A 57671-nucleotide genomic window follows, 5' to 3' on the forward strand; every position below is an offset into this window, starting at 1 on the left:
TTAGCTCGGCGGTTGCGGTTATTAACAGATTGATAAGAAACATAATCGGTATAAGTCGTGACATAATAGTTGCCTATGCCAATGAGTAAGATACCGAGTGTGAGTAAAGTCAAAGAAACGATAGTCACTATTTTTTTGCTTTTAGTACTGTAGAATAAGGTTAAAATAAAACCAAACACAATAAATAACAGAACTAAAACTAATAAAGGGAACCACGTGTGAATCATGGTTTCAGAAAGGGTCCAGTAGTCACTGGAAAGGGATGGATTCATCTATAGCGCTCCTTGTTGTATCGATTTTATTTATCGTACGTAAGCTTAGACTAAAAGTCAATAAGAAAACGATAGTTATAGATTGGTTGATTGTCGTATATTTTAAGTTAAAGTGTTTTTTTAATAATTATTTAGTGATACAAAGGTATGAATGTGATATAATCTTTCTTAGATGTAAATTTTCTAAATAAACAGATTAATTGCGCGAATAACAGGTTTTCACTATATTCCAATAGGACGTGTTGAAAACTGTTTTTTTCTGGTGAAATGAAAGGGTAGTGGTCACAACATTATTTTTTATATGGAGGAAATTTCATGAATACTAAACTTTGGTTATGGATGTTATTAATCGTAATCATCATAGCAGCTGGATTATATCTGGTGGCGTTTTATATGAGACGAAAAAATCAAGGTCAACTGGAGGAATTAGAAGAACGTAAACTTGCGTTATTCGATCAACCAGTATTAGAAGAAGTTGATGACGTTAAAAAGATGCACTTAGTGGGCCAAAGTCAAAACACATTTAGAGAATGGAACCAAAAGTGGATTGACATTTCTACTATCTCTTTCGCTGAATTAGAAAGCCTAATATTTGAAATTGAAAATTTAAACGAAACGTTTCGTTTAATGAAAGTGAAAGAAGCAATTGAAAACGCAGACGATACATTAAAAGGAATGGAATCAGAAGTTAAAGACATTCGACAAGGCTTAAAAGACCTTAGAGACAGTGAAAAACGTAACTCTGAAGCCGTACAAAAAGCCTTAGACGCGTACGAAGCTATCAGTCAGACGGTAACATCAGATGCTGACAAATATGGCGTTGCTTATAAAGAACTTGAAAAACAAATTCAAAATATTGAACGAGATTTTACACAATTTGTTGCTCTAAACACAGCTGGCGACCCAATGGAAGCTAGAACAGTGTTAGAGAAAGCAGAAAAGAGAACTTATGACATTCAAAAGGTCATTGACACAGTACCACCATTATTTGAGACCTTAGATAAGGTATTCCCAAGACAACTAAAAGAAATCAAAGATGGTTATGAAGCGTTGATTAAAGACAACTATGTCTTTGAGAACGATGTCGTGAACACAAACGTTGAAAAACTAGAAAATAAAGTTCATTCAACTCTTTTAAACTTAGAAAAACTAGAAGTTGAAAATGTTGAAAAATTAAACGTGGAAATTGCTAAAGAAATCGATCAACTGTACGATGTGATGGAAAAGGAAATTAGCGCACGTGCTTATGTGACAGAACATAAAGCTAAAGTCGTGAGTTTCTTAGCACACGTGGAAGAAAACAATAACCGTTTAATGATTGAACTAGACCATGTGTCACAAAGTTATATTCTGAACAACAACGAATTAGGTATGGTTCGTGGCTTCCAAGCTCAGATGGAAGAAATGCAAAAAGCATTCGATGCAACAGATGACAAACTATCAAATAAAGAAGCAGTCTTTTCACAAGTCGCTGCCTTCTATCGCGAAAGTCTAGCACAATTAGAGGACATTGAAGAAGAACAAATGGAAGCAAACCGTTCAATCAAAAAATTAGCACCAAGAGAACGCGAAGCTATTACCAAAATTGATGACTATGAACTAGAGTTGCGTATGTTAAAAAGACATATTGAAAAGCAACGCTTACCTGGAATACCAAGTAGTTACTTAGAATTCTTCTTTGTAACTGGTGAAAGAATTGAGGAGTTAAGTAGAGAACTTAACAAGATTAGAATAGATATGAATCAAATCGATCGTTTAGTGACACTGTGTGAGGAAGATGTGTTAACATTAACTAACAAAACAGAAGGACTAATTGATAGTGCCGCTTTAACAGAGCAAATGATTCAGTACGCTAACCGCTTCCGTTTCTCTCATCCAGAAATCAAAAATGCGATTGATCGAAGTTTAAGTTTATTCTCTCGAGAGTATCAATACGATGAGTCTTTAGATGTTATTTCTGAAGCCATTGAAAGAATTGAGCCTGGAGCGACTGAACGCATTAGAAAATATTATTTTAATAATAAAGAGAACATGATCTAAACAGTAGCTCGTCTACTGTTTTTTTCATTCTTTTTTTGTGTTAAATTGGAATCAGTTGAAGTTAAAGAAAGCAAACGTGTTATAATGAAACATGAATTTTTGAAGAAAGAGTGAATCACATGATTTATTTTGATAATAGTGCAACGACTAGTATGCATCCTATGGTACTAGATACGTATGTAAAAACAAGCCAACGATTTATTGGTAACCCTTCTAGTTTGCATCGGTTGGGTGAGCAGTCTCATGTCTTACTAGAAAAAGCGCGGGAACAGATTGCTAATCAATTAGGTGTATCGCCTAAAGAAATTTATTTTACAAGTGGTGGAACAGAAGGAAACAACTGGGTATTAAAGGGCAGTGCCATGGTCAAACAAACCTTTGGTAAACATATCATTATTTCAGCTGTAGAGCACCCATCGGTATCAGAGACAGCTAAGCAATTGGAAAGTTTAGGATTTGAGGTGTCTATTGCGCCTGTTTCCTCAGAAGGTGTGGTACTAGTTGATGCCCTAGAATCCCTTATCACCTCCGAAACGATTGTCATTTCAACAGTTGTGGTGAACAGTGAAGTGGGGAGTTTACAACCTATTAAAGCAATCAGTGAGATGTTAGAAGGTTATCCGAACATTCATTACCATGTGGATGCGGTTCAAGCGGTAGGGAAAATACCCACAGAAAAATGGTTAACCCCCCGTGTTGATTTTGCTACTTTCTCATCCCACAAGTTTCATGGACCAAGAGGAACAGGGTTTATTTATTGGAAAGAAGGCCGTAAGTTAGCCCCTTTATTAGCAGGTGGAGGACAAGAAGGTAATTACCGCAGTGGGACAGAGAATTTACCAGCCATTGTAAGTAGTGCTAGAGCGTGTCGCTTGCTGTTTGAGGACATGGAGTTGAAAGTCACACAAATGGAACGTTTGAAGACCTACTTAATTGATTCGTTGAATGGTTATGAAAAAGTAACCGTGTTTTCAACGGAAGGCGATCATTCAGCTCCTCATATCATTTGTTTTGGCATCAGAGACATTCGAGGAGAAGTGTTGGTCCATGCCTTTGAGAATAAAGAAATCTTTATCTCAACAACCAGTGCCTGTTCAAGTCGTAAAAAAAGCTCAAGTAGTACGCTAAGTCGTATGGGTGTACCTGGTAAAAAAGCAGAAACAGCCGTAAGAGTTAGCTTAGATGAAAAAAACACCATGATGGAGATGGAGCAATTCCTCATTATTTTCAAACAATTATACGATAAATTTTCTAAAATAACAGAGTAAAGGATGATACCATGCAACACACAGAAATCATGATTCGCTACGGTGAATTATCGACAAAAGGTAAGAACAGACGTTTATTTATTAATCAATTAGCTTATAACGTGAAGCAAGTGCTACATGAATACCCAGACGTAAAAATTCGCGGAGACCGTGACCGCATGCATCTAATTCTGAATGGCTCAGACAGCCGTGGGGTGATGGGGCAATTAACAGAAGTCTTTGGTATCCAAAGTTTCTCACCAGTTATTCGCATTGAAAAAGACACAGACTTAATTTGCCAAACAGCCATTGAAATGGTTAAAGAATTATACGTCCCTGGCAAAACCTTTAAAGTTCAAAGTCGCCGATCGGATAAATTGTTTACATGGGACAGCAATGAGATGAACCGTGAAGTTGGGGGAGCTATTTTTAATAGCATTGAGGGCATTCAAGTTAAAATGATTCAACCAGACATTCGCATGGAAGTAGAAGTGAGACAAGAAGCTGCTTATTTATCTTGTGAGACGATTTATGGACCAGGCGGTTTACCAGTGGGCTCTAGTGGCAAGGGCATGCTGATGCTATCAGGAGGGATTGATTCACCTGTTGCAGGTTACCTTAGCATGAAGCGTGGTGTGGAAATCGAGGCAGTCCATTTCTATAGTCCTCCTTACACATCAGAACAATCACTGCAAAAAGCCAAGGACTTAACAGTGAAGTTAACACCTTACGTTGGTAGCATTCAATTTATCACTGTTCCTTTCACAGAAATTCAAGAATCCATCAAGAAAAACGTTCCTTCTAGTTACTGGATGACAGTGACCCGTCGTTTTATGTTACGTTTGACAGATCTTATCAGAGAGCAACGTGACGGCTTGGCGATCATTAATGGGGAATCATTGGGTCAAGTAGCATCACAAACCATGCACAGCATGTTAGCGATCAATGAGGTCACAACAACGCCTATTATTCGCCCGGTGATCACAATGGACAAAAATGAAATTATTAAAATTGCTGAGGACATTGATACCTTTGAATTAGCAATTCAACCTTTTGAAGATTGTTGTACTGTCTTTGCGCCACCAGAACCAAAAACAAAACCTAAATTAGAAAAAGTTGTTAAATACGAAGCGTTCTTAGACGTTGAAGGATTAGTTCAACGTGCTTTTGAAGGAATTACAGTAGAAGAAATTAAAGTGAATGATTCCTATCTTCATCAAGGAACCAAAGACATTGATGATTTATTATAAAAAGGGAAACTGTCAAAGAAATTTGACAGTTTTTTTATGTTCATTATGTATCATAGTTGTATAAAGTCTGGAATAAAGACAAGAACGAATAGAATGATAAAAGCCTAACAAAATAATAAAAGAACATACATTTTTTCACAAACCAATTGATATTGGCTAAAATCCGTGATACACTAAAATGTGAAAACTGTCACAAGAGGAGGAGTATAACATGGAATCAAAACCTAAAGGAAAAGCCATTCCAAAAGCAACAGCAAAACGAATCCCGCTATACTTTAGATATTTAAAAACATTGAATCACAATGGTGTAAAACGCATTAAATCTCAAGAATTTAGTAAAATGATTCAAATCCCATCGGCGACTATTCGTCGAGATTTTTCACATTTTGGTGAGCTAGGACGAAGTGGTTATGGGTATGATGTCCCTTACTTAATCGAAGTATTTAGCGAGATTCTAAACACAGACATTGAAAAGAGAATTGCTTTAATTGGTGTTGGTAATCTAGGACGTGCCTTAGTCAAAAATAATTTTAGAAGAAATGATAACTTGAATATTGTGGTTGGATTTGATACAAACGAAGATCTAATAGGAACAGAAATCAATCGAGTGAAGATTGAGCATGTTTCAGAAATGGGACGTATGGTAGAAGAAGAAAAAATAACCACAGCGATTATGACTGTGCCGAGTGAACGTGCCCAACAAATTGCTGATGAGTTGGTGGAAGCAGGCGTTACCGCTATTTTGAACTTTGCGCCTAAGAGAATTAAAGTGCCTCATCATGTGCAAGTACAGTACATTGATTTGACCACAGAACTACAAACCCTTATTTACTATGATGAAAATTACAATAGTCCTAATTTAGAGATATTATAAGTCATCTTTTTTGTTATTTTACCCAGCATTCATTATACTGTTAGGTAGAAAGACAAGAAGGAGTGTTGGATATGAAAGTATTATTACAAGGTAATCCAGTAGAATTAGAAGGCGTACAACCAGAAGTAGGACAAGTAGCCCCAAACTTTGCTTTATTAGATTTAGAGGATAACAAAGTAGAGCTAAACACATTAGTGGCTGACAAACCAGTCATCGTGAGTGTCGTTCCAGATATTGATACAGCTATTTGTGCCTTACAAACAAAACGTTTCAACCAAGAAGCGAGTAAAATTGATGGGGTTCATTTTGTGACAATCTCTAATAATACTAAAGAAGAACAATCTAGCTGGTGTGGTGCTGAAGGCGTAACGATGACAATGTTACGTGATTCAGATTTAGATTTTGCTAAAAGCTACGGCCTATTAATTCCAGCAATTAACCGCTTAGCACGCTCGATTTTTGTTATCGATACCAAAGGTAATGTGGTCCATGCTGATATTTCTAATGAAGTAGCAGAAGAACCAAATTACGAAGCGGCATTAGAAAAAGCAAAATCATTGATTTAGGTTTGACCTGGTCCGTGAAACATTGTAAAATAAATGCACATAACAAATGCTTAGATTAAGAGGAGTAACATCTCGATTGGTTCTAGAAAGAAAACCCTTGGCTGTAAGGTTTTCCCATTGACAGATGCGAAGGTTGCTTAGGAGCAGAGACATCCGATTAGTGATCGTTATCTCACTTCAAAGTGACAATGCGTGTGAGGCGCATTGTAATCTAGGTGGTACCGCGAAACATTCGTCCTAAAAATAGAAATATTTTTAGGGCTTTTTTTATTATCTCAGAAAGGAAATGGTGTAATTTATGACAGAAGAATTAAACAACTTGGCGCCAAAATTCGATCCAAAAGAAGTAGAGAAGGGGCGCTATGAGAAGTGGTTAGAAACAGATGTGTTCAAGCCAAGTGGCGATAAAAGCGCACCTGCGTACTCGATTGTTATCCCACCACCAAATGTGACAGGAAGACTTCATTTAGGTCATGCTTGGGATACAACGTTACAAGACATGATTATCAGACAAAAAAGAATGCAAGGCTTTGACACTCTATGGTTACCAGGAATGGACCATGCAGGGATTGCCACACAAGCCAAAGTAGAAGAGAAACTACGCGGTGAAGGAGTGACTAGATACGATTTAGGTCGTGAAAAATTCCTAGAAACAACGAATGAATGGAAAGAAGAATACGCAGGACATATCCGTGAACAATGGGGAAAAATGGGTCTATCTGTGGATTACTCTCGTGAACGTTTCACTTTAGATGATGGTTTATCTGAGGCCGTTAAAAAAGTCTTTGTTAAGTTATATCAAAAAGAGCTTATCTACCGTGGTGAGTACATCATTAACTGGGACCCTCAAGCAAAAACAGCCTTATCAGACATTGAGGTTATCCACAAAGACATCGAGGGTGCTTTTTATCATATGTATTACCCATTAGCAGATGGTAGTGGGAAGTTAGAAATCGCAACGACACGCCCTGAAACCATGCTAGGGGATACAGCCGTAGCCGTTCACCCTGAAGATGACAGATACAAAGACTTAATTGGTAAAAAAGTGATTCTACCATTAGTTAACAAAGAAATTCCAATCATCGCAGATGAGTACGTTGAAATGGACTTTGGAACTGGGGTTGTTAAAATCACACCAGCCCATGACCCTAATGACTTTGAGGTAGGTAATCGTCATAATCTACCACGCGTTAACGTAATGGATGCTAGTGCTGTCATGAATGAAACAGCTGGTAAATACGCTGGAATGGACCGCTTCGAAGCACGTAAAGCAGTCATCAAAGATTTAGACGAGTTAGGTCTATTAAAAGAAATTGAAAAACATGTTCATAGTGTGGGACATTCTGAACGAACAGGGGTTGTAGTTGAACCACGTCTATCGACACAATGGTTTGTTAAAATGAAGCCTCTAGCTGAAATGGCTATCAAAAACCAAGAAACAGAAGATAAAGTGACCTTCTATCCACCAAGATTTGATCAAACCTTCTTAACTTGGATGGAAAACGTTCATGATTGGGTTATCTCACGTCAATTATGGTGGGGACACCAAATCCCAGCTTGGTATCACAACGAAACAGGCGAAATGTATGTAGGGGAAGAAGCACCTTCAGACATTGAGAACTGGACACAAGATGAAGACGTTTTAGATACATGGTTCTCAAGTGCCCTATGGCCATTTTCAACAATGGGTTGGCCAGATGAGGAGAACGAAGATTTCAAACGTTACTTCCCAACAAGCACATTAGTAACAGGGTATGATATTATTTTCTTCTGGGTAAGTCGTATGATTTTCCAAAGTTTAGAATTTACAGGACAACGCCCATTTGAGAACGTGTTAATGCATGGGTTAATTCGTGCAGAAGACGGACGTAAAATGAGTAAGTCTTTAGGTAATGGGATTGACCCAATGGATGTGATTGAGAAGTACGGAGCAGATGCGCTACGCTGGTTCTTATCAAACGGCTCAACGCCAGGTCAAGACATGCGTTTTAGTTATGAAAAAATGGATGCTTCTTGGAACTTCATTAATAAAATTTGGAATGCCTCACGTTTTGTTATGATGAACTTAGAAGGTTTTGGTTACGAAGACATTCAATTAGAAGGTCATAAAACAGTAGCTGATCGTTGGATCTTAACTCGCTTAAACGAAACGATTGAACGTGTGACTCACTTCTTTGACCGTTTTGAGTTTGGTGAAGCAGGCCGTCACTTATACAACTTTATCTGGGATGATTTCTGTGACTGGTACATTGAAATGAGTAAAGAAGTTCTTTACGGAGAAGACGAAGAACAAAAGAATATGACACGTAGTATCTTAACGTATACTTTAGATAAAATCTTGAAATTATTACACCCAATTATGCCATTTGTCACAGAAGAGATTTGGGAAAAATTACCTCATGAAGGAGAGTCTTTAGTTGTTGCTCCTTACCCAGTAGTGGTTGAATCATTAAGTGATGCAGAGGCTGCTAAGGGAATGGAAGTACTAAAAGAGATGATTCGTTCTGTACGTAATATTCGTGCTGAGGTGAACACACCACTATCTAAACCAATCACGTTATTGATTAAAGCAACAGATAGCACAGTGAAAGGCTTCTTAGAAGAGAACACGAATTACATCGAACGTTTCTGTAATCCTGAAGAGTTAGTGATATCAGATACGATTGACGCACCAGAAACAGCCATGAGTGCCGTGATTACTGGGGCAGAAATTTACCTACCTCTAGAAGGATTAATCAATATTGAAGAAGAAATTACTCGTTTAGAAAAAGAATTAGATAAATGGGACAAAGAAGTAGAACGAGTACAGAAAAAATTAGCTAACGAACGCTTTGTAGCTAGTGCACCAGAAGCAGTTGTTGCTGGTGAAAGAGCCAAAGAAACAGATTATTTAGAAAAACGTTCAGCCGTGATGGATAGAATTAATACATTAAAACATAGCTAGCAGGAGGATTGGGCAGTATGACTTATGAAGAAACATTAGCTTGGATTCATAGTCGAACAAAGTTTGGTATTCGACCTGGTTTAACACGAATTAATCACCTATTAGAGTTACTTGATAACCCACAACACAAAGTTAGAACGGTTCATATTGGGGGAACGAATGGTAAAGGCTCTACGACAACCCTATTACGTTGTCTTTTAGAACAACAAGGGTTAAGAGTGGGGACATTTACCTCACCTTATATTGAACGCTTCAATGAGCGTATAGCCATCAATGGCAAACAAATTTCAGACGATGAATTAATGGCTCTTGTTGCTAAAGTGAAACCCTTCGTTGACGAGATGGATCAAGAAGAAGCGTTAAAAAACACCGTAGAATTTGAAATTTTAACTGCCATGATGTTCCAATACTTTGTAGAGACAGAAGTAGATATTGTGTTAGTAGAAGTCGGTCTTGGCGGTAGATACGACTGTACCAATGTGATTACACCCATCGTATCAGGAATTACTACGATTGGCTTAGATCATGTGGACATCTTGGGCGATACCATTGAGGCCATTGCCCATCAAAAAGCGGGGATTATTAAAGAAAATAGACCCGTTGTTTTAGGTAGGGTAGAGGACGCTGCGTTAGAGGTATTTACAAAAGAAGCCAGTCTACTCAATAGTCCCGTCTATCAATACGGCGTGGACTTTAGCAGCACGTACTTAAAACCTGATGCGTCATGGGGCGAGGTCTTTAACTATCAGTCTTCTGACTTAAAAATAGAAGAAGGCCTCATCACATTACTTGGCAAACACCAAGTAGATAATGCCAGTGTGGCGATTCAATTATATGAGATTATCTGTAAAGAATTAGGATTACCAGTCACAAGTAAAGAGGTCAAAAAGGGATTGAAACAAGCTTTTTGGCCTGGTAGAATGGAAAAAATCTCAGAGGAACCATTGATTGTCTTGGATGGGGCTCATAACGAGCATGCCATGGAAGTTCTTGTGGACAACTTGAAGCAAGAGTTTAAGGGCATGAGCATTCACGTTATTTTTGGTGCCTTATCCACAAAAGATGTAGCAGGGATGATTACGGACTTAAAAACAGTGCCGAACTCAAGCTTAAAAGTCACCTCTTTTGATTACCCTAAAGCTTTTACAAAGGATGAATATGAAAGCATGGGACTCTCTGCCTATGACACGTGGCAACAAGCTCTAGCAGAAGTCTTGAAGGAATTAACAGGGGATGATTTAATTTTAATTACCGGCTCCCTTTATTTTATTTCTCAAGTGAGAGAAACCTTATTAGGAGGAAACTAACGTGAAAAATGTGACAGGTGTCATTTTAGATATGGATGGCCTAATCTTTGATACAGAAGCCATTTATAGTGTGACGAATGTAGCAACAGCCCAAGAATTGGGAATGGTTGATTACGATATGGCTTATTACTATACTGAAATTGGTGTGGGTGAAGAAGAAGCCTATGCTAATTATTTTAAAGATTTTCCAGAGGTGCCTAAAGAGACCATTGCCACTTTTTTCAAAGAAAGTCGCCTTCGGTCAATGACTAGGTTTCAAGAGGAAGGTGCCCCTTTAAAAAAAGGTGCATTGGAGTTATTGATGTACCTAAAAGAAGCCGGTATTCCTAGAGTGATTGCATCAAGTAATACGAAAGAAGCCATTTCTACTTTGATTGATAAAGCAGGTATTGCTCATTTATTTGATGATATTGTCTCAGGAGATGACGTGACGCGTGCCAAACCTGATCCTGAAATTGTGTTAAAAGGGTTAGAAAAATTAGGGACCAAAGCAGAAGAAACCTTGATGCTAGAAGACTCAATCAATGGTATCAGAGCCTCTCATTCTGCCAATGTACCAGTTATTATGGTACCTGATTTAATCCAACCAACAGAAGAAGCCTTAGAAAAATCTTATGCCGTTAAACAAGATTTACTTGAGGTTATCACATTTATTAAAGAAAAATAACAAGAAGCCTCTCTTTTGCGTATCTTACTTACGTGAAGGGGAGGCTTATTTAATGGTATCAATAAAAAATAGTTGCATGGATTGTCAACCGAGAGAACGATTAAGAGAAATCGGGGCAGAGTCGTTATCCACTTCGGAGTTATTAGCGATTATGTTAAGAACAGGAACGAAAGACAAGAACGTTTTAACGCTCGCAACAGAGATACTAAGTAGCTTTTCGAGTTTGTCAGAGTTTAAACATGCTACCTTAGAAGAATTAATGGCTCTAGAGGGAATTGGTCCTGTGAAGGCAATAGAACTACATGCTAGCCTAGAACTTGGAAAGCGGTGCTATCAGACTGAACCTATTAAGCATGGTCAGATATTATCAAGTCAAGACATTGGTGAGAGATTAACAGAAGAATTAAAAGAGTTATCGCAAGAAAGATTTTTAGTGCTGTGCTTAAATTCAAAAAATGAAATTATTAAAAAGAAAGTCATCTTTATTGGTTCTCTCAATCGATCATTGGCTCACCCAAGAGAAATCTTTAAGGTGGCTGTGGCTTGCTCTGCGGCGAGTATCATAGTCGCTCATAATCATCCTTCTGGTAATCCAACACCTTCCAAGGCGGATCATGAGATAACGGAGCGTTTTGCTGAATGTGGTGATCTCATGGGCATTCAGTTAGTTGATCATATTGTGGTTGGCTCAAAGGGGTATGTCTCCTTTAAAGAAATGGGTAAATTATGATACAGTGTCTCTTAAGAGAAGTAACTGGATACTTGCAATAAAATTTTAGGTGATGTATGATTATAGTGTAATTTGTTCTTGGTACTTAGATGTTGTTCTAATGGTTTACAGTAGCACCTCTATCGACCGAAACAAGGTTACAAAATTATTAGGTGCTTTGATATGGCACGAGGAGGAAATGAAGATGGCTCAAGGAACAGTAAAATGGTTTAACGCTGAAAAAGGATTTGGATTCATTCAAGAAGAAGAAGGTAACGACGTATTCGTACACTTCTCAGCAATTGAAGGTGAAGGATTCAAAACACTAGAAGAAGGTCAAGCAGTTTCTTTTGAAATTGAAGACACTGATCGTGGACCTCAAGCAGCTAACGTTGTTAAAGCGTAATTTAAATATAACAAAACAAAAAGTGTAAGTAGTTTAACTACTTACACTTTTTTTATTATACTTCTAAGACCATTGGAAGGATCATTGGTTGACGTTCTGTTTTTTCGTATAAGAAAGGTTGAACCGTATTAATAATCACTTCGTTAACCATTGCTTCTGTACAGTTAGGATCTTTTAATGCGCGACGAATCGCGTTAAATAAAAGACGTTGTGTTTCTTGAATCAGTTCACCTGATTCACGCATGTAGATAAAGCCACGTGATAAGATATCTGGACCGGCTACAATAGTGCCTGTTTTGTAATTCACTGTAGCAACAGCTAATACAAGTCCTTCTTCAGAAAGAATGCGACGGTCTTTAAGGACGATATTACCAATATCTCCAATACCATTACCATCCACATACACATCGTCAGCGTGGAAATGTCCCGCATGACGAGCTGAATCTTCTGTTAAGGCTAACACATCACCATTCTCTATAATAAAGCAATTTTCTTTAGGAACACCTGTTGCTTGTGCTGATTTAGAATGGACATTTAACATACGATACTCCCCATGAACAGGAATAAAGTATTTTGGTTTAAGTAATCGTAGTAATAATTTTTGTTCTTGTTGACCACCGTGACCTGATGTATGGATGTTGTTTACTTTTCCATGAATGACACGAGCTCCTGCTTCTGATAATAAGTTAATTAAGCGGTTAACACTGTTAGTATTACCTGGAATTGGAGAACTTGAGAAAATAACCGTATCATCTGGTTGGATAGAAATCTGGCGGTGAGTCCCGTTAGCGATACGACTTAAGGCAGCCATAGGTTCACCTTGAGAACCCGTACATAGAATCATGATTTCTCCAGCTGGATAGCTGTTAATGTCACGACTATCAATAAACGTATCGTCTGGTGCTTTGATGTAGCCAAGTGCACGACCATTAATCATGGCGTTTTCCATACTACGGCCAAAGACAGCTACTTTACGGCCTGTTTTAATTGCTGCTTCTACTGTTTGCTGTAATCTAAAGATATTAGAAGCAAAAGTAGCAAAGATGACACGACCTGGTACTTTTTCGATAATACGTAAAATAGATTCACCAATATCTTTTTCAGATTTAGTGAAATCTGGAATTTCTGCGTTGGTACTATCAGATAGTAAACACAACACGCCTTCTTCACCTAAGCGAGCCATTTTATGTAAATCGGCTGGTTCACCTACTGGCGTAAAGTCAAACTTGAAGTCACCAGAATAGACAATGTTACCGGATGGTGTTTTAACAATGACACCATTCGCTTCTGGAATACTATGAGTCGTACGATAAAAACTAATAGATGTTTTACGGAACTTGATGACAGAGTCTTCATTGACTTCATGAAGCTCAGCATCGCGGAGTAACCCGTGTTCGTCTAACTTGTTTCTGATTAAAGCCATAGCTAACGGTCCAGCATAGACTGGAATGTTGGCTTGTTTTAATAAGAACGGAACGCCACCGATGTGGTCCTCATGACCATGTGTAATAACTAAGGCTTTGACTTTGTTTAGATTTTTTAAGATGTATTGATAGTCAGGAATAACGTAGTCAATACCTAAAAGGTCGTCTTCTGGAAACTTAATCCCAGCATCGATAATGATGATTTCATCTTGGAATTGGACCCCGTACATGTTTTTACCAATTTCACCAAGACCACCAATACCGAAAACACCTGTCTCGTTATTTTTTATTTGGACTTTCATTCTTACTCAAACTCCACTAAAGAGAAGTCAGCATTTTCTTTCTCATATTCTAAATGATTGCCTTCTAGTAGTTGAATCAATTCAATGTTGTAAGGGGTATTCGTTTCAAGGGTTTTACGTGCAATAATTGGTGAGTCCGCTTCAATGTAAAGAGATAATGTTTTTTCTCTTTGTGGGCTACGTGATTTGTCCTCTTGGTAATATACTTTATAGATCATATTTATTTCTCCTTTAATCATTCATTCATTTTTTTATTTTTAAACACAACAAATTTAGGTGCCAGTTTCACCTTGGGTCGCCTATGAGCATTAAAAAACGAGTTTTTAATGCGATGAAACCTCGTGTTTGTTTCACCATTTAATTTGTTCATTCACCGTCATATTAGGGAGTTGTGTTCTCCAACAATTAGGTTCATTCTATCATAATTGGTTAAAATTGTATAGAAACATTCACCCGCCATAAAGAAGTTCTGATTTCAGTTATTTTATGTTTTTTGAAAGGGAATGCTTTCATTTTGAGAACATATTTGTTAGACTTTGATAGATAAACATCTCATTTAATTGATTTTTTTATAAATATGAAAGAAAAGTGGAAGGTGATTGATTGAAAACAATGTGGCATTACGCGATGAAGCAAAAAGGATTACTATTTTTAAACTTTTTATGCGTCTTCGGTTTCATTGGGATTGAGTTAGGTTTGCCAACCTTGTTAGCAAAAATGCTAGATGTAGGGATTGTGAACCAAGATTATGATTACATTAAAAAAATGGGAGTATGGATGATTCTGTTAACCGCTGTTGGCGTGGTGCTGAATTTATGCTTGTCTGTAGTAGGGGCAAGGCTTAATACCCGGTTAATTAAAGAGATGAGAAATGACATGATGACGAACATTCAGACATACTCTCATCAAGAATACGAAACCATCGGGATTTCTTCATTAATTACAAGAACGACGAACGATGCGTTTCAAGTGATGACCTTTATGGGAATGATTCTAAGAATGGGGTTTATTACCCCTCTGATGTTTATTGCTAGTATTTATATGATTGTTAGAACCAGTCCATCATTATCAGTGTTTATATACGGGGCGTTGCCGGTTCTGTTGGTAGGTATTTTTATCATTGCCAAAAAATCCAAACCCTTATCTGAAAAACAACAAAGCAGTCTAGATAAGATCAACATGATTTTAAGGGAGAATTTAACAGGACTTAGAGTGATTCGTGCTTTCGTCAATGAGCGATTCGAAGAAGGACGTTTCAAGAAGGAAAATGAGGGGTATGCAGATAATTCTAAACGATTGTTTAAATTAATGGCTTCTGCTCAACCGGGTTTTTTCTTCTTGTTTAATATTATTACTGTGTTAGTTATTTGGTTTGGTAGCGTTCAAATTGACGCTGGGAATTTAGAAGTGGGAAATTTAATTGCGTTTATTGAATACATTTTCCATGCCCTCTTTTCATTTATGCTCTTTTCAGTGGTCTTTATGATGTACCCAAGAGCTGCAGTATCTGCAGGGCGTGTACAAGAGGTTCTAGATCTTAAAGCAGAGATAGAGTCTCCTAAAAATGGGGTCACAGAAACAAGGACACAAGGGGTCATTCGTTTTGAGGATGTTTCCTTTGCTTATCCTGGTCAAACAGAGAGTCCGGTGATTCGTAATGTGTCTTTTGAAGCCCATCCTGGTCAAACGATAGCTTTTATTGGAAGTACAGGTAGTGGGAAATCCACGTTGATTCAATTGATACCTAGATTCTACGATGTGACAAAAGGGTCTGTGTTAATTGACGGAGTAGATGTTCGTGAGTACGATCTCAAAACATTGCGTCAAAAAATTGGTTATATTCCACAAAAAGCCTTATTATTCTCAGGAACGATTCGAGATAATTTGCGCTACGGTAAACCAGATGCCACAGAAGAAGAGATGTTAGAAGCCATTGATATAGCCCAAGGCTCAGAATTCATTAGTCAAAAAGAATTAGGCTTGGATGAACCTGTGTCAGAAGGGGGTTCTAACTTTTCAGGTGGTCAAAAGCAGCGGTTAGCCATAGCCAGAGCCATCATTAGAAAACCAAACATCTATATTTTTGATGACAGTTTTTCGGCCTTGGATTACAAAACAGATGCGGCACTGCGCCATCGATTGAAACAAGAAACAACGGAATCGACTGTCTTAATTGTTGCCCAACGTGTGAGTAGCATTATGACGGCGGATCAAATTGTGGTCTTAAACGAAGGAAACGTGGTCGGTATAGGGACCCATCAAGAATTATTAAAAAATTGTCAGGTGTATTATGACATTGCATCGAGTCAATTAACAGAGGAGGAATTAGAATGAAAGAGGGATTAAGCTCATTAAAACGCCTGTATTCATATATTTCTCCTTATAAAGTAGCCTTTTTCGGGGCTTTGTTTATGGCCGTCACATCGATTGCGATGAACGGATTACTGCCCTTTGTCACAGGCCTGCCAACCACCCGCATTATTAAGAATTTAGCGAAGGGTGAAGGGGTAGATTTTAACTACATTAGTAAAGTGCTGATCGTTGTGCTAATCATTGGTTCTATTTATAGTTTAGCCAGTTATGCGTCTCAGTATCTGATGACAAACGTGGTGCAACATGCTATGAGAGATTTGAGAAAAGACATCACAGAAAAGATTAACCGATTGCCTGTGTCTTATTTTGATACGAATCAATTTGGGGATGTGTTATCTCGAGTAACCAACGATGTGGATGCCGTGGGGAACGCGATGCAGCAAAGCTTCATCGCTATCGTTAATGCGGTATTAGGGATTATCATTGCGGTTGTTGCCATGCTATTAATCAATGTGAAGTTAGCATTGATTGTTATGACGATTATTCCTTTGTCATTGCTTGTCTCTAAATTAGTAGTGACATTGTCCCAAAAATATTTTAAAGAACAACAAAAGTCATTAGGAAATCTGAACGGTTTCGTTCAAGAAAACTTAACAGGCTTTCAAATTTTAAAATTATTCGGGCGTGAAGAGCAAACCATTGAGGACTTTAAGTCGGTTAATAGCCAGTTAGCAGAAAATGGCTTTAAAGCAGCCGCTATCTCAGGCATGTTGATGCCATTGGTCAATTTGACGGCATACAGTGCTTATATTGGCGTGGCTGTTACGGGGTCGTTTATGGTCATTGGGGGAACGTTACTTGTTGGTAACCTTCAAGCGTTCATTCAATATGTTTGGCAAGTGAACCAACCTATGGGTCAAATCAGTCAGCTGTCTTCCGTTTTACAAAGTGCGTCAGCTGCAACGAAACGTGTCTTTGAGATACTGGATGAAGCAGAAGATGACGTCAACGAAACAGACGTACCTCTCCCTACAGAGATTAGAGGCGATGTCACCTTTGAACAGGTGTCTTTCAGCTATGACCCAAACAAACCTCTGATAAAAGATCTAAACGTCACAGTAAAAAGTGGACAAACCGTAGCGATTGTTGGTCCGACTGGTGCTGGTAAAACAACCTTAATTAACTTATTGATGCGTTTTTACGATGTGACAGAAGGAGCCATCAAGATTGATGGCATTGACACAAAAGAGATGAACCGAAGCGATGTTCGTTCGTTATTCGGCATGGTCTTACAAGATGCTTGGCTTTATAACGGCACCATTGCTGATAACATTCGCTTTGGTAAGTTAGATGCTGAGGAATACGAAGTAGTGGATGCAGCCAAAACAGCGAACGTGGATCATTTCATTCGCACCATGCCTGGTGGATATGAAATGGTGATTAATGAAGAAGGGGACAACATTTCTTTAGGTCAAAAACAATTGTTGACGATCGCCAGAGCTGTTATCTCAGATCCTAAAATTCTTATTCTAGATGAAGCCACCAGTTCAGTGGATACCAGGTTAGAAAAATTAATTCAAACAGCCATGGAGAAAGTCATGGAAGGGCGCACCAGTTTTGTGATTGCTCATAGACTATCCACCATTAAAAATGCGGACTTAATTCTTGTGATGGACCAAGGCCAAATTATCGAGCAAGGAACTCATGACGAATTAATCGCAGCACAGGGCTTTTACGAAACCTTGTACAACAGTCAATTCTCAGAAGAAGCAGAATAATAGTCAAAAGAGGCTGAACCGCATATAGGGGTCAGCCTCTTTTGTGTTATTTCGTTGCTTCAAAGGTAATCAATTGATTACTGTTGACAGGCGGCATTTCGTAATCATAATCCGCACTGATAATGATGTTGTTGAAGCCTACTTTTTCAAGCATTAATTTGAATTCATTTAAGCCATACCAACGGAGTAAAAAGCGTTGTAACTCGGTTTCTACTAATTGCCCCTCTTGCCATTTCTCGTACTTCAAATAGCTAATAATGTGTTGGTCTAACCAGTCAATATCAATCACTTTACGCTCTAAGGTAATACCTTCAGTCTTAGATATTGGGTGGGTTGAGGTAATAATTTCGTCCACTTCTGGATAAAAGGGAATGTCCAAGTCGATAATCACTCGTCCGCCAACGTTTAAATGACGGTAGAAATTAGCCAATGTTTCCCATGCTTTTTCTTCTGTCTCGATGAGACAAAAGGTAGCCGTTGGCATAATAATCGCATCGTAAAGAGTGCCCTTAATGTCAAAAGAGGCTAAATCACCAGTGTATAAGGGTGTCTCTAGACCACTAGCTCTAAGATGTGTTTGACATTGCGCTAGCATGTCTTTTGATTGATCCAATCCCTCCACATCAAAGCCCGAGGTAAGAAGAGGTAATAAGACACGACCTGTCCCAACACCTGCTTCTAGTATTTTTCCTTTGACCCCGCAAAGGCGTTCTGTGTAGTAAGCGATATCCCCGTTTAAATCAGAACCCACAGGTTTGGTTAATTCATAAACTTCTGTTGCTAAAGGACCATAATTTTTAAACATATTAAACCTCCTTCATTGTTGTTTCTATTATTGATGAGATATCATAAAAAGGCAAGGAGCTTTCATTTTTTTTAGGCACAATGAATGTTATAATTTAAGTAGAAATAGGGGGAGAGAGGCGTGGCGATATACGAAGCAGTCGAAATTATGACATTTAAAGAAAGACACAATAGATTTGTTGCGACATGTACGACGCCTTCTGGAGAAGATGTCACCGTTCATGTCAAGAACACTGGAAGATGTAAAGAATTATTGATTCCAGGCGTGTGTGTGGCTGTTAATTATCAAGATAAGCCCACGCGTAAAACAAAGTACGATTTGGTTGCCGTAAAAAAAGAGGCAGCGTGGTTTAATATAGACAGTCAAATACCAAATGAGTTGGTAGAAGAAGGAATTGAGCAAAAAAGGATAAAATTTGATATACTAAAGGGCAATATCCTCCATGTCAGACGTGAGTATACGTATCAAGACTCTCGTTTTGATTTTTTTATTGAAACAGACCAAAAGGAAAAGCTGTTAGTGGAAGTCAAAGGAATGACATTGGAACATCAAAAGATCGGCTCATTCCCTGATGCACCCTCTCTTAGAGGGCTTAAACACGTGGAGACCCTCATAGAAGCGCAAAAGGACGGCTTTTTAGTCGGTGTGATTTTTGTGGCTCAGTTTGAGGATATTCTATATGGAACGATTAACGGAGAGATGCAACAGGCGTTAGAAGATGCTTTTAGAAAAGGGATAGAAACAGGCTTGTCCGTCCAGGTCTATAACTGTGATGTGACACCATCTGTCATCAGTATTAAGAATAAGAAACCATTTAAATTAAGATAAGCACAATCAGAGAAAGGAATGGCATGTGATATGTTAAAGTTAGGAATCATTGGAACAAACTGGATTACGCATCAATTTGTGGAGGCAGCAATTGAAAGCGGTGAGTATACGCTGGCTTCAGTCTACTCAAGACGAGCAGACAACGCAGAGCAATTTGCAGAAAAATACGATAACGCAAAAGAGGTTAGTATTGAAACGGACTTTAAAGCGTTTGTCTCATCACCGAATGTTGATGTGATTTACATAGCGTCACCGAATAGTCTGCATTTTAGTCAAGCCAAAGCAGCAATACTGGCAGGGAAACATGTGATTGTGGAAAAACCATTAGTGTCAACTTATGCGGAATTATCAGAATTGATTGAGCTATCAGAAGAAAAAGAAGTCTTTTTATTTGAAGCGGCTCGTCACATTCATGAAGAAAACTTTAAATATGTATCGAATTACATTAAAGGAAAAGACAAGGTACTAGGTGCTAACTTAAGCTTTATGAAGTACTCTTCTCGCTACAATGCCTTATTAAAAGGGGAAGAACCCAACATCTTTTCTGCCAAATATTCAGGTGGGGCCTTAATGGATTTAGGGGTTTACTTATTATATGCAGCAGTGGATTGGTTCGGCAAACCAAAAGACGTGTATTATTTTGCGCAGAAATTACCCACAGGTGTGGATGGATTAGGTACAATGATTTTACGTTACGACGGCCATGATGTGACGTTATCCACAGGTAAAAATGCGAATAGTTTCTTACCATCAGAAATTTATTTTGAGGACGAAACATTAATATTAGATGCAATCAACTGGATTGAATCTATTACGGTTCAACCATTAAAAGAAGCAACAGAGCCCTTAGAAAATAGAGCAAAAAAAGCCTCAGAGAATCCAATGATTGATGAAGCTTTAGCCTTTGCAGATGTCATTCATCACCCAAACAGTATTCAACAACAAAAAGATTACCAAGACTGGATTCAACTAGCCAGAGACGTACATAGTACGATGGAAAAATTAAGAAAACATGCTGAGATTGTATTCGAAGCAGACAAATAAGAAAGTAGATGTGACAAACATGACAACCGAGAATCAATTACCAGAAGTATGGCAACAGAGATGGGAAAAGGAAGGCTTTACTCAACCAACGTTAATCCAAACAAGAATGGCTGAATTAATCAAAGAAGACAAGAGTGTCTTAGGGATTTCTCCTACAGGATCAGGGAAAACCTTGGCTTATTTATTACCAGCTTTACAACGAGTGACACAAGGAGAAGGGAACCAGTTACTTATTTTGTTACCCTCTCAAGAACTAGCGAGTCAAGTGGCTCAAGTGGCAAGAGATTGGGGCAAAGACCTATCTTTAAATGTTCAAACCTTACTCGGCGGTGCTAATATCAAACGCCAATTAGAACGCTTGAAAAAACGCCCAGAAGTATTAGTTGGGACACCAGGACGTGTGCTTGAATTAATCAAAGCTAAAAAAATCAAAGCTCATTTGATTAATACCCTTGTCTTAGATGAGATTGACGATTTAGTGAAAGACCGTGAATACAATGCCACAAAATCAATCATTAAATCAGTCATGGGAGAAACCCAAATTATTGGCGTTTCTGCAACAGGAGAAGCGGTCATCCCACAATTAGCTTCTATTTTTAAAGTAGAACCTGAGATTGTGGACGTTACGAAAGAAGACGATACAAAGGGTGTGATTCATCACCAATACATTGTGACCCCTGTGCGTAAACGTTCTGAAGTGTTGCGTCGTTTGGCTCATATTGAAGGATTTAGAGGCCTTGTTTTCTTTAATCAATTAAGTGAACTTGGTGCGGCTTCCGAACGGTTAGATTTTTTAGGCATTAGACATCAAACCTTAGCGTCTGATCAACATCAATCAGAACGTAAAAAAGCCATTCAAGACTTTTCTGACGGACGTGTTTCCTTATTACTAACCACAGATATTGGTGCTAGAGGATTAGATTTTTCAGACCTTTATTATGTGGTTCAATACGACATGGTTCAAGACAGTGATACTTATATTCACCGTTCTGGCCGTATCGGACGTATGGGCAAAGATGGTGCGGTAATTAGTTTAGTCAATGACCGTGAATTACGAGAATTCAAAAAAATGTTAACAAGTATTGGTCGTAGCGGGGAAGAAGTATTTGCCAGTCACGGACAATTATACATCGAGCGACCAGAGTCAGAAGAAGTAGAAGAAACAGTGGTCAAAGAAAAGAAAGTTAAAAAAGACTATGTACCAAAAGAGAACAAAGAGAGCAAAGAAAGCACACGACCTGCTCCACAACCTAAGAAGAAAAAGAAAAAGAACCGTGTGAACAAAAACAAAGGGGCTAGCTGGAAAAAAGATTAATTAGGAAAGGAGGATGAGGAATGAACCGCAAAGAAGAGATTTATCATGTGTTAAGTCAATCAAGCAAACCCTTGAGTGCGAGTAACGTGGCTGATTATCTTTCTTTAGACCGGAGTAACGTGAGTCGGTATCTCTTTGAACTACACGAAGACGGAGACATTCACCGGATTGAAGGACGTCCTGTTTTGTACCAAGTTCAGGGCAAACTACCGAAGAATCGCCTCGTCTCCTTTGATTATTTAGTCGGGTTAGAGGACTCGTTAAAGGTTCCCATACAACAAGGGAAAGCGGCCATGTTGTATCCTCCAAATGGCTTACACACCATTATTTTTGGTGAGAGCGGGACAGGTAAGTCCTTGTTCGCAGAATGTATGTATGAATTTGGCCTTGCTTCCAATATGTTGGAAGACAAGGCTCCTTTCATCTCTTTTAACTGTGCTGATTATGCGAGTAATCCACAACTGCTATTTAGTCATATCTTCGGTGTGAAAAAAGGAGCATTTACAGGAGCTGAAGAGGATAAGTCAGGATTAATTAGCCAAGCCGATGGTGGTATTTTATTTTTAGATGAAATTCACCGTTTACCACCAGAAGGTCAAGAGATGTTATTTACGTTTATTGATAAAGGGGAATACCGTCCTCTTGGTGAAAGTTCAGACGTTCATCAGGCGAGAGTACAAATCATTGGTGCCACAACGGAATCTTCAGACATATTTCTAACGACATTTAAGCGCCGAATTCCTATGAGTATTATATTACCTCCCTTATCGGAACGACGATTAGAAGAGAGAGTCAATATCATTACTTTATTTTTAAAACAAGAAGCCACACGATTGAACCAGACCATTGTCATGGATCGTAATGCCTTATTAGGGTTTATTTTATACAATGCAGAAGGGAACATTGGCCAAATTAAACGGGACTTGAAGTTAGTTTGTGCCAAGGCATTCTTGAATTATCGCACCAAGGAAGAGGAACAATTAGTCATTCAAGTGACAGATCTTCCCTTGTTCGTTCAAAAGGGATTGTTAAAACGAAAAGAAAAGGCCGAAGCGCTGAACCGGTTATTAGAGGGCTATCACAGTGATGTTTATTTTGAGCCTGGCACAACAGATAAAGTTTGGTCTCAAGATGTCACACAAAACATGGATGTGTACTCAAATATTGATGAAGATGTCTTATCACTTGGAGAATTTGAACCGGGAAATGTGGATTTAGAAGCTTTGATGGATAAGAACATTCACCAGTATTTTGAAGTCTATGTGGATGAGTTGTCACGGAACGATATCCACAAAGAATTGATTGAAGAAGATATTTGGACTCTGATGGATACCTTGTATGATGTAGCAGAAGAGCGACTAGATAGATGTTTTAATCAGAAGACACGTTTTACCTTTGCCCTACATTTACAGAGTAGTGTGGAGCGGATTAAGCAGAACCGAGGGATTGTTCACCCCAATCTCAATGAGGTACGAAAAAAATACCTAACAGAATTTCAAGTCGCGATTGAATTGTCAGGTATGATTGAAACGGCGTTAGATATCGAGATTCCTTTCGATGAGATTGGCTTTATAACCATGTTTTTGACCCTGGACTTAAGCGATGAACAACAAAGTGATGACAAACAAGTGGCAGTGTTCTTATTGATGCATGGTCAATCAACGGCAACGAGTATGCTAGAAGCAGTGCAAGAATTATTGGGGACAACAGCTGGTGTCGCCTTTAATATGCCGCTAGATATGGAAGTCACGGGCATGTACAATGACGTGAAACACTATGTCTTAGATAACAAAGAAGCCTTGTCAAAAGGGGTGCTTTTACTCACTGATATGGGTTCTTTGAATTCCTTTGGTCATATGTTAATGGAAGAAACAGGGGTGGTGATTAAGTCCATCTCTATGGTGACCACTTTGGTGGTTTTAGAAGCGGTTCGACTAGCCAGCAGTGGTAGGGGACTGAAGGATATTTATAACAACATTCAGCTATCCTTTGAATCGGCGGTTCATGCCCAATTCAAGTTGACAGAAAATCGTCCAAAAGCGGTTGTAGTGGCTTGTTTTACAGGAGAAGGGGTAGCTAAAAAATTGTATGAACACATTGAACCTAGCTTGAAAGAGAAAGACGTTCACTTGATTCGGATGCAGTTTTTAGAGAAAAAGACCTTCATGGACCGAATAGACGAACTCCTTGAAACCTATGATATCAAAGCGATTGTTGGAACCGTTGATGTCAGGTATCATCATATTCCGTTTTTCTCTGCCTATGATGTGTTTCAGGAGAAGGGGTTAGCTCAGCTAAATGAATTATTTAGCGAAGAGTTGTCTGTTGAAGCCATAGCCTCCTCATTGGAGGGGGTATTTAAGAAAATTGATACCCCTGTTGAATTAATGAGAGACGTGAAAAAAAGCGTCATAAAAATAGAAAAAGAATTAAGCCTTACCTTAACGCCAGGCGTTTTAACTGGGATGATGTTACATGTAGCTATCCTTATTGATAACTTATTGTCGGGTGATCATATGCGATTGTTTCATAATTTTACAGAATTTAAGAAGCAATATCGTTATGATATGGATATTGTCACCATGGGGGTTTCTCTATTGGAACATCAATACGGGGTGTCCTTACCAGAAGATGAGATAGCGTATTTAACAGAGATGTACGTCAAAAATGCAGTATAAGAAAGAGAGGATTCATCTTAAAAGCACACACTAATTTAGTGTGTGCTTTTTTTGTGTCTTAGTGTGTAACTAGAAAGCTTGATTTGATACTGTTTGTTATGGAATAAGTTGGCACGGTAATTGCTTTATATAAAGTGTTGCAGGATTTAAGTAAGTGAAACAACGGATAGCAAAATAAAAACGAGGAGTGACGATTATGTCAGAAAAAACAATTATGTTAGTGTGTTCAGCAGGAATGAGTACTAGTTTATTAGTAACAAAAATGCAAAAAGCAGCCACAGAAAAAGGGATTGAAGCAAATATTTTTGCCGTATCCGCATCAGAAGCAGACAAAATTATTAAAGATAAAAAAGTAGATGTGATGTTATTAGGACCACAAGTTCGTTTCATGAAAGCACAATTCGAGAAAAAATTAGAAGGAAAAGACATTCCATTAGAAGTCATTAACATGAGTGACTACGGTTTGATGAATGGCGAAAACGTATTAAATCAAGCATTAACATTAATGGGTGAGTAGATCGCTCCAAAAAGGTAAGGGGAAATCAAGATGGATGAACAAAATTTAGAAGCAATCATGGGACTAATTATGAATTCTGGGAATGCAAAAAGCGATGCAATGGAAGCCCTTCAAGCAGCGAAAAAAGGCAACTTTGAAGAAGCGGATGAGAAAATGGCAAGTGCCGATGAGTCATTAATCAAAGCGCATCAATCTCAAACGGGCTTGTTAACAAAAGAAGCGCAAGGAGACAATATGGCGATTACGTTATTGACGGTACACAGTCAAGATCACCTTATGACATCTATTACTTTTAAAGAATTAGCGCAAGAAATCATAGAGGTGTATCGTAAACTGGATGAGAAGTAAGGGCCTGCGTTTTAGGCTCTTTTTTTTGTGGACAAATGTGTCATTTAATGAGAAAATAAGTCTATTGATTTTTGCGCTCGTAGCTCAGTAGGATAGAGCAATCGCCTCCTAAGCGATAGGTCGTACGTTCGATTCGTATCGGGCGCGTAAAAAAGCCAACCCATCTGACTTGGGTTGGCTTTTCTTTGGTTAAGATGTGCTTTGTTTGTTGTCGACTACGAGTAAACTTAGCATCACATAAGGCAGGAATGCTTTTCGGGAATAGGCAGTATAACGGGGATGCCAAGAAGAAGCGTATTTTTCTTTATAGGCTCTAAGTCCTTTAAAAGAGTAAAAATGATTCCCAAATCGGTAAATCATGTAGGCCATACGTTCTTGTTTGAAGCTATGGCGAGACGTTCCAACGTTTGAAAAGGGAGCCATCCCTAAGTTAAAGGTCTCGTAGGCTTCTTGTTGAAGGTCTTGAAACAGTGAGAGGAATAGAAAATCCATTACCCCACTTGGAGCTGACTTAGCGTAGCGCATTAAGTCGATGGAAATCATCTCTTTGGTGTACGTTGGCATCACATTAGAGAAGGCGATAATCTGTGAGTCCTTGTCACGAACCACCGCAATTGGCGCAAGTTGTAAGTAGTCTTCTGAGAAAAAGCCTAAAGAAAACCCTTTTTCTCCACGACCATTGAGCCAGTCTGAAGAGATGCTCTCTAAGTGTTGAAGCATTTCTTTAGAAAACGGTGGGTGAATCATATCAAAGGTGTATCCGTCTTTTGTAAAATGGTTGATCACGTTACGTTCTGATTTGTGTTTTTTCCCCGTTAAAGAAAAAGCAGTTAAATCCACATGGGCTTCTTCCCCCATCTTGATAAAATCAAATCCCGCATCATGAACCATCATAACCATCTCTTGAGAAATCTCGTAGAATACAGGAGAGTACCCATAGAGATCACACTCTTCAATAAAATGGGCCAAAAGAGAGCCAAAGTCTTCTTGGTTCCCATTAGGATCTCCCATCACAAGGCACTTATTGTTGTGTGTGGTAAATTGTAAAAAGGCAGTCGCTTCATTCTCTGAATTGTGATAATAATACACTTGTTTATCACCAAGAAAAACCAATTGACTGTCCACATTTCCCCCATAAGTTGTCAAAACAGACATGGCTTTCTCTTTGTCCAACTCTTCTCCTAATCGGTAGGTATCATGACTGAAATACTTAATCGCAAGAACCATCATGCACGCGATAATAAGTAAGGCCATTAGCCCAACTAACCAGAGCATTTCAGAAGGGAAGATAAAGAAAGAAGGCAAGGGCCGTTTGTGATGAATAGTAGGTAAATTAATCACCCCAACAGCTAAGTAAAGCAACCCAAGACCTAAAAAGACAGCGCCATCTTTGGACATCATTTCAAAAGAATACACCAGTTGATGACGATAAAGTTCTTCTTTTGACAAAAAGACCACAGTTATTAAAACAAGTAAAAAGAGAATCACGAGCCAATTAGCACTCTTATAAAAAGCGTAGGCCAATGTCACCCCAAGTAACCCCAAGGTAGGGACGTAAGCCCGTTTGACTTTGGCTGCTAATCCGCGTCCCATGATAAGGAGTGAGAACCCTAATAAAAGAGTGAAAAAGTTGGACAAGAAAGGCAAATACAAAGGATCCAGAGAAGCCAACCAAGAATGCTTAGCAAAAGCTTCTGGAATCGTTGCAGACAAGACCACGATAATTCCCACAAAGTACATCAAAAAGACAATGATTTTGTGAGAAATTTCGCTCGTCAATTGGAAAGGAACTCCTTCAAACCGCTTGTTTAACTTAGCACCCGTGGTTTTGCCAAAGATAATCAGGCCGATAATAAAAGGCACAAGATAATAGAACAAACGGTACACAAGTAACCAAGCGACTACTTGTTCTCGTTGTAAGCCTAAGGCACTTAATCCAATAATCATCATCAAATCAAAGGACCCTAATTCACCTGGAATCATGGAAACAATGCCGATGACGGTAGCGGCGATAAATAAAGGCAAGACGTGAAGGGGATCAAAAGAGATGCCCATTAAGTAACCGATAAGTAAAAAGCTACCAACAACCCCTGACCATTCAAAGAAAGAGGTCAAGATAAGTAAGCTGCGTGTCTTTTGAGACAAGCCACCAACAAAGCCTGTTTTACGAACCAGAGATACCAATAAAACAATTGGAAAATACAAACTCCCTCCAACAAGCCATAACCAGTATTGCTGTAAGTAAGGGGTGTGTGGCGGAAGTAACAACAAGAGAAGCCCAAAGAAACTATAGATGGACAACCCTGACATAAGCAGTAACAGAATGTTAGACAAGGCTTTTGCCACATCTTTTCCGTCCTTTTCTTTGCCGTAAATTTCAGAGCGCAAGCCCATGCTCACTAAGCCTCCGAAACCAACGATGTTATTCATGGTATTGATCATCCAGCTTGACTCTAACAAGGTCCGCCTATCAATGTCACTATCAATCATCTTAACGAGAATGATGTCGTAACCAAGCATAGGTGTGACCGCAATAAGTCCGGTTAAAGCAATCAACACAATCTTTAGAGGTGGGATGTTGACTAAGATACCATTCAGCTCGGCAAAAGAAATAGATTTGCCAATAGTAAAAAGTTCATAGACTACTAAAATAACAACAGATATAACAAACAGTGTTTTAAGATAAGGGGCATATTTTTTCCCCCAGTGTTTTAACGTGTCCATAATAACCTCCTAAGTAAGATACATTCATCATACTGTATTTAGCCAGAAAGAAAAAGGAAGACACCACTCAATTTAGAGGGTGTCTTCCTTTGTTAGTATTATGCCCATTCTCCGTTACGGAAGATAGGAACGATGGTACCGTCCGCTTTGATGCCGTCGATGTTCATTTCTTTTGAACCAATCATAAAATCAACATGTGTTTGGCTACGGTTTAAGCCAACTTCAGCTAATTCTTCTTCAGTCATCTCTGTTCCACCTTTAACATTAAACGCATAAGCCGAACCTAAAGCTAAATGATTCGATGCATTTTCGTCAAATAACGTGTTGTAGAAAGTAATCCCTGATTGTGAAATAGGCGAGCTGTCTGGAACTAAGGCAACTTCACCTAGGCTTTTAGCCCCTTCATCTGTTTCGATTAATTTTTTAAGAACGTCTTCGCCTTTTTCAGCAGATACCGCTACTACGCGACCTTTTTCAAAAGTGAAGCTCATGCCTTCAATGGTTGTCCCAGCATAACTTAATGGTTTTGTACTTGCTACAACCCCATCAATCCGGCGGTTATCAGGTGCAGTGAAGACTTCTTCTGTTGGCATGTTTGCCATAAAACGCTCACCACGAACGTTTAAGCTACCAGCACCTTCCCAGTGATGTCCCACAGGTAACCCAATAACTAAGTCAGTACCAGGTGCTGTGTAGTGCAATGAATCAAGCTGTAAATCATTTAATTCGTTGGCTTTTGTTTCTAATAGATTATCATGTGCATGCCAAGCAGCTACAGGATCTGCCTCATACATTCTAGTTGCTTTAAAGATAGCATCCCATAAAGCGTCTTGTTGTTCTTCTGCTGTTTCTAAGTTAGGGAAGACCTTTTTAGACCAGGCTTCACCAGCAGCAGCGGCTACTAACCAGCTGACTTTGTTAGCTTGTGTAGCTTGACGTAAGGCCATCATTGCTTTACCAGAAGCTGATTGGTAAGCTGCGATGCGGTCAGAATCAACTCCAGCATAAGCGTCAGGGTCTTGAGAAACGATGGCAATACGGCTAGCACCTTTGGCAACCCAGTCGTTTACCTCATCTACTTTGTATTGAGGAATATCTGTTAACACGTCCTCACTAGCATTTAGGAACATCTCACGGCTAACAATGTCATCAGTCCATTGAACGATGACTTGCTTGGCACCAAGCTTGTAAGCTTCTTTGGTAATCAAGCGAGCTAGTTTAGCTTGCTCCACTTGGATTTGTAAAACCACGGTATGTGATTCTTGAACATTAACGCCGATTTTGACAATTAGTTCTGCGTATTTTTTTAATAACGCATCAAAGTTTGGTAAAGTCATATGATGAACTCCTTCAAATAAATATTTTATTTTCAATCTTAGCATAGGAATAAGCTTTAAGCAACATAACGATTGTTCATGAATGGTAGGTTGATTTTCATAAAATATAGTTAAAAATGACAAAAAAGTTGTAAAAAAACTTTTGTTCACCTTAAAATCGTGATACAATACACCTAAAGTGACCCGTAGATTATGAACATATTAAGGTTATTTTTCACTATAAATTTGTTTGAAAGGGGCAAATGACCAATGGCTAGAAGAAAAACGATTACAAGAGACCATATCCTCAATGCTGCTTACGAAGTGGTATCCACAGAGGGATTTACAGGTTTTACAGCCCGTAATATTGCCAGTAAAATGAAAAGTTCCACTCAGCCAATATACTTAGAATTTAAAAACATGGATGACTTAAGAAACGCTTTCTTTGATAAAGTAGAAGAGTATTTAAGAGACTCAGTCTTTGACAAAGAAGTATCTGGAGATCCTATTATTGATGTTGTCATCAATTTTGTTGAATTTGCTAAGAATAACAAAACCTTCTTTAGAGCACTATTTATCGAAGACCATGTAGGCGGAGAAAAAGTTAACCAGTTCAGTATTGATATTTTTTATAGTAAGATTGAAGGACACGACGTTTATGATAATTTGTCAGACACTCAAAAAGAAACCTTGTTCACTAGTATTTGGATACTAGCAACTGGTTTATCTTCTTTAGCGGCTTCAGAGCGTATTTATCCAACAGAAGCAGAAATTGTTGCGATCACTAAGCTAACACTGAAATCACTTAAGAACAATCCTAATTTTACTATTACTAGAAAATAGTAAAAAGGACAGGTTATGTTCATAAACCTGTCCTTTTCTTATGGCGTCAATCCTTAGTTTTCGTGGTTCTCTACCAGGGTTTTAGCAAATGCTTCTAAGGCGACAATATCGTCCTCTTCTGCAGCTAATTCAACTTTTACTGAGTCGCATCCTTTCGTCGCGCCTGTTTTAGCGAAGACGGTATCAAAGTCGTCCACACATTTACAGAAGTAGTCATAGAAAGAATCCCCTGAACCGACAACACCGTAAGTTTTACCAGTGAGATCAAGTTCTTCTAACTCTTCGTAGAAATCAACAATTTCATCTGGAAGATGTCCATCGTCATAGGTATAGCAAGCGACGATACAAATGTCAGCCTCTAAAAAGTCTGCCGCATCTACCTGTGTGCATTCTTCAATTTCAACGTCTAATGCTAACTCTTCTAAAGCTTCAGCTACAATATCAGCAATTTCTTCCGTATTGCCAGTTAAACTCGCGTAAACAATTTTTGCAAGTGTCATGTTAGTGTGATTCCCTTCTATTAATAAAGATATAGAAATTATAACAAATTAAGCCAAAATATCAATGTTTCGCGATTTTGGATGATTTGGAGCTTTCAGTGGTTTGTGCTAAAATAAGAATGCCAAATTAGAGAAGGAGAGCGAAGAGAATGATTACATTAAAATCAGCAAGAGAAATCGAAAGGATGCAAGAATCAGGGGCGTTATTAGCTCATGTTCATGAGTCATTAAGATCGTTTATTAAACCAGGTATCACAAGCTGGGATATTGAAGTATTTGTTCGTAACATCATCGAATCAAACGGTGGGATTGCGGCACAAATTGGGTTTGAAGGGTACGAATACGCAACGTGTTGTAGTATCAATGACGAAATTTGTCATGGCTTCCCACGTAAAGAAAAATTAAAAGACGGAGACCTAATCAAAGTGGATATGTGTATCGACTTAAAGGGTGCAATGTCTGATTCATGTTGGTCATATGTGGTAGGTAAATCAACACCTGAAATTGACCGATTGATGGAAGTAACAAAAAATGCTTTATACATTGGTATCGAACAAGCGCAAGTAGGGAACCGCGTAGGCGACATTGGTCATGCCATTCAAACCTATGTAGAGAGTCAAGATTTAAGTGTGGTACGTGACTTTATCGGACATGGTATTGGACCAACGATTCACGAAGCACCAGGCGTTCCTCATTACGGTGAGCCAGGAAAAGGCACACGATTAAAAGAAGGAATGGTTATTACCATTGAACCGATGGTAAACACAGGAACATGGAATGTGAAGATGGATGATAACGGCTGGACAGCCCGTACGTTTGATGGAGGATTAAGTTGCCAATATGAGCACACGTTAGCCATCACGAAAGACGGTCCTAAAATCCTGACGTTACAGGCAGACTAATAGGAGCTTATAAAGATGGAAGTAAGAGAAACAAGAAGTAAAGATAACCGGAACGTATTTAAGGTTTTTTTGGAGACCTTTGTCGAATCAGAAGTGAATATTTATTCGATTGTGGTCACTTATTACCTATTGCTTTCTTTTTTTCCATTATTGATTGCTCTAGGGAACATTCTTCCTTACCTCAATTTGAATGACCAAAACATATTACCTTATATTGAGGAGTTTTTGCCACCTGATATTTTTAATATGTTAAAAGAAACCATCGCTAACCTGTTAAACAATAGTAGTGGTAGTTTACTTTCTATCTCGGCAATTGGTACATTTTGGGCAGTGAGTAAAGGGATTAACGGGATTCAAATCAGTTTGAATAAAGCGTATGGATTGAAGAAAGAAAAAATGCAGTTTATGAAACGCCTGTTTTCTTTCTTTATGGTCTTCCTCTTGATGATAACAATCGTTCTTTTAATTGTGATTATGGGATTTGGCCAAATGATACTGGAATACTTATTACCAATATTGGGCTTGCCTAATACTATTCTAAGCACGTTCCAAACCTTGAAGTGGCCGTTAACCTCGTCTATTTTATTTGTCATTATGCTGACGATTTACTACTTTGTATCAGGGGCTAAGATTCATTTTAGAACCATTATACCAGGCAGTATTTTTACAACCTTGAGTTGGATGGCTGTGACACAATTTTTTAGTTTATATATCACTTATTTCTCTAAAGGGATTAATAGTTACGGGATTATTGGAAGTTTCATCCTCTTTATCTTTTGGCTAAACGTCGCCTCCCGCTTAATTATCATTGGAGGAGTCATTAATGTGACCATGGAGAAATATTATTACGGTAAAATTATTCCTAGAAAGAGTCATATCACCAATTATCTGGAAACTCAGATTGTGAAAAACGGTGAAAGTCGTAAGAGTCGAAGAGAAGATAAAAAAAAGAACAAACGTTAGAATATTAACGTTTGTTCTTTTTTTCTTTGCGTTCTTTGATGCGTTGATCTCGGTAAGCTTTATTACCTAAGAACTTGAAGGAATCTAGGAGAGGTTGGTTCTCTACTCCGGTGAGTCCGATTAATTCAATAAATATTTGTAGTCCGAATAGACAAGCGATAGAGAGTAAAATTGTCGCCCAAGTATTCGTAAACATGTACAGTAGAGCAATGAGTGAAAAAATCATGGCCATACCATAAATCGTTAATACCGCCCCGCGGTGTGTGAACCCTAGGGAAATTAAGCGGTGATGTAAATGCATCTTATCTGCTGATGAGATGGGTTTTTTATTTAGAGTTCGTCTAATCATTGCGAATAACGTATCCGTAATTGGTACCCCTAAAATGATAAGCGGTGTAATCAAAGAAATCACCGTCGCATTTTTTAGACCCTGGATGGAAAGAACGGAAATCATAAAGCCTAAAAATAAGGCACCAGTATCGCCAAGATAAAGTTTGGCAGGGTAGAAATTAAAGGGAAAGAAGCCAATAGCACTCATAAGTAAGATGAAAATCGCTAAAGGTACTTGAATCTTAACGGCACCAGTAGAACTACCGATGTAGCCAATAATACCAATAGTGGACAAAGCAATGATAGAGATACCAGAAGCTAAACCATCCAAGCCATCGATTAAATTAACCGCATTAGTAAGCCCCACAATCCAAAGAATCGTAATAGGATAGCTAAGCCAGGTTAATGGGATATGACCGATGTAGGGGAGGGTTATACTTTGAACCGTAATATCAAAAACAAAACAGACATAAAGAGCTGCTAGTACTACGCCTATTAGTTTTTGTCTTGGAGATATTTCGAAAATATCATCAATTAATCCTGTGATAACCACGATGCCAGAAGAAATAACTAAGTGTAGAGCAAAGTTAAAAGGCATGACATCAGGAAATAAGACCAAAATACTAAAAGAAAAGGCAATGTAAATCGCTAAGCCCCCAGCTGTTGGCATAGGGGTTTTATTAATACGTCGTTTGCTAGGCTGATCCACAGCGTTAATTTTAAAAGCAAGTTTTCTTATTAATGGAGTGAGTAGAAAGGCTAGTATCATCGTAATGATTAGGCGAAAGGCTATTTCAAAAATGAAATCCATATCGATACCTACTTTCATAATTCAAACATATTATACATGAGTTGTACGTGGGTTACAATCGAGAATTAGTGCACAAATCATTAAGATAGTTTAAAAAATTTTGAAATCATGACTTTGAAAGAGTTGCTGTGTTATAATATCAAGGAATAATTGATAGTATAGGAGTATGTCCCTTTGAAAAAGAAAAAAAGCAATAAAAACCAAGAGAGAGACCAAGAATTGGCACCTTCAAACTTGCGTCGATCTCGCAAACAAGATAAGACGAAAGGCAAAAAAGCATTTGGTATTGCTTGGAGAACGTTGGTCTTAGGTTTATCGTTAGCTGTGTTAGGGGTTGTTGGTTATGGAGTGAAAGCCATGCTTGATGCCAATGAATTTTTAAACAATTCGTACCAACCAAGAAACTCAAGCAGTGTGGCAAACGAAAAAATTGATGTGCAAAAAGACCCGATATCTGTATTAGTATTAGGGCTTGATGACAACAGTGAACGCGACTTAGGTAGTGCTCGGACGGACTCAATGCTATTACTGACGATTGACCCAACGGATGAGTTAGTCAATATTGTCAGCATACCAAGAGACACATACACTGATATAAAATCCAAAGAATACGTTGGTAAAGACAAGATTAATGCCGCCTTTTCACACGGTGGGGTTGATTCAACCATTGACGCAGTAGAAAGCTTGATTAATGTCCCGATTAATTATTATGCAACGGTGGATTTTAGAGCATTCGAAGACATAGTCAATGCCGTGGGTGGCGTTGAGATTGATGTGCCATTTACCCTGACAGAACAAAACGCTCAGGGCAAAAAAGTGGTAGAACTAAAAGAAGGGCGACACACCTTAAACGGGGAAGAAGCTCTTGCTTTCTCTCGAACACGTTACATTGATAATGACATTGAACGTGGGAAGAGACAGCAACAAGTATTAGAAGCCGTGGCAAAAAAAGCCATGAGTATTGGCACGATTGCAAAGTATAAGAGCATATTAAATGCCTTAGATGGTCACATTCAAACAGACATGCCATCGAACAAGATTTTGTCAGTGGCCCAATCAGGTTTAACTAAAGATTATCGCTTTGAATCGTATGCGTTTGAATGGATGAGTTATGACTACGCTCCTTTTGGGGAAACAATGAGTATGGTCGGTCTTTACGAAGACAGCATTGATTATATTTCTCATAAATTGCGTGTGTCATTACGTCTAGATGTGCCCGATGAACGAGATGAACCAGGGTATGAGTTTGTGACAGACGGTATCGTATCGCCTAAGACCTATCCAATGGACGGCATGGCTTACGAAAACTAAGAAGAAGCAACCAAGATAAAAGGGAAGGGAGTTTGTTCCTTTCCCTTTTTTAGAAGATAAAAAAGGAAAAAATCCTTCAAATTTTGATAAATGGTGTGATTTAGTGTAAAATCTCTATGAGGTTTCAACGACACTTAGAATAGGATGGTTTAAAGTGAAACAAGACAAAAAAGTGAAAGTACAACTTTCCATGCTAACCAAAGAATATGACTTATATAAAAAGAAATCAGATAAAATCAAGGCATTGTTCAAGTTCTCGGAACGCAACGTGCCACATTTTTGGGGATTAAAAGGCATTGATTTAACCGTATATGAAGGCGAAGCTGTAGGGCTGATTGGGATCAATGGTTCAGGTAAATCTACCTTATCTAATATCCTAGCAGGGATTATCCCACAAACCACAGGAGAGATGATGATTGACGGGGATACGTCGATTATTGCGATTGGTGCAGGACTTAAGAATCAACTAACAGGTCTCGAAAACATTCGCCTAAAATGCCTGATGAGTGGTTTTACCAATGAGCAAATTGACGACATGATGGATGATATCATTGCTTTCGCCGATTTAGGTGAGTTTATTGATCAACCAGTGAAGAACTATTCTAGTGGGATGCGTTCTCGTTTAGGGTTCTCGATTGCTGTCCATCATAACCCGGATGTGCTGATTATTGATGAGGCTTTATCTGTTGGGGATGACACGTTTTATCAAAAATGTGTGGACCGCATTCTGCAATTTAAATCAGAAGGCAAAACAATTTTCTTCGTGTCCCATTCCTTACCGCAAATTGAGAAGTTATGTGACAAAGTGGCGTGGATTCATTACGGTGAATTAAGAGAATACGGCACAACAGAAGAAGTAGTCAAAAATTATAAAGCCTTCATCAAATGGTTCCGTGGTCAAAGTGCCACAGAAAAAGAAGCTTATCAAGACGACTACAAAGGACGTCAACGTAACTTTGATCATGATAAATTAAAAGAAGTAGCGATGGAAAAAGGCCACGATGCGTCGGTCTTAAAAGGACCAGAAATCGACCGCATGGATTTGTTTACTAAAGTAATGCTTCTAGCCATTGTGGCTGGACTCTTTGTTTTTGGTGGCATTCATTTGAGTGGTCGGTCATTTAAGTCCTACATTAGCCAAGAGGCACAAATACAATCCGTAGTCAAAGCACAGGAAGATATTAAGCATGTGACTTATAGGCTAAGAGATGCTTAAAAGTTATCTAAAGAAAGTATACGATGCTTACGTTGGTAAGTTATCTAAAAAGTACGCCAAACATAGCACTGAGACAGTGGTTTATTTGCTAAGTTTTCCAAACAACGATCAGGGGCTTATCAACAAGCTAGACAAGGCTTTTGAACTGACGGTGTGTTATACCGAACAGTGCAAAAAAGAAGCCAAAACATTAGAACAACAAGGCGTTAGGGTTATCCCTTTGTTTGGGTTTCACTCATTCAAAAAGAGCATCAAAGCAGTCACACAAAGTAGACTGGTTATCTGTGATAATTATTTTCCTTTTTTAGGAGAATTAGCACCTGTTAATCGTCGTGAGATTATTCAGTTGTGGCACGCTACAGGCGCAATTAAACAATTTGGTTACGAAGATAAGACCGCGCAAGAGCGTCCAGAAGCCGATCAAGAAAGATTCAGACGTGTGTATGATTCCTTTGACTACTATATTGTGGGCTCGGCTCACATGGCAGATGTCTTCAAAAGAAGTTACGGTGCCAGAGAAAAGCAAATGCTGTACCTAGGTTTTCCAAGGACAGATACTCTTGTGACACAAGTAGAGAAAGAAGCAGAAACAAAAAAAGTCATTCTTTACTTGCCAACGTACCGAGAAGACAACCAAGAACAGACCAAAGAGGCTCTGGATATAAAAGAGATGAACGAAAGATTAGGTAAGGATTACCGGTTGATAGTGAAGTATCATCCTCATATGACTGGCATAGACAAAGTGGAAGGATTGGATGACTTTGTGACGTATGTGGATCAAGAGATGTCCTCAGACCAGTTAATCCAGCGAGCAGATGTCCTCATTACGGATTATTCTTCCACAGCCTTTGATTATGCTTTGGTTCATCCAGAAGGCACGTTGGTGTTTTTCTGGCCAGACGAAGCCGATTACCGCGCAACTAAGGGCATTCAACCTGGCATTGAAACAACGTTCCAAAGAGAAGTCTGCCACACAACAGAAGAGGTCATTCAAGCAATGACCACAGAGGCAGAAGGCGGGTTGGAAGCTTTTAACGCCCATTGGAATACCTACAATGACGGAAATGCTACGGAACGTGTGGTAGAGACGTTACAAAAGATAATGGATGGTAAATAATGACAACGAACAAAGAAGAAGTAATTTTAGATGTACCTGTGGATATTTTGACCATGGAAGAGATTGTTTCTGACATGGGGACTTATTTTGAGACAGGTCAAAAAATGACCCTTACAAGTGTTAACCCACAAATTTTACTGATGGCTCAAAAAAACGCTGACGTGAAAGATTACTTAGTTCATTCAAGTCACCGTTTTGCTGATGGGATTGGTTTGATTAAGTTATCTAAGTGGACAAAAGGACAGCTCACACAACGCATTGCAGGCATTGACGTGATGGAAGAAGCCTTGGCTTTTGCTGATGCTCATCAGAAACGTATTTTTTTATACGGAGCTAAGCCTGAAGTGGTGGCACTAGCAGCTGAAAACATTCAGAAGAAGTACCCTAATTTACATCTTGCCGGTTACGTGGATGGTTACACCCAACGAACAGGGGAAGAGATTGTGGCACAAGTGAATGACACACGCGCCGACATGGTCTTTGTCGCACTTGGCTCACCTAAGCAGGAGAACTGGCTAAGTACTCACATAGAAGACATGACTGCTACGGTGTACCAAACCATTGGTGGTAGCTTAGATGTGATGAGTGGGACCGTTAAACGTGCCCCAGACTTATTTATTAAAACAAACTTAGAATGGTTGTACCGTTCGTTTAGTAATCCAAAAAGAATGAACCGAATTTTCCAAGTACCAGAATTCATTGTGAAGGCCTTGTATTGGAATATTAGTAATCGGAACAAATAAGGAGAGTTTATACCGTGAAAGCCGTACAAACAGTTATATCAGAACAGTTTAAAAACTTTGGTATCATTCGCCGTATTTCAAAATACGAAGAACGAGCAACGTACCAAAGTCATTATCTAGGACTTGTTTGGCAATTTTTAAACCCAGCCATTCAAATCGGAATTTATTACTTAGTGTTTGGACTTGGGGTCCAAAAGGGACGCGAGATGGACGGAGTGCCTTTCATCGTATGGATGTTAATCGGGATCATTGCGTGGTTCTTCATTAACAGTTCTATTCTAGGTGGGTCTAACAGTATCTACAAACAAATAGGGATGGTTTCAAAAATGAAATTCCCTGTGAGTATCTTACCTAGTGTGAATCTATCCAGTAACTTTGTTAGTTACCGTGCCATGATGTTGCTTTTAGTGACCGTTATGTTTTTCTTTGGGATTTACCCAACGATTTATTGGATACAGTATTTCTATTACTTTATCTGTATGATTGCGTTCCTATTTGCCTTTGGTATTTTCAACTCAACGATTACCGTTTTAGTTCGTGACTACCACATCATGTTACAGTCAATCTTAAGATTATTGTTTTATTTATCAGGCGCAATTTGGAACTTCGAAAAAATGTTCGCTGGAACAAAACACGTGTGGTTCATCCGCTTATTAGAACTTAACCCAATTTATTACATTATCAATGGCTTTAGGGATTCTTTCCTATCGAAACAATGGTTCTGGGAAAAAGGAACACAAACCTTATTCTTCTGGTTAATTGTGGGCTTATTGATAACTGTCGGCTCTCACATTCATATGAAATTTAGAGCCCGATTTGTAGACTTTATTTAAAAAAGAGGACAATTATGAGACAATTAATGGAAATCATCAGTCGCACCATCTTTTGGCTTGTGGGACGTACCCACGACGAAAAGTTGATATACTTTGAAAGTTTTCATGGTAAGCAGTACAGTGATAACCCCAAAGCCTTGTATGTCTATTTAAAAGAATATTATCCGGAGTACACTTTAGTATGGGGTGTGACGAAAGGACACGAGAAACCTTTTCTAGATGAAAAGGTTTCTTATGTATCACGGTTTTCTTTTAAGTGGTTTTTGACAATGCCTAGGGCAAAAATGTGGGTAATTAATACCCGAACACCGTCTTGGTTGCCAAAATCACCCAAGACCACGTATCTACAAACCTGGCACGGGACACCCCTTAAGACGATTGGGATAGATATTCCCGATGTCAAAATACCAGGTTATACCAAAGAAAGTTATGCCAAAGAGTTTAGAGAAGAGAGCAAGCGCTGGGATTATTTGGTGTCACCTAGCGATTACGCCACAGGTATTTTTAAACAAGCCTTTGCCTATAAGGGAGAGGTTCTTTCTTCTGGTTACCCAAGAAATGACGCCCTGCTTCATCAGGATGCTCTAAAAAACAAAGCACTGAAAGAAGAATTGGGCATTGACCCAGATAAAAAAGTCATTCTTTACGCGCCGACTTGGCGAGAGACAGAACAACGAGTGAACGGGCAGTATCAGTTCACCACCACGTTTCCTTTTAACGAAATCAGTGAGCAGTTTCAAGAAGACATGGTCTTATTGGTGCGCATGCATTATCTCGTAGCCGAATCCTTAGGCAACCGGTTGTCATCTAAGGTAATCAATGTGTCCACAGGGTATGACATGACAGATATCTTGAGCATTAGTGACACCTTAATTACGGATTATTCGTCGAGTATGTTTGATTATGTGTTGACAGATAAGCCTGTTATCTTTTATATTCCAGATAAGAGAGAATACGAAACCGAGCTTCGTGGGTTCTATTTTCCATTAGGGGAGCATTTACCTGGCCCAATGGTGACAAATCCAAGAGATTTACTCACAACACTTGCTAGGTTTAACCGTCACCCCGACAGGATCAAGACGAACAATTATGAGGCGTTCAAGAACAGATTCACCCAGTACGACACAGGGAAAGCAGCCCAACAGGTAATTGATCAAGTATTGATTAAGAGAGAGGATTAGTATATGAGCATTGTAAATAAGCTAAATAGGGTATTAGGCCCTGTCGTTCGTGGTAAAATCTCAACCACAGGCAAGATTATCGACCAATACACCCACTATTATAAAACAGAACAAGTGACGCCAAAGACGGTATTGTATGAGAGTCGTGATGGGAAATCCATGACAGACTCACCTTTGGCTATTTTTGAGTTTTTGTTAAAAAAAGACATAAAAAAAGAGTACACCCATATCTGGGTAGTGACACCATCAGAAGAATTAGAAACCATGATGTCGGATTATAAAGACCACAGCAATGTGCTATTTGTGTGGCGACAATCAGATGAGTATTTAAAATGGTTAACAGCCGCAGAATATTTAGTGAACAATTCTACGTTCCAACCCTTTGTTATCATTAAAGAGGAACAGACGTATATTAACACTTGGCACGGCACACCGTTGAAGACCATGGGCTTTGATATTCCAGGTAACCCAGCGGACGCTAAAAACGTGGTTCGTAATTTTTTTATGGCAGATTATTTGATTAGTCCGAATCCCCATACAACAAACATGTTCCTTGATAGCTACCGTTTGAGAGGGGGATACAGGGGGAAGGTCATTGAGAGTGGTTATCCTAGGATTGATCAGACCTTGTCTCCAAACAGTGGTGAAGAAGTAGAGGCTCTATTGGCTAGGTTCAATAAACCGTTACTAAAAGACAAAGAGATGGTTCTCTACGCTCCGACTTGGAAAGGGGACAATCTGCACCAAGCTGAAGATGAAATCAACCAAATGATTCATGAAACTGCTATCTTAAGAGAGCAGATAAAAGAAACAAAACAATTATTTATTAAGGTGCATCCCTTCTTGTATGCCAAAGCATCAACTTATGAAGAACTGCGCCCTTATTTGATACCAGATGTGGTGGATACCAATAAATTACTGCAAAGAGTCGACTTATTAATCACCGATTATTCCAGTATTTTCTTTGATTTTTTAGTTACAGGAAAACCCATTATCTTTTATTGTTGGGACGATGATTTGTACAGCAATGAACGAGGTAAATACTTAACTTACCAAGAATTACCTGGACCTGTGGCATTTAACTTAACGGAATTGTTAGGGATTTTTGATAACCTTGAGTCGAAGATAGCGGTGCATCAACCAAGTTATCAATCTAGTGTGGATAGATTCACGCCTTATGACGATGGTCAGGTGACAGAACGTATCGTGACTTATATCTTTTTTGATCAAGTAAAGGGAAGAAAAGACTTGCATATCATCAAGCCAAATTTACGAAAAAAACGTCTGTTGTTTTACCCAGGTGGAATGCGTAAAAATGGTATTACAAGTAGTTTCATTAACCTCATGTCCGAGATGGATTTTAAGAAATATGATGTGGTATGCCTATTAGACGACGTGAAAAGCCAAGATCAGATTAATAACGTGGCACAGCTACCAAAAGAGATCTCTCTTTTATTCAGGTTCAATCACCCCGACTTTACGATTAAAGAAGCTTACAAAGATTTGAAGTATCATTTAAAAGGAGTTTCTAAGAAAAACGATACCAAGTATCCGGTAGCTATTTATAAGAGGGAAGCTTTTAGATTAGTAGGGACAGATAGCTTCGATAGCGTGATTGATTTCAGCGGATATAGTCTCAATTGGGCTAAGATAATACTAGGTATTCCAAGTAAACAGCACGTGTGTTACTTGCATTCAGATATGATGCAAGACAGAGAACGCACCGTTAATGGTAGACAAATACACAAAATGAATTTGACAGGTATTTTTAGCGTGTATCGCCGCTTTGATAAACTGGTATCAGTATCACGCGTGATTTGTGACATTAACCGTGACAAACTGAAAGAATACGCAGAACCTGAGGTCTTTGTTTACGCGGAGAATGTGATTAATCCAGACAAGATTCTGAATAAACAGCCAATAAAAGAGAAGGAAACAGACCTGTCATTTAAAAAAACGATTCGAACGAAACGGACAGGGATATTACAACCCACAGATAGAGCTTACGTGGTTCATACCACACGTCCTGATATGCCGGATACTAGAACTCAAGAAGTGACCTTCCTATCGTTTAAGGTGGACGTTACAGGAATGTTTGCCATGGGAGAGCAAGAGTATTACAAAGTAAGTCAAAACCATCGATACATGGGCTGGATTAAGGAGGAGCAAGTTGCCTTAGAACCTATCGCCTTACTTGAAGAAAAAACGGTGTCCTTTTTTGGTAAATTAAATACCAATAGATTAAGTTATTTTTATTCAAAACCAATTGGCTTAAGTGATTCAACGGTATTGGGCACAGCGGGTCCATTACGAAACGTTTATGTTAAGGTAAGTAAACAAGCCACAACAGGGGCGGGAACGTCTTTACTTATCACTTACAAAGGCCAGGAACTTGGCTGGATAAATGAGTCAGCCTTCAGACATTCAGCTAAAATGTCACGAAACAAAGGAATGAAGGTCTCTGTTATGCGACACGTTGCCAGTCAAGGTGATAAGGTACTTCGCAGTAAAGCCTTAAAAAAACTGGCTTATTTACCACGATGTGTCGAGGACGTGCAGACATTTGGCCGATTATCAGAACCTTTTGACGGGAAGTTATATCCTGTACCGAATACAACAAGTGAGCCAACAGTGGTGCACAAGGAAAGCTTACTGGAAATACGCTCTATAAAAAAAATAGGGAAGCAGTCATGGTATGAGGTGCGTACTTCTGAAGGGGATGTCATGTGGGCGATAGCTGAAGGTGTGGTTATCTTACCAGTAGATAAGGTCCAAGTGTTCTCTTACAAGAGCTGTTACTATGAGGTGATGGTTGACAAAGAATACGTAGAGATTCGTGGAGACAGAGAGGGCTGGCTAGACAAACCAACAGAATTAGTTAAGAGTCTACCCTTTTTAGTAGTCGAAGCCGAAGCTGAATCAACGGAAGGGATTACCTATATCAAAGTAGATTGGTCTGGCAAAAAAATCTGGCTATTGAAATCAGATACAACGAAGGACACGAGAAATGGGGTATTTAATTCAAAGAATGACTATGTCCCTTTTCCAGATCCTCATAAGAAAAACATGGTTATTGTAGGGAGGTTGTCCCCAGAGAAAAATCATGCTGTTCTAATAGAAGCCTTTGCTAAATTGTTAAAGCAAGATACAGCTGAATTGTACATTATTGGTGCAGGACCAGAGGAAGCTAACATACGGAATAAAATAGCCGAATATGGCATTGATGAGCACGTGCATTTGACGGGGCAATTAGAGAATCCTTATGCCTTTATGGCGAAGTGCCAGTATTTTGTTTTAACCTCAGATTATGAAGGGCAATCTTTAGTGTTACTTGAAGCTATGACGTTAGGTTTACCGATTGTTTCTACAGATATTCCCGCTTGCCGAGAGGTATTAGGCAATGGGAAATACGGTCTATTAACTAAAACCAATGATGCAACCGGAATTGCGATTAGACTTAAAGAAATACTCGTATTGAAACATAAATTTAAACCTTTCAATGCCTATGCTTACAACCGACACGCTTTGAAGCTGTTTGATAAGATTATTAATGATTAAAAGGGAGAATAACTGTCCCTAAAGAGATTAAAAATTGTTATACTATAAGTAACTGAAAATAAGAGTCTTCGTGCTCTTATTTTTTATGCTAAAAAAGGAGAGTTTAATGATGGGACAAACGAATCTAAAAGTAATGAGTATTTTTGGCACACGCCCAGAAGCCATCAAAATGGCCCCCGTTGTCAAAGAATTAGAAAAACAGACAGACATTGATTCTGTGGTTGTTGTGACGGCGCAACACAGAGAGATGTTGGATCAAGTGCTAGAGATATTTGCCATTGAACCGGATTATGATTTAGATGTCATGACAGCTAACCAAAGTTTATCTGTCTTAACGAGCCGAGTGTTGATCGCCTTAGATGACATTTTACTAAAAGAAAAGCCAGACGTCGTATTGGTGCACGGTGACACTACCACCTCTTTTGTGGCAAGTCTTGCCGCTTTTTATCATGGGATAAAAATAGGGCACGTCGAAGCAGGTCTTAGAACCTGGGATATCACCGCTCCGTTCCCAGAAGAAGCCAACCGTCAAATGACGGATGTTCTGGCCGATTACTACTTTGCCCCAACACCTTTAAGTAAGGCCAATTTACTTAAGTCCAATGTGCCTGAACACAAAATATATGTTACAGGGAACACGGTAGTAGACGCTATTAAGCAAACAACCATGACAGGCTTCCATCACCCAGTGAAAGAGGCATTCATGGAAGGTACGCGAAAAGTGCTGGTAACCATGCACCGACGAGAGAACTTTGGGCAACCCATGATAGATGTATTCAATACCATGGTTGAGTTAGTGGGAATCTATCCGGACTTAGAATTTATTTATCCCGTTCACCCTAATCCCAACGTGAAACGCTTAGCAGAAGAGATGCTTGGCCAAACACAACGCATCCATCTGATAGAACCCTTAGATGTCTTGGAATTCCATAATTTAATGAGAGACTCTTATTTCATGATGAGTGATTCTGGTGGGGTGCAAGAAGAAGCGCCTTCCGTTCATCGTCCCGTGTTAATTCTACGAGACGTCACAGAACGCCCAGAAGGACTAGAAAGTGGCATCTTAAGCCTAGTTGGCACCGACCCTGTTAAGATAAAGAGTGAAGTTTCTCGTTTGTTAGACGATGACGACTATTATCAACGTATTTGTCAAAGTGACAACCCTTACGGTGATGGAAGAGCCAGTGAGTATATAGTAAATGCGTTAAAAAAAGCTAATAAATAGTCGTATATGTTAATAAAGTATGTATTTTTACGTTTTTATGGTGTAAATGGAACAAAAAAATATTAATGTACATATAATTAGATAACGTTTTTTATTTAAAACGTTATAATTGGTAAAAAAAGCAACCAAATGGGTACTTTTGCTGAATAAATACGCACATAAGGTATGAATAATGGTATACTATCAAGAGTAATTAAAAAAATAAGGGATAAACCCATAGAACAAAAAAGAGAGTAATTATTGGAGGATAAGATGGAAGAGACAATCAGTTTACAAGACATATTTAAGTTATTAAAGGACAAGCTATTTTTAATTTTGACCATGATGTTTATCGGGTTGGGGTTATCGGCTTTAGTCACTTTTTTTGTTATTACACCTAAATATTCAGCGAGTTCTGAATTAATCGCGACCTTTCAATCAAAAGAAAGCAACGTGAACACGGATAATATCAATACGAACTTGATGATGATCAACACGTACAAAGATTTCATTAAGGGTAAAGTCGTAACAGAAGAAGTTCAAAAAGAATTAGCAGAAACCAGTGGCTTTGAAGGAACAGCAGAAGACATTAAGAACATGGTGAGCGTGGAGCAATCTCAAAACTCACAAATGTTTACAATAAAAGCTATTTCGAGTAACCCGAAAGAAGCAGCAAATGTATCCAATGCAGTAGCAGAAACGTTCCAAAAACAAGCGGGACAATACACAGATGCAGATAAAATATCAATCATCTCACCCGCAGAAGTTGCAACAAGTCCAGTGTCACCTAATAAGACGGTTAACTTAGCCATTGGGTTGGTTCTAGGAATGATTGTTGGTCTAGGATTAGCACTGATTAGCGAAATGCTTAACCGTGAAGTGAAGAGCGAAGCCTTTGTAACAGATATCTTAGAGTTACCAGTTATTGGCTTTGTACCTATGTTGGAGGACAAAGCAATCAAAGGAACGAAGAAGAACCAAGTCAAAGCCTTAGACGATAAGAACTTTGTTATGGACTTAGCAGAAGCAGAAGCTTATAACGTGGAGACAGATGGATTAGACCAAGACTTAGAAGCCATTGAGTCAGGCCGATTTATCTACCCAAGTTCAGACAACGTTACCGTTAATCATTCAGAAGAAATCCCTACACGTCGCGGACGTTAGTAGGCCAGGAGGAGTAAAGATACATGTTAAATAATAATCAAAAAAAGATGATCCCCCCAGCTTCAGCGGCACTCTTTACGATCGCTGAACCAATGTCACCTATATCAGAACAATTCAAAACACTAAGAACAAACATCCAATTCTCTAATTTGGATAACAAAATTAAAACCATTGTGGTTACCTCGTCTGGTCCGTCTGAAGGGAAGTCTACAACCGCTGCGAACTTAGCCGTTGTGTTTGCACAAACAGGCTTAAAGACTATCCTTGTGGATGCCGATTTACGTCGTCCAACGGTTCATATGACCTTTGATCTAGGGAATACCACAGGACTAAGTAGTTTACTAAGCGTTAGGAGATTATCTCTTCTTGACGTGACCCAAGCCACAGATGTGCCTAATCTAGACGTGATGACCAGTGGACCTAAGTCTCCTAACCCATCAGAATTGTTATCTTCTGAAAGAATGCGCAAAGTCATTCAATTACTAGGCACTAAATACGATGTGGTGATTTTTGATATGCCACCGATTGTCAGTGTGACAGATGCACAAATTATCTCGTCTCAAGTAGACGGCGTGTTACTATCAGTCAAAGAAGGACACACAGACAAGCGAGCCGTTGTGAAGTCTGTTGATTTATTACGCAATGTGGGAGCTAATGTCTTAGGAGCCGTTTATATTGGCAAGCAATCAGATGCGGCTTACGGCTATTATTATAATTAATCTAGCATAAGAGGAGGCGAGTCAAATGTTTATTGACTTACATTGTCATATATTGCCAGGGATTGATGACGGGGCAAAGAATGTGGAGGATTCTTTGTCTATGGCTCGTCAAGCAGTCGAAGAGGGAATCACACATATTCTGTGTACCCCTCATCATAACAATGGCGTTTATATGAACCCTAAGAACGATGTGATTCTTAGGGTCAAAGCGTTACAAGAGATTCTGGATGAGGAGAACATTCCTTTGACCTTATGTGAAGGTCAAGAAGTTCGCTTATCAGGGGATGTCGTTTCGATGATTGATAGAGGGGACATTTTGTTTGCGGACTTAACGGATACTTACGTATTGATTGAGTTTCCTTCATCGATGATTCCACCCTACGCGGAGAAAGTACTGTTTGAACTGTGTAGCTTAGGCTATGTGCCAATTATCGTTCATCCTGAGCGAAACGCTCAGATTATGAAAAATCCTAATGAGTTGTTGCCATTCATTGAAATGGGCTGCTTAGGACAAGTAACAAATGCAAGTTTTGTTGGAGAATTTGGGAAAAAAGTTAAGAAAGTGGCAGACATTTTGGTATCGCACAACTTAGTCCATATCCTATCCTCTGACGCTCACAATACGGAGCACAGGGGATTTTTTGCTGAAGAAGCCTATGCATTACTTGAAAAAGAATACGGTACGGAGAAAAAAGAGTGTTTTGTACAAACAGCTAAAGACATTCTTAATGGAGAAAGAAGTCGAGTATTACCAGCTGTTGAATATAAAAAGAAGTTTAATTTGTTTGGATAGGGGAATGAACCATGAATCGAAAAGTGAAAGTAGCCATATTAAAAGTCTTAGATAGTAGTATTATTTTTAGTTCAACCCTGTTAAGTAGTTTTTTGTTACAAGGTATGTTGCCAGTAAATAGACGCATGTTGATGTATGCCTGTATCGTACAGGTGGTAGGTTATCTTCTGTTAGGGATGGTGTTTAATGTCTTTAATCGTATTAACCGGTTCACAAGTGTTTATGCACTGGTTTCTTTGTTTTTATCCATTAGTTTAGCCAGTGTGATTAGTGGGATTGTTTTTATCGTGATGGGTGCCACAGGGACCTTTCGCATGCATTTGTTCTTAAGTTACTTGATTGCGGTGTGTGTGTTACTAGCCAGCCGTATCACGTGGCGATTGTTAGTGGAGTTTGCAGCTGATCGTAAGAAAATCAAAGGTGAAACGACTCAACCGACGATTATTATTGGAGCAGGAGCAGCGGGATCTCTATTGTACAATTCATTGAAGAACAATCAAGACAAGACACACATGGACATTGTTGGCTTTTTGGATGATGATCCAAACAAACAACATACCGTATTCTACGGTAAAAAAGTTTTAGGTAAAATTAGTGACTTACCAGATGTTGTTAGTGCCTATGACGTTGAAGTGGTTATCTTAGCAGTGCCCTCTATGACACCAGCACAAAATGAGCGTGTGGTAGATATTACAAATGAGCTATCTGTTGAGTTATACACGATTCCTTCTATGGAGGACTTAGCCTTAGGTCAAGTCTCAGTATCCAAATTGCGTGAAATTGACGTGGTGGACTTACTCGGACGAGACGAAGTGAGTCTTGATATGAACAGTATCGAAAGCCATATCACGGGTAAGACGATTCTTGTCACCGGAGCAGGTGGATCGATTGGTTCAGAGATATGTCGCCAAGTCTTACCTTTCGCACCAAAACGTCTCTTGTTATTCGGACATGGTGAGAATTCGATTTACTTAATCGAAAAAGAATTGCGTCGTAAGTACAAAGACTGTGACACAGAGATTGTGGCACTTATCGCCGATGTTCGTGACCGTGCCCGTATTGACGGAATCATGGCGACGTACCAACCAGATATTGTGTACCATGCAGCCGCACATAAACACGTGCCACTGATGCAGAGTAACCCAAGAGAAGCCCTCATGAATAACATTCATGGAACTAAAAACATGGCCGAGTCTGCTTTGGCTCATGATGTGGCGTCTTTTGTCATGGTCTCAACGGACAAAGCCGTGAACCCTCCTAATGTGATGGGAGCAACGAAACGAGTGGCAGAGATGATTGTCACCGGACTGAACGACAAAGGAACCACAAAATTCTCAGCGGTTCGGTTTGGTAACGTACTAGGTAGTCGAGGAAGCGTGGTGCCATTGTTCAAAGAACAAGTGGCCGCAGGTGGTCCTGTGACAGTAACGGACTTCAGAATGACCCGTTACTTCATGACCATACCAGAAGCCAGCCGATTGGTAATCCAATCAGGCGCCTTAGCACGAGGGGGAGAAATCTTCATCTTAGACATGGGAGAACCAGTGAAGATTGTAGACCTTGCCAAAGCGGTTATCAAATTGAGTGGTTACAAACCAGAAGATATCGGCATTGTAGAAAGTGGTATCCGACCTGGAGAAAAATTATACGAAGAATTGTTGGTAGACAAAGAAATCGCCAAAGAACAAGTCCACGAAAAAATATTTGTGGGTAATGTGAATGGCTTTAGCTATACAGATGTCTTAAATAAAATCACTGATTTACCAGAAGATGATGTCGCATTAGGTAAAGAATTAATTCGTTTTGCCAATGCGTCAAGTGAAAATTAAAAAGGAGTGACACACTTTGGGGAAAGAAAGAATATTATTATCATCACCACATATGAGTGAGGAAGGCTTTGAACAAGCCTTTGTAAAAGAAGCCTTTGATACAAATTGGATTGCTCCATTGGGAGAAAACGTTAATAAATTTGAAGAGGAGTTGGCAGAGTATGTTGGTATAGATCATGCTTCAGCTCTATCTTCAGGGACAGCAGCTATTCACTTAGCACTAAAAGCAGCAGAAGTTGGAGAAGGAGACATTGTTTTTTGTCAAAGTCTTACTTTTTCTGCTACAGCTAACCCTATCATCTATCAAAATGCGATACCTGTATTTATTGATAGTGATACACAAACATGGAACATGGACCCAGTAGCTTTAGAAGAAGCCTTTAATAAATATCAACCTAAAGCAGTATTGGTCGTACATTTATACGGACAATCAGCAGACATGGATAAAATCAGAGAACTATGTGATACACACAACACGGTACTGATTGAAGATGCTGCAGAGAGCTTAGGAACAACTTATAAAGGCGTTTATACAGGAACAATTGGTGATTATGGCATCTATTCATTTAATGGCAATAAAATCATTACCACATCAGGTGGTGGGATGCTTGTCTCAAATAAAGAAGACAAAATTGTTAAATCCCGTTTTTGGGCAACGCAAAGTAGAGATCAAGCAAGACATTACCAACATTCAGAAGTAGGATTCAACTACCGAATGAGTAACATTGTCGCAGGAATTGGTCGCGGTCAAATGAAGGTTCTGAATGACCGAGTAGAAAAGAAACGCGAGATTTTTTATCGCTATAAAAATGAATTAGAGCATATTGAAGGAATTGAATTCCCACAAGAAAATGAATGGGAATACTCAAATCACTGGTTGTCACCAATGTTGCTAACAGGGAGTGTTAGTCCAACACAGCTAATGGACCGACTAGAAGAAGATAACATTGAAAGTCGTCCAGTGTGGAAACCAATGCATTTACAACCTATTTTTGAGAGATATGATTTTGTTGGTACTGGTGTCTCAGAAGAATTATTTAACACAGGTGTGTGTTTACCAAGTGATACTAAGATGACAGAAGAACAACAACTGGAAGTCATTCAAATTATTAAACAGATGTTTGGGGAATAGAGTATGTATAAATTAATAAAAAGATTGATGGATATCGTTCTAAGTTTAATAGGATTGATTATTTTATCACCGTTATTAGTACTTGTTGGAATCTTAATAAAATTAGATTCTAGAGGTCCCGTATTTTTTCTTCAAGAGAGGCTAGGATACAATGGGAAAATATTTAAAATTATCAAATTTAGAACAATGATTGTAGGTGCTGAGAGCATAGGTGACGGATTGTCGATAAAATCAGAATCGGATGACAGAATCACAATGTTAGGTTCTTTTTTGCGTAAGACAAGTATTGATGAGTTACCCCAACTGATCAATGTATTAAAAGGAGATATGTCACTTGTGGGGCCTAGACCACCAGTCGTCTATCATCCTTACGATGGTTTTGAATCTTACCCAACGGAATTTAAAAAAAGATTTAAAGTAAAACCTGGCATTACTGGATTAGCGCAGGTGAGAGTAAGAAATTCTGCTACTTGGGATGACAGAATTGTGATAGATAATGAATATGTAAGTCAGTCGAATTTGATGTTAGACATTAAAATAATATTAGGAACTATCAAACAAGTTTTTATCAAACAAAATATCTATTGAGAGGTAGTATAAGATGAAAAATGACAATATTTATTTGAGACCAATAGAGAATAGTGATCTAGATATTATGAATAAATGGAAAAATGATAAAAATGTTTTTGAATTTTTAGGCGGTGGTTATAGGCCTACATCAAAATCAGAACAGCAAAATTGGTTACAAAATATGGTGAAAATGAATCAAAATCAACGTTTTATTATATGTAATAACGATAATAGTCCGTTAGGGATGATAGGTTTGTACTCAATTTCCAATATTAATCAAAATGCAGAGGTTGGACTCTATATTGGTGAAAGCAGTGAAAGAGGAAAAGGTTATGGATATCAAGCGGTTGCATTGTTAGAAGACTACGCTGTTAATTATTTGAATATTCATAAGTTTAAAATATCTGTTGTTGAAAAAAATATAAGCGCCGTTAATTTTTGGAATAAGAACGAGTATCAAACTATAGGAAAACTAAAAAGAGAACGGTATATCAATGGGGAATTTGTTGATGTACTTATGATGGAAAAGTTAGTTTTTAGTAGTAAATAAGGAGAATATTATATGAATATCTTAATTTTGAGTTGTGGTTCTAGAGTGAAATTAGTAGAGTATTTTAAAAAAGAATTAGACGCCTTAAGCGGAACTCTTTATGCTACAGATTGTAGTGAACTAGCTCCAGCATTATATAGAGCTGATGAGTATTTTATTGTACCGAGAATTACGGAAGAAGGATATATTGATACAATACTAAAAATATGTAAAGAAAAGAAAATTGGTGGCGTATTGTCTCTGATAGATCCAGAATTAAGTTTATTAGCAGAGAACAGAGAAAAATTTGAATCAATAGGTACTAAAGTCATAGTGTCAGACTATGAATCTACAGAAATTTGTTTAGACAAAATGAAAATGCATGATTTTTTAATTGAAAATAATATTAATACAGTGAAAAGTTATGTTCAATTAGAAGAAGTTAAAACTGCCGTTAATAAAAAAATTATTAACTATCCTTTATTTGTAAAGCCAGTTTGTGGTAGTGCTAGTTTAAATATGACTGTTGTCCATAATGAAGCCGACTTAAATAAACTTATCTCATTACATCCAGATGAGTTTATTATCCAAGAATATGTAGATGGTAAAGAATATGGTACGGATGTATACGTGGATTTTATATCAAATGAAGTAGTAAGTGTATTTACAAAAGAAAAAATTAAAATGAGAGCAGGAGAAACAGATAAGTCTGTATCTGTAAATAATGAAGATATAACAAAATTAGTTACAGATACTGTAACTAAACTGGGATTAAAAGGACCATTAGATGTAGATGTTTTTGAAAAAGATGGAAAGTTCCTTATTTCTGAAATTAACCCTAGATTTGGTGGGGGGTATCTACATGCACATGAGAGCGGTGTTAATCATGTGGAGATGATCTTTCAAAATATACTTTGTAATAAAAATATGAAAATACAGGTACCAAGTAGAACAACAATAATGATGAAGTATAGCGATGTTATTATGAAAGAGGATAGAAATTAACAATGAAAAAAGTACTCCAAGTAACAACTATATCTAATACAGTAGACGCATTTTTAATACCACATATTAATATTTTACAAGAGAATGGATATATTGTTGATGTGGCTTGTAACGTAGTTAGACCTTTAATACAGAATAAATTTAATAAACCTATTAATGTAAAGCAAATAAATTTTCAAAGAAATCCAAAATCAATAAAAAATTTAGAAGCGTATAGGTCATTAAAAAAATTAATCATTACAGAAAATTACGATATAATCCATACACATACTCCTGTAGCTTCAGCATTAGTAAGATTAGTAAAAAAAAATACTAAAATAAAAGCTAAAATTTTTTATACAGCACATGGTTTTCAATTTTTTGAAAAAAGTAGTAAGAAAGACTGGTTAGTGTATTATCCTATAGAAAAATTTCTATCTAGATATACGGATGTTTTGATAACTATCAATAGTGAAGATTATAATTTGTCCAAAAGAAAAATGAAAGCTAAGTATTTTTTTAAAATGGATGGTATAGGATTAGATTTAGAAAAATTTTCTAGTTTAGACATGTTTGATAGACAGTATATAAAAAAAGAATTAAGTATACCGAGTGATAGCATTGTTATTTGTTCTGTAGGGGAAATAAACAAGAATAAAAATCACGAAGTAATTATTGATGCTTTAAATATGATAGGTAATCCATCTATTCACTATATTGTGTGTGGTAAAGGCCCAGAACAAGAAAGAATAGTTAAGAGAATGGAAAAAGAAAATAATCTGAATGTTCATTTTTTAGGATTTAGGACTGATATTTCTGAAATTTTACAAAGTTCTGATGTTTTTGCATTTCCTTCACGTAGAGAAGGTTTGGGCATGGCTGCTTTAGAAGCTATGTCTGTAGGGTTACCATTGATAACTTCCAATATACATGGAATTAAAGATTATATGGAACAAGGTAAAACTGGGTATATGTGTTCACCGACCGATGTTAAAAAGATGAGTGAAAATATAAATAAATTGATTAGAAGTAAACAAGAATTAGATAGGATTGGAAATTATAATAAAACGATTGTAAGTAAGTATTCATTACATGATTCAGTATACAGGACTCAAGAAATATATAGAGAAGTAGATGGAGGTAAATAATGATTGGTATTGTATTGATAATTGAGCCGGAATATGCTCCTTATTTAGATAATTATATTGAAATCTTAAAAAAAGAAAAAAAAGAATTTGAAGTAATTTATTGGAAAAGATTTTCTGATGATATTAACTATGATTTCAAAACAGTTTGTTATCAAGAATTGACACCCTTAAAAACATCTAAAATTAAAAAAATCAAATCATTTATCAGGTATAAAAAATTTTTACGCGAGGTATTAAAAAAGAATAAGTATGAAAAATTAATTATATTAACAACTATAACAGGAGTACTACTAAAAAAAGAACTAAAACGAGATTATGTCGATAAGTACGTATATGATATAAGAGACTATACTTATGAACATATTAAAATATATAAATATATAGAAAAAGAAGTTATCCAAAATTCCCGAATTACAGTAATATCTTCGCCTGAGTTTACTAAGTTTTTGCCTGATTCTGAAAAATATATAGTTACCCATAATTTTTCAGAACATGAAATTATTGATAGTGAAACTACAGAGTATATTTCTATAGGAGACAAGATTAATTTAGTTTTCATAGGTGCTGTACGCCATTTTAATATTGATTCAAAAGTAGTAGAAAAATTAGGTAATGATTTAAGATATAATGTATATTTTCATGGTCATGGAAAAGATACAGGTAGATTACAGGATTTTTCTGTTAAGTATAAAAATGTTTTTATTACTGGTAAATACAGTAGAACAGAAAAAAAAGAATTATTAAATAGAGCTACTCTCATTAATGCATACTATGATGAGCAATCCGAAGCTAATAAATATGCATTGTCTAATAAATATTACGATTCTATCTTTTATAAGAGACCAATCTTTGCAAATCCATACGTATATGTTGGTAAATTATCTATTGAAAAAAATATAGGAATTAACGTTGATTTAAATGATGAGGATTTTGCTAATAAACTGTATACGGAGATAACGGAATTTGACTATAATAATTTTGTAAAAAGTGTGGAAAAGGAACAGAAAAAATTAATAGAAGAGTCGATAATATATAAAAAACAAATTATTGATTTTTTGAAATGAGGTAGCATAGTGGATTTTGATGTTGGGATATTTATCTTAATAAGTTTAGGTACAGTTAGTCTTTTATTGCTAAGCGTACTCAGAATTACAGATACAATTACAAAAATGATATTGATTTTTTTTACATTAGGATTTTATATCTATTCAGGAGTGGGTATATCGTACACTACTGTATCGAATAATTACATAATCAAATATTTTTTATATTATATAGTTTTTATCTTATCTTTTATACTATTTAGTAATAAAAATAAAAAAACTAGGTTAGTATCTATATATAATAATAACAAACATGAAACGAGACTTAATAATCGAATACTTAATTTTTTAGTTATATTATTTTTTATGTCACAGTTAATGTTTTTTATATTTCCATATAATCGTTTAAATTTGTTATTTATACCTCCTAAAAGTAATGTATACAATGCTCGATATATAGAAGCATCCTTTAGTAATGTAAAGTTGTTAGGATTAAGTTCATTAATTGGATCTATGCTGCTTCCTTTTTTATTTATAAAGATAAAAAATCTTTTAGATACTAATAAAAGATTTATAGCGTTGGTTATCTTATTTTATTGGTTTTATTTAAATTTTGCAAAAGTAGAGTATATTTCTAGAAGTCAGATGATGATATACATAGTATTTATGTATTTTATTTATCAATATAAAAATAACGATATTATAATTAAAAAGAACGTTGTATTCTCAGCGTTGTTAATATTTATAGTTTCAACACCTTTATTATATATATATTCTAAACTTAGGTTGGGTGATGCGATTAATTTGGGTGATGTATTTGAAAGTTATTACAAATTATATGAATCTGAAGTTGGTTATCCTAAGTATTACAGTACAATTGATAGTTCGATAGAGGTATATGGTGCTAAAAATTTCTTTAAATGGATAATAACATTACCAATTCCAAGTATATTAATAAATAAAAATATAGATACTTTTAATCAGTATTTTACGAATATTATTAATGTTCATTTAGATTATATAGTGTTACCTTCAATTTTAGGTGAATCTTTTATGATATTCAGGAAGTTATATGTGTTACATGCATTTGCAATTTCAGGAATTATTAGCTATACGAATACCTTGTTGTGTAAGTACAATGCAACCATATTGATAAGATTATATATAGCACTTTTAGCTTTTAGTGTAGGTAGGGGTGGAAGTATTCAAATAGTATCGTTTTGTATTAATAATTTAATAATAATATGGATTTATTATATTTTTAAAGGTTTTATACTACAAGAAAGAGGTAATACTGTTGAAAACAATACTATATATAAGTTTTGAACCTATTAGGGTAAGTTCATCTGCCACAATAAGAAATTTAAATTTAATCAAAGATTTTTCTAATCAGGGATATGAAGTTGATGTGTTAACAATAGCACCTAAAGAAACACAAAATTATTCTAAACTACCTAATATATTAAATGTTAAATTTATAGAATTGGGCATTGATAAAGATAAATTTAAAATAGATAATAAAGAAATAAAAGAACATGATAAATTTAAAAATATAAAGAAAAATATGAAAAAAATAGTTAAGTTGTTTTATATACACAATTATTCTGTGAAATATTTGAAATATTTAAAAGATATAGATTTAAATGAATATTATAACTTTGTTATTAGTTCTTCTGACCCGAAAACCAGTCATGTAGCAGGAAATATAATTATTAAAAATGGTCTAAAATATGGTAAATGGATTCAGTATTGGGGGGATCCCTTAAGTATTGATATTGCAAATAAGACTTTACTACCTAAGTTTATACTGAAGAGAAAAGAAAAACGTCTTTTTTATAATTCGGATTCAATTGTCTATGTTTCACCAATAACTTTAGAGGAACAGAAAAGAATATTTTATAGATATTCTGATAAAATGAAATTTATTCCAAATAAAATAGACACAAATAGACTGGAAAAAGAAAAAAAAACTACGGATAATGAATTTATTGTTGGATACTATGGAAGATATGATTCAAATATAAGAAATATTAGACCACTGACAGAAGCTATTAATTATAGTAATGGTAATATTAAATTAAGGATTGTTGGTAGTGGTAATATAAAAATTAAAAAAAGTATGAATATTGAGGTGTTAAATTCTGTACATAAAGATTTACTGAAATCTTATGAAAGAAGTACGGACTTATTTGTGTGTGTTATGAATAATCGAGGTACACAAATACCTGGGAAAGTTTACAGCTATATTAATAGTAATGTCCCAATATTGGTTATTTTGGATGGTAATTACAGTAGGGAAATAAAAAATTATTTAGAATCGTTTAATAGATTCTATTTTGTCGATAATGATTCTATGCAAATAAGAAAAATTATAAATGAAATAGCTTTAATGAATAAATATGAGACATATGAATACAGTGAAGAAAAAAATAAATCGGATTGTTTTTTGGAGTGATTTTATGAAGAGTATAACAATAATTTCCAAGGATTTAGCAATTGGTGGAGTTCAACGGTCCCTGATTGAGTTGACAAAAAAATTATCAAAAGATTACAATGTTAATTTATTAATATTTT

49 protein-coding genes, 1 tRNA gene, 1 pseudogene and 1 other annotated feature (2 of these 52 cut by a window edge) are annotated in these 57671 nt (G+C 37.4%); of the genes and pseudogenes, 43 read left to right on the top strand and 8 right to left on the bottom strand.

Translation table 11 applies throughout. The features are described from left to right. Positions 1 to 272: the 5' portion of a hypothetical protein gene (locus ACVWM0_RS02070; RefSeq protein WP_476472997.1), read on the bottom strand. 403 nt of this gene lie to the left of the window's left edge; only the first 272 of its 675 coding nucleotides appear in the window; its start codon is at positions 270 to 272; its stop codon lies off the left edge, out of view. 315 nt (positions 273 to 587) lie between these two features. Between ACVWM0_RS02070 and ACVWM0_RS02075 the strand changes: the two genes are divergently transcribed. The 10 genes from ACVWM0_RS02075 to ACVWM0_RS02120 all read left to right on the top strand — a co-directional run bounded on the left by ACVWM0_RS02075 (position 588) and on the right by ACVWM0_RS02120 (position 12282). Then, complete coding sequence (locus ACVWM0_RS02075) at positions 588 to 2312, top strand: septation ring formation regulator EzrA (RefSeq protein ID WP_476472998.1); 1725 nt, start codon at positions 588 to 590, stop codon at positions 2310 to 2312. A gap of 119 nt (positions 2313 to 2431) precedes the next feature. Continuing rightward, positions 2432 to 3580: a cysteine desulfurase family protein gene (locus tag ACVWM0_RS02080; RefSeq protein ID WP_476472999.1), complete on the top strand. Its 1149-nt coding sequence runs from the start codon at positions 2432 to 2434 to the stop codon at positions 3578 to 3580. 11 nt (positions 3581 to 3591) lie between these two features. After that, positions 3592 to 4809, top strand: a complete 1218-nt coding sequence (thiI, locus tag ACVWM0_RS02085) for a tRNA uracil 4-sulfurtransferase ThiI (RefSeq protein WP_476473000.1) — start codon at positions 3592 to 3594, stop codon at positions 4807 to 4809. Between the two features lie 211 nt (positions 4810 to 5020). Then, positions 5021 to 5683, top strand: coding sequence for a redox-sensing transcriptional repressor Rex (locus ACVWM0_RS02090; protein WP_476473001.1), 663 nt, complete (start codon positions 5021 to 5023; stop codon positions 5681 to 5683). Positions 5684 to 5754: 71 nt separating this feature from the next. After that, complete coding sequence (gene tpx, locus ACVWM0_RS02095; RefSeq protein ID WP_476473002.1) at positions 5755 to 6249, top strand: thiol peroxidase; 495 nt, start codon at positions 5755 to 5757, stop codon at positions 6247 to 6249. 42 nt (positions 6250 to 6291) lie between these two features. Next, positions 6292 to 6492 (top strand) — a binding site (T-box leader). A gap of 55 nt (positions 6493 to 6547) precedes the next feature. Then, on the top strand, positions 6548 to 9193 hold the full coding sequence (locus tag ACVWM0_RS02100) for a valine--tRNA ligase (protein ID WP_476473003.1): 2646 nt from the start codon (positions 6548 to 6550) through the stop codon (positions 9191 to 9193). Positions 9194 to 9210: 17 nt separating this feature from the next. Further along, positions 9211 to 10500 carry a bifunctional folylpolyglutamate synthase/dihydrofolate synthase gene (locus ACVWM0_RS02105; RefSeq protein ID WP_476473004.1) on the top strand — a complete coding sequence of 430 codons (1290 nt, stop codon included), beginning with the start codon at positions 9211 to 9213 and terminating at the stop codon, positions 10498 to 10500. Between the two features lies 1 nt (position 10501). After that, the gene (locus tag ACVWM0_RS02110; protein WP_476473005.1) at positions 10502 to 11167 is read left to right on the top strand and encodes an HAD family hydrolase; all 666 of its coding nucleotides are present in this window, start codon (positions 10502 to 10504) and stop codon (positions 11165 to 11167) included. A 52-nt stretch (positions 11168 to 11219) separates the two neighbouring features. Further along, on the top strand, positions 11220 to 11897 hold the full coding sequence (gene radC, locus ACVWM0_RS02115) for a RadC family protein (RefSeq protein ID WP_476473006.1): 678 nt from the start codon (positions 11220 to 11222) through the stop codon (positions 11895 to 11897). Positions 11898 to 12081: 184 nt separating this feature from the next. After that, positions 12082 to 12282, top strand: a complete 201-nt coding sequence (locus ACVWM0_RS02120) for a cold-shock protein (protein WP_476473007.1) — start codon at positions 12082 to 12084, stop codon at positions 12280 to 12282. Between the two features lie 55 nt (positions 12283 to 12337). Here the strand turns inward: ACVWM0_RS02120 and rnjA are convergent, their stop codons facing one another. Together rnjA and ACVWM0_RS02130 are read right to left on the bottom strand one after the other, a co-directional pair. Further along, positions 12338 to 14008: a ribonuclease J1 gene (rnjA, locus tag ACVWM0_RS02125; protein WP_476473008.1), complete on the bottom strand. Its 1671-nt coding sequence runs from the start codon at positions 14006 to 14008 to the stop codon at positions 12338 to 12340. A gap of 2 nt (positions 14009 to 14010) precedes the next feature. Beyond that, positions 14011 to 14226 carry a DNA-directed RNA polymerase subunit epsilon gene (locus ACVWM0_RS02130; protein WP_476473009.1) on the bottom strand — a complete coding sequence of 72 codons (216 nt, stop codon included), beginning with the start codon at positions 14224 to 14226 and terminating at the stop codon, positions 14011 to 14013. Between the two features lie 409 nt (positions 14227 to 14635). Here ACVWM0_RS02130 and ACVWM0_RS02135 point away from each other — a divergent pair, with 409 nt between their 5' ends. Both ACVWM0_RS02135 and ACVWM0_RS02140 read left to right on the top strand, forming a co-directional pair. Next, complete coding sequence (locus tag ACVWM0_RS02135; protein ID WP_476473638.1) at positions 14636 to 16342, top strand: ABC transporter ATP-binding protein; 1707 nt, start codon at positions 14636 to 14638, stop codon at positions 16340 to 16342. Beyond that, positions 16339 to 18099, top strand: coding sequence for an ABC transporter ATP-binding protein (locus ACVWM0_RS02140; RefSeq protein WP_476473010.1), 1761 nt, complete (start codon positions 16339 to 16341; stop codon positions 18097 to 18099). Before ACVWM0_RS02135 ends, ACVWM0_RS02140 begins: the two co-directional genes overlap by 4 nt. Before the next feature lie 46 nt (positions 18100 to 18145). Here ACVWM0_RS02140 and ACVWM0_RS02145 read toward each other — a convergent pair whose 3' ends face one another. Next, on the bottom strand, positions 18146 to 18904 hold the full coding sequence (locus tag ACVWM0_RS02145; protein WP_476473011.1) for a class I SAM-dependent methyltransferase: 759 nt from the start codon (positions 18902 to 18904) through the stop codon (positions 18146 to 18148). Positions 18905 to 19051: 147 nt separating this feature from the next. On the opposite strand from ACVWM0_RS02145, the gene sfsA reads away from it, so the two are divergent. From sfsA to ACVWM0_RS02180, 7 genes are all read left to right on the top strand, one after another. Continuing rightward, positions 19052 to 19732 carry a DNA/RNA nuclease SfsA gene (sfsA, locus tag ACVWM0_RS02150; protein WP_476473639.1) on the top strand — a complete coding sequence of 227 codons (681 nt, stop codon included), beginning with the start codon at positions 19052 to 19054 and terminating at the stop codon, positions 19730 to 19732. A gap of 30 nt (positions 19733 to 19762) precedes the next feature. Then, positions 19763 to 20776, top strand: a complete 1014-nt coding sequence (locus ACVWM0_RS02155; protein WP_476473012.1) for a Gfo/Idh/MocA family protein — start codon at positions 19763 to 19765, stop codon at positions 20774 to 20776. Continuing rightward, entirely contained in the window at positions 20745 to 22091 is a 1347-nt protein-coding gene (locus ACVWM0_RS02160) for a DEAD/DEAH box helicase (RefSeq protein WP_476473013.1), read from the top strand. Before ACVWM0_RS02155 ends, ACVWM0_RS02160 begins: the two co-directional genes overlap by 32 nt. Positions 22092 to 22111: 20 nt before the next feature. Continuing rightward, complete coding sequence (locus ACVWM0_RS02165; protein WP_476473014.1) at positions 22112 to 24769, top strand: sigma-54-dependent transcriptional regulator; 2658 nt, start codon at positions 22112 to 22114, stop codon at positions 24767 to 24769. Between the two features lie 196 nt (positions 24770 to 24965). Continuing rightward, on the top strand, positions 24966 to 25286 hold the full coding sequence (locus ACVWM0_RS02170; protein WP_476473015.1) for a PTS sugar transporter subunit IIB: 321 nt from the start codon (positions 24966 to 24968) through the stop codon (positions 25284 to 25286). 30 nt (positions 25287 to 25316) lie between these two features. Further along, positions 25317 to 25634: a PTS lactose/cellobiose transporter subunit IIA gene (locus ACVWM0_RS02175; RefSeq protein ID WP_476473016.1), complete on the top strand. Its 318-nt coding sequence runs from the start codon at positions 25317 to 25319 to the stop codon at positions 25632 to 25634. Between the two features lie 73 nt (positions 25635 to 25707). Further along, positions 25708 to 25781, top strand: a tRNA-Arg gene (locus tag ACVWM0_RS02180). Between the two features lie 42 nt (positions 25782 to 25823). On the opposite strand, the gene mprF is transcribed toward ACVWM0_RS02180, so the two are convergent. Both mprF and ACVWM0_RS02190 read right to left on the bottom strand, forming a co-directional pair. Continuing rightward, complete coding sequence (gene mprF / locus ACVWM0_RS02185; protein ID WP_476473017.1) at positions 25824 to 28358, bottom strand: bifunctional lysylphosphatidylglycerol flippase/synthetase MprF; 2535 nt, start codon at positions 28356 to 28358, stop codon at positions 25824 to 25826. A 98-nt stretch (positions 28359 to 28456) separates the two neighbouring features. Beyond that, positions 28457 to 29695, bottom strand: a complete 1239-nt coding sequence (locus ACVWM0_RS02190) for an aminopeptidase (protein WP_476473018.1) — start codon at positions 29693 to 29695, stop codon at positions 28457 to 28459. 249 nt (positions 29696 to 29944) lie between these two features. On the opposite strand from ACVWM0_RS02190, the gene ACVWM0_RS02195 reads away from it, so the two are divergent. Further along, positions 29945 to 30517 carry a TetR/AcrR family transcriptional regulator gene (locus ACVWM0_RS02195; RefSeq protein WP_476473019.1) on the top strand — a complete coding sequence of 191 codons (573 nt, stop codon included), beginning with the start codon at positions 29945 to 29947 and terminating at the stop codon, positions 30515 to 30517. 53 nt (positions 30518 to 30570) lie between these two features. On the opposite strand, the gene ACVWM0_RS02200 is transcribed toward ACVWM0_RS02195, so the two are convergent. Further along, complete coding sequence (locus ACVWM0_RS02200; protein WP_476473020.1) at positions 30571 to 31017, bottom strand: flavodoxin; 447 nt, start codon at positions 31015 to 31017, stop codon at positions 30571 to 30573. Positions 31018 to 31166: 149 nt separating this feature from the next. On the opposite strand from ACVWM0_RS02200, the gene map reads away from it, so the two are divergent. Both map and ACVWM0_RS02210 read left to right on the top strand, forming a co-directional pair. Next, complete coding sequence (gene map, locus ACVWM0_RS02205) at positions 31167 to 31919, top strand: type I methionyl aminopeptidase (RefSeq protein ID WP_476473021.1); 753 nt, start codon at positions 31167 to 31169, stop codon at positions 31917 to 31919. A gap of 15 nt (positions 31920 to 31934) precedes the next feature. Then, complete coding sequence (locus tag ACVWM0_RS02210; RefSeq protein ID WP_476473022.1) at positions 31935 to 32882, top strand: YihY/virulence factor BrkB family protein; 948 nt, start codon at positions 31935 to 31937, stop codon at positions 32880 to 32882. A 4-nt stretch (positions 32883 to 32886) separates the two neighbouring features. Here ACVWM0_RS02210 and ACVWM0_RS02215 read toward each other — a convergent pair whose 3' ends face one another. Next, positions 32887 to 34023: a glycosyltransferase family 4 protein gene (locus ACVWM0_RS02215; RefSeq protein WP_476473023.1), complete on the bottom strand. Its 1137-nt coding sequence runs from the start codon at positions 34021 to 34023 to the stop codon at positions 32887 to 32889. Between the two features lie 174 nt (positions 34024 to 34197). Here ACVWM0_RS02215 and ACVWM0_RS02220 point away from each other — a divergent pair, with 174 nt between their 5' ends. From ACVWM0_RS02220 to ACVWM0_RS02320, 21 genes and pseudogenes are all read left to right on the top strand, one after another. Continuing rightward, a complete protein-coding gene (locus ACVWM0_RS02220; RefSeq protein ID WP_476473024.1) occupies positions 34198 to 35334 on the top strand; it encodes an LCP family protein in 1137 nt (378 codons plus the stop codon). A 190-nt stretch (positions 35335 to 35524) separates the two neighbouring features. Next, the gene (locus ACVWM0_RS02225; RefSeq protein ID WP_476473640.1) at positions 35525 to 36550 is read left to right on the top strand and encodes an ABC transporter ATP-binding protein; all 1026 of its coding nucleotides are present in this window, start codon (positions 35525 to 35527) and stop codon (positions 36548 to 36550) included. Then, positions 36543 to 37667 (top strand): CDP-glycerol glycerophosphotransferase family protein, encoded by a 1125-nt coding sequence (locus ACVWM0_RS02230; protein WP_476473025.1) that lies wholly within the window; start codon positions 36543 to 36545, stop codon positions 37665 to 37667. The genes ACVWM0_RS02225 and ACVWM0_RS02230 overlap by 8 nt, the downstream gene beginning before the upstream one ends. Next, on the top strand, positions 37667 to 38410 hold the full coding sequence (locus ACVWM0_RS02235) for a WecB/TagA/CpsF family glycosyltransferase (RefSeq protein WP_476473026.1): 744 nt from the start codon (positions 37667 to 37669) through the stop codon (positions 38408 to 38410). Before ACVWM0_RS02230 ends, ACVWM0_RS02235 begins: the two co-directional genes overlap by 1 nt. A 14-nt stretch (positions 38411 to 38424) precedes the next feature. Then, on the top strand, positions 38425 to 39243 hold the full coding sequence (locus tag ACVWM0_RS02240; RefSeq protein WP_476473027.1) for an ABC transporter permease: 819 nt from the start codon (positions 38425 to 38427) through the stop codon (positions 39241 to 39243). A 14-nt stretch (positions 39244 to 39257) separates the two neighbouring features. Then, positions 39258 to 40424 (top strand): CDP-glycerol glycerophosphotransferase family protein, encoded by a 1167-nt coding sequence (locus ACVWM0_RS02245; protein WP_476473028.1) that lies wholly within the window; start codon positions 39258 to 39260, stop codon positions 40422 to 40424. A 3-nt stretch (positions 40425 to 40427) separates the two neighbouring features. Then, positions 40428 to 43982 carry a CDP-glycerol glycerophosphotransferase family protein gene (locus tag ACVWM0_RS02250; protein ID WP_476473029.1) on the top strand — a complete coding sequence of 1185 codons (3555 nt, stop codon included), beginning with the start codon at positions 40428 to 40430 and terminating at the stop codon, positions 43980 to 43982. A 109-nt stretch (positions 43983 to 44091) separates the two neighbouring features. After that, the gene (gene wecB, locus ACVWM0_RS02255) at positions 44092 to 45207 is read left to right on the top strand and encodes a non-hydrolyzing UDP-N-acetylglucosamine 2-epimerase (protein WP_476473641.1); all 1116 of its coding nucleotides are present in this window, start codon (positions 44092 to 44094) and stop codon (positions 45205 to 45207) included. Positions 45208 to 45459: 252 nt separating this feature from the next. Then, positions 45460 to 46188: pseudogene (locus tag ACVWM0_RS02260) on the top strand (YveK family protein); the annotation flags it as partial. Between the two features lie 185 nt (positions 46189 to 46373). Then, positions 46374 to 47069 (top strand): CpsD/CapB family tyrosine-protein kinase, encoded by a 696-nt coding sequence (locus ACVWM0_RS02265; protein WP_476473030.1) that lies wholly within the window; start codon positions 46374 to 46376, stop codon positions 47067 to 47069. Positions 47070 to 47094: 25 nt separating this feature from the next. Continuing rightward, on the top strand, positions 47095 to 47862 hold the full coding sequence (locus ACVWM0_RS02270; protein ID WP_476473031.1) for a tyrosine-protein phosphatase: 768 nt from the start codon (positions 47095 to 47097) through the stop codon (positions 47860 to 47862). An 11-nt stretch (positions 47863 to 47873) separates the two neighbouring features. Further along, positions 47874 to 49691 (top strand): polysaccharide biosynthesis protein, encoded by a 1818-nt coding sequence (locus tag ACVWM0_RS02275; protein ID WP_476473032.1) that lies wholly within the window; start codon positions 47874 to 47876, stop codon positions 49689 to 49691. A gap of 16 nt (positions 49692 to 49707) precedes the next feature. After that, the gene (locus ACVWM0_RS02280; RefSeq protein WP_476473033.1) at positions 49708 to 50823 is read left to right on the top strand and encodes a DegT/DnrJ/EryC1/StrS family aminotransferase; all 1116 of its coding nucleotides are present in this window, start codon (positions 49708 to 49710) and stop codon (positions 50821 to 50823) included. Between the two features lie 3 nt (positions 50824 to 50826). Beyond that, entirely contained in the window at positions 50827 to 51411 is a 585-nt protein-coding gene (locus ACVWM0_RS02285; RefSeq protein ID WP_476473034.1) for a sugar transferase, read from the top strand. A 13-nt stretch (positions 51412 to 51424) separates the two neighbouring features. Beyond that, the gene (locus ACVWM0_RS02290; RefSeq protein WP_476473035.1) at positions 51425 to 51943 is read left to right on the top strand and encodes a GNAT family N-acetyltransferase; all 519 of its coding nucleotides are present in this window, start codon (positions 51425 to 51427) and stop codon (positions 51941 to 51943) included. A 12-nt stretch (positions 51944 to 51955) separates the two neighbouring features. Further along, positions 51956 to 52927 carry an ATP-grasp domain-containing protein gene (locus ACVWM0_RS02295; RefSeq protein ID WP_476473036.1) on the top strand — a complete coding sequence of 324 codons (972 nt, stop codon included), beginning with the start codon at positions 51956 to 51958 and terminating at the stop codon, positions 52925 to 52927. A 2-nt stretch (positions 52928 to 52929) separates the two neighbouring features. Next, positions 52930 to 54054, top strand: coding sequence for a glycosyltransferase (locus tag ACVWM0_RS02300; RefSeq protein ID WP_476473037.1), 1125 nt, complete (start codon positions 52930 to 52932; stop codon positions 54052 to 54054). Beyond that, a complete protein-coding gene (locus ACVWM0_RS02305) occupies positions 54054 to 55118 on the top strand; it encodes a glycosyltransferase family protein (protein ID WP_476473038.1) in 1065 nt (354 codons plus the stop codon). Before ACVWM0_RS02300 ends, ACVWM0_RS02305 begins: the two co-directional genes overlap by 1 nt. A 9-nt stretch (positions 55119 to 55127) precedes the next feature. After that, positions 55128 to 56423 carry an O-antigen polymerase gene (locus ACVWM0_RS02310; protein WP_476473039.1) on the top strand — a complete coding sequence of 432 codons (1296 nt, stop codon included), beginning with the start codon at positions 55128 to 55130 and terminating at the stop codon, positions 56421 to 56423. Continuing rightward, entirely contained in the window at positions 56395 to 57552 is a 1158-nt protein-coding gene (locus ACVWM0_RS02315; protein WP_476473040.1) for a glycosyltransferase family protein, read from the top strand. The genes ACVWM0_RS02310 and ACVWM0_RS02315 overlap by 29 nt, the downstream gene beginning before the upstream one ends. A 4-nt stretch (positions 57553 to 57556) precedes the next feature. Then, a protein-coding gene (locus ACVWM0_RS02320) for a glycosyltransferase (RefSeq protein ID WP_476473041.1) crosses the window boundary here: on the top strand, positions 57557 to 57671 show its beginning. Its footprint extends 1046 nt past the window's final position; 115 of the gene's 1161 nt are visible here — the first part of the coding sequence; it begins with the start codon at positions 57557 to 57559; its stop codon lies off the right edge, out of view.

Source organism: Vagococcus sp. 211, from assembly GCF_056322705.1.

What these genes read in the sequence shown, in the direction of transcription:
- ACVWM0_RS02075 (WP_476472998.1), top strand. Translation starts at nt 588, where the DNA reads ATGAATACTAAACTTTGGTTATGGATGTTATTAATCGTAATCATCATA.
- ACVWM0_RS02080 (WP_476472999.1), top strand. Translation starts at nt 2,432, where the DNA reads ATGATTTATTTTGATAATAGTGCAACGACTAGTATGCATCCTATGGTA.
- thiI (WP_476473000.1), top strand. Translation starts at nt 3,592, where the DNA reads ATGCAACACACAGAAATCATGATTCGCTACGGTGAATTATCGACAAAA.
- ACVWM0_RS02090 (WP_476473001.1), top strand. Translation starts at nt 5,021, where the DNA reads ATGGAATCAAAACCTAAAGGAAAAGCCATTCCAAAAGCAACAGCAAAA.
- tpx (WP_476473002.1), top strand. Translation starts at nt 5,755, where the DNA reads ATGAAAGTATTATTACAAGGTAATCCAGTAGAATTAGAAGGCGTACAA.
- ACVWM0_RS02100 (WP_476473003.1), top strand. Translation starts at nt 6,548, where the DNA reads ATGACAGAAGAATTAAACAACTTGGCGCCAAAATTCGATCCAAAAGAA.
- ACVWM0_RS02105 (WP_476473004.1), top strand. Translation starts at nt 9,211, where the DNA reads ATGACTTATGAAGAAACATTAGCTTGGATTCATAGTCGAACAAAGTTT.
- radC (WP_476473006.1), top strand. Translation starts at nt 11,220, where the DNA reads ATGGTATCAATAAAAAATAGTTGCATGGATTGTCAACCGAGAGAACGA.
- ACVWM0_RS02120 (WP_476473007.1), top strand. Translation starts at nt 12,082, where the DNA reads ATGGCTCAAGGAACAGTAAAATGGTTTAACGCTGAAAAAGGATTTGGA.
- rnjA (WP_476473008.1), bottom strand. Translation starts at nt 14,008, where the DNA reads ATGAAAGTCCAAATAAAAAATAACGAGACAGGTGTTTTCGGTATTGGT.
- ACVWM0_RS02130 (WP_476473009.1), bottom strand. Translation starts at nt 14,226, where the DNA reads ATGATCTATAAAGTATATTACCAAGAGGACAAATCACGTAGCCCACAA.
- ACVWM0_RS02135 (WP_476473638.1), top strand. Translation starts at nt 14,636, where the DNA reads ATGAAGCAAAAAGGATTACTATTTTTAAACTTTTTATGCGTCTTCGGT.
- ACVWM0_RS02140 (WP_476473010.1), top strand. Translation starts at nt 16,339, where the DNA reads ATGAAAGAGGGATTAAGCTCATTAAAACGCCTGTATTCATATATTTCT.
- ACVWM0_RS02145 (WP_476473011.1), bottom strand. Translation starts at nt 18,904, where the DNA reads ATGTTTAAAAATTATGGTCCTTTAGCAACAGAAGTTTATGAATTAACC.
- sfsA (WP_476473639.1), top strand. Translation starts at nt 19,052, where the DNA reads ATGACATTTAAAGAAAGACACAATAGATTTGTTGCGACATGTACGACG.
- ACVWM0_RS02155 (WP_476473012.1), top strand. Translation starts at nt 19,763, where the DNA reads ATGTTAAAGTTAGGAATCATTGGAACAAACTGGATTACGCATCAATTT.
- ACVWM0_RS02160 (WP_476473013.1), top strand. Translation starts at nt 20,745, where the DNA reads ATGCTGAGATTGTATTCGAAGCAGACAAATAAGAAAGTAGATGTGACA.
- ACVWM0_RS02165 (WP_476473014.1), top strand. Translation starts at nt 22,112, where the DNA reads ATGAACCGCAAAGAAGAGATTTATCATGTGTTAAGTCAATCAAGCAAA.
- ACVWM0_RS02170 (WP_476473015.1), top strand. Translation starts at nt 24,966, where the DNA reads ATGTCAGAAAAAACAATTATGTTAGTGTGTTCAGCAGGAATGAGTACT.
- ACVWM0_RS02175 (WP_476473016.1), top strand. Translation starts at nt 25,317, where the DNA reads ATGGATGAACAAAATTTAGAAGCAATCATGGGACTAATTATGAATTCT.
- mprF (WP_476473017.1), bottom strand. Translation starts at nt 28,358, where the DNA reads ATGGACACGTTAAAACACTGGGGGAAAAAATATGCCCCTTATCTTAAA.
- ACVWM0_RS02190 (WP_476473018.1), bottom strand. Translation starts at nt 29,695, where the DNA reads ATGACTTTACCAAACTTTGATGCGTTATTAAAAAAATACGCAGAACTA.
- ACVWM0_RS02195 (WP_476473019.1), top strand. Translation starts at nt 29,945, where the DNA reads ATGGCTAGAAGAAAAACGATTACAAGAGACCATATCCTCAATGCTGCT.
- ACVWM0_RS02200 (WP_476473020.1), bottom strand. Translation starts at nt 31,017, where the DNA reads ATGACACTTGCAAAAATTGTTTACGCGAGTTTAACTGGCAATACGGAA.
- map (WP_476473021.1), top strand. Translation starts at nt 31,167, where the DNA reads ATGATTACATTAAAATCAGCAAGAGAAATCGAAAGGATGCAAGAATCA.
- ACVWM0_RS02210 (WP_476473022.1), top strand. Translation starts at nt 31,935, where the DNA reads ATGGAAGTAAGAGAAACAAGAAGTAAAGATAACCGGAACGTATTTAAG.
- ACVWM0_RS02215 (WP_476473023.1), bottom strand. Translation starts at nt 34,023, where the DNA reads ATGGATTTCATTTTTGAAATAGCCTTTCGCCTAATCATTACGATGATA.
- ACVWM0_RS02225 (WP_476473640.1), top strand. Translation starts at nt 35,525, where the DNA reads ATGCTAACCAAAGAATATGACTTATATAAAAAGAAATCAGATAAAATC.
- ACVWM0_RS02230 (WP_476473025.1), top strand. Translation starts at nt 36,543, where the DNA reads ATGCTTAAAAGTTATCTAAAGAAAGTATACGATGCTTACGTTGGTAAG.
- ACVWM0_RS02235 (WP_476473026.1), top strand. Translation starts at nt 37,667, where the DNA reads ATGACAACGAACAAAGAAGAAGTAATTTTAGATGTACCTGTGGATATT.
- ACVWM0_RS02245 (WP_476473028.1), top strand. Translation starts at nt 39,258, where the DNA reads ATGAGACAATTAATGGAAATCATCAGTCGCACCATCTTTTGGCTTGTG.
- ACVWM0_RS02250 (WP_476473029.1), top strand. Translation starts at nt 40,428, where the DNA reads ATGAGCATTGTAAATAAGCTAAATAGGGTATTAGGCCCTGTCGTTCGT.
- wecB (WP_476473641.1), top strand. Translation starts at nt 44,092, where the DNA reads ATGGGACAAACGAATCTAAAAGTAATGAGTATTTTTGGCACACGCCCA.
- ACVWM0_RS02265 (WP_476473030.1), top strand. Translation starts at nt 46,374, where the DNA reads ATGTTAAATAATAATCAAAAAAAGATGATCCCCCCAGCTTCAGCGGCA.
- ACVWM0_RS02270 (WP_476473031.1), top strand. Translation starts at nt 47,095, where the DNA reads ATGTTTATTGACTTACATTGTCATATATTGCCAGGGATTGATGACGGG.
- ACVWM0_RS02275 (WP_476473032.1), top strand. Translation starts at nt 47,874, where the DNA reads ATGAATCGAAAAGTGAAAGTAGCCATATTAAAAGTCTTAGATAGTAGT.
- ACVWM0_RS02285 (WP_476473034.1), top strand. Translation starts at nt 50,827, where the DNA reads ATGTATAAATTAATAAAAAGATTGATGGATATCGTTCTAAGTTTAATA.
- ACVWM0_RS02290 (WP_476473035.1), top strand. Translation starts at nt 51,425, where the DNA reads ATGAAAAATGACAATATTTATTTGAGACCAATAGAGAATAGTGATCTA.
- ACVWM0_RS02295 (WP_476473036.1), top strand. Translation starts at nt 51,956, where the DNA reads ATGAATATCTTAATTTTGAGTTGTGGTTCTAGAGTGAAATTAGTAGAG.
- ACVWM0_RS02300 (WP_476473037.1), top strand. Translation starts at nt 52,930, where the DNA reads ATGAAAAAAGTACTCCAAGTAACAACTATATCTAATACAGTAGACGCA.
- ACVWM0_RS02305 (WP_476473038.1), top strand. Translation starts at nt 54,054, where the DNA reads ATGATTGGTATTGTATTGATAATTGAGCCGGAATATGCTCCTTATTTA.